Source organism: Bdellovibrio bacteriovorus (genome assembly GCF_041888015.1).
Taxonomy (GTDB): domain Bacteria; phylum Bdellovibrionota; class Bdellovibrionia; order Bdellovibrionales; family Bdellovibrionaceae; genus Bdellovibrio.
Map to the genome: position 1 here is coordinate 2,860,666 of NZ_CP168968.1, position 57,219 is coordinate 2,917,884.

Sequence of the window (57,219 nt, forward strand, 5' to 3'; positions counted from 1 at the left end):
TTTTACGTGCAGCTGCTCTTTCTTCGTCAGAAAGCTTCATATTAACAGCTTTAGCTCTCAATTCTGCTCTGTATTGAACATACTTAGCAGCAAGAGCTTTTCTTTTATTATTTTTTTCAATGCTTGCTTTACGAGCCAAGTGACACCCCTCTTATTTTCTGAAAGGCATACCAAGCGCTTCAAGCAACGCTTTGCCTTCAGTATCGTTTTTCGCAGTTGTACAGATAGTGATGTTCATACCACGAGTTTTATCTACTTTATCGTAGTTGATCTCTGGGAACACGATTTGCTCTTTCAAGCCCATGTTGTAGTTACCACGGCCATCGAAACCTTTATTTGGCAAACCACGGAAGTCTCTTACGCGAGGAAGTGCCAAAGTGTTCAAACGATCCATGAAAGACCACATTTTCTCTCTTCTCAAAGTCACGCGAACACCCAATGGGATGCCAGCACGCAATTTGAAGTTAGAGATAGCTTTTTTAGCTTTAGTGATAACAGCTTTTTGACCAGTGATCGCAGTGATCTCGTCAACAACAGTGTTCAAAATTTTTGGATTTTGAACAGCTTCGCTCAAGCACACGCTAAGAGTGATTTTCTCCAAGCGAGGAACTTGCATCACGTTTTTAGCTCCCAATTGTTTTTGAAGAGCGGGAGCGATCTCTTTTTTATATTTTGTATGTAAGCGATTCATCTCATCACCCCTTATAGAACTTCCGGAGCCAAAGATACGATCTTAACGAACGACTTTGCTCTCAATTCTCTGGCTACTGGGCCAAAGATACGTGTTCCAATTGGTTCTTTAGAAGCATTGATAAGAACTGCAGAGTTGTCGTCGAAACGGATGTAAGATCCGTCTGGACGACGAAGTTTTGCAACAGTTCTAACAACAACAGCTTTAGCTACGTCACCTTTTTTAACTTTAGCGTTTGGCAAAGCTTCTTTGATAGAAACAACGATAACATCACCGATAGATGCTACACGACGTTTAGAACCACCAAGAACCTTAACGCACATAACTTCTTTTGCGCCAGAGTTGTCAGCTACATTCAGTCTAGTTTGCATTTGAATCATAACAGTCTCCTACGCCTTCGCCGTTTCAACGACTTCAGCCAAAGCCCAACGTTTAGTTTTGCTCAGAGGACGAGTTTCACGGATCTTAACGATGTCACCAACTTTAGCTTGGTTCTTTTCGTCATGAGCCTTGAAAACAGATGTCTTCTTAACATACTTACCGTATTTAGCATGTTTAACCATGCGGTAGATGAGGACAGAGATAGTTTTATCCATCTTGTCACTGATAACTTCACCTACGACTTCAATTTTACGTCCTCTAGAATTAGTTTCAGTCATGTCCTACCTCTATCTCGCCACTTTTTTTACGATCGCTGTATTGATTTTAGCGATGTCACGGCGAAGACCGCGAATTTGCACTGGGTTAGAAAGTTGCCCAATGGAATTCTTGATACGTGCCTGGAACAGCTCTTCAGAAAGAGCTGTTCTTTTCTTCTTCAATTCAGCTACAGAAAGATCTTTGATCTCTACAAACTTCATACAACTACTCCCTTACCAAGAAACGAGTTTTGAAAGGAAGTTTGTGAGCTGCACGTTCGAAAGCTTCTTTAGCTTGCTCACGAGTCACACCGTTCATTTCGAAAAGAACTTTTCCAGGAAGAACACGAGCAACCCATAGTTCTGGGTTACCTTTACCGCTACCCATACGAGTTTCAGCAGGCTTTTTAGTTACCGGAGTGTTTGGGAACACACGGCACCAGATTTTACCACCACGCTTCACTGAACGGGAGATAGCAATACGACCAGCTTCCAACTGACGAGCAGTCAAGCGGCCTTCCTCGATAGCTTGAAGACCGTAGTCTCCGAAATCGAGGTTAGCGCCTCTTACTGCAAAACCAGTAGCGCGGCCTACAAATTGTTTACGCCATTTTACTCTTTTAGGACTTAACACGACCTGCCTCCTCAACTTCGCGAGCAGATAAGATATCGCCTTTATAGATCCATACTTTCAAGCCGATGATACCGTATGCAGTTAGAGCTTCAGCAGTACCGTAGTCGATATCTGCGCGCAATGTATGAAGAGGAACGCTCTTCTCATTGTACCACTCTGAACGAGCAATCTCTGCACCATCAAGACGTCCTGAAACACGGATCTTGATACCTCTCACGCCGCCTTTGATCGCAGCTGCAATAGATTTTTTAAGAGCTCTTCTCCAAGAGATACGTTTCTCAAGTTGTTGAGCAATGCTCTCAGCAACGAGCTGAGCATCGAGGTCTGGCTTGCGCACTTCTTGGATGCTCAAGAAAACTTCGTTGGGTGTAAGTTTTTGAACTTCCGCTTTAAGAGCGTCAATACCAGTACCTTTTTTACCAATTACAACACCTGGGCGCGCAGTAGAGATGATGATTTTAATCTTCTTCGCTGCACGTTCCATTTCAATTTTCGCCACACCCGCGTGTTTGAGTTTATCTTTAAGATATTTTCTCAAACGGATGTCTTCGTGGAGATTGTCAAAATATTGTTGACCCTTCGCATACCAGCGAGAATCCCAAGTTCTGATAACACCAACTCTTAGACCAATTGGATTAACCTTTTGTCCCACGACTATTTCTCCTCGAGTACTACGTTAATGTGGCTGGTCTTCTTACGAACACCGAACGCGCGACCTTGTGCACGAGGACGGAATCTTTTAAGAACCGGACCTTGATCAACCCAGATAGCTTTAACATAAAGGCTGTCTACATCCATAACCTTTTTGTATTCAGCATTGGCAACAGCTGATTCGATCAACTTTTTTACCATACCTGCAGTTTTTTTGTTCAAGAAAGTAAGAGTTTTTACAGCCTCATTCACGTCTTTACCGCGAACTAGGTCAACAACCAATCTTGCTTTCTGAGCGCCTACTCTTGCATATTTCAAGCTTGCTTTAACTTCCATAATCAACCTCTATTACTTCTTCGCAGCAGGAGCAGCGGCTTTCTTCTCAGCGTGACCATGGAAAGTTCTTGTTGGAGCAAACTCACCGAGTTTGTGACCAATCATGTTCTCAGTGATGTACACTGGAACGAACTTTCTTCCGTTGTGAACTGCGAATGTCAGTCCAATAGCCTCTGGAAGAATTGTTGAGCGGCGAGACCAAGTTTTAATAACTTTCTTATCATTTTTTTCGATCGCATGGTCGATTTTCTTTTGTAGAGAAATATCAACAAATGGACCTTTCTTAATTGAGCGTGCCACCTTTTACTCCTACTTACGTCTCTTGATGATTGAAGAGTTGGTTCTCTTATTGTTTCTAGTTTTGTAACCCTTACATGGTTGACCCCATGGAGTTACAGGGTGATGCCCTTTACCAACGCCTTCACCACCACCGAGTGGGTGATCTACTGGATTCATGTGCATACCACGTACAGAAGGACGGATACCTCTCCAACGAGAGCGACCTGCTTTACCTAGATTGATGTTTTCATTATCAGTGTTACCAACTTGACCGATAGAAGCACGGCAAACAGTCAACACCTGCTTCATCTCACCGGATGGCATACGTACTTGGCAGTACTTTTCGCCTTTACCAGCAAGAGTCGCACTTGCACCGGCACCACGGCAAACTTGGCCGCCTTTACCTGGACGCAATTCGATATTGTGAATAACAGTACCAACCGGGATAGCACCCAAAGTCATGGAGTTACCTGGTTTAATATCAGCTTTGTCAGAAGACATAACTGTATCACCAACATTCAAACCAACTGGAGCAAGGATATAAGCCTTAGCACCATCGATGTAAGAAATAAGAGCGATACGGCAAGTTCTGTTCGGATCGTACTCGATCGCGATAACTTTTGCTGCTACTTCAAGCTTAGTACGCTTGAAATCAACCAAACGGTATTTTCTCTTATGACCACCACCTTGGTGACGGATCGTGATTTGACCGTGATTGTTACGAGCAGCTTGTTTTTTTAGAGGAGCAAGCAAAGACTTCTCTGGAGTTGTCTTTGTGATTTCTTTGAAATCGAAACCAGTCATTCCTCTGCGACCATGAGAGCGTGGGGCGAATGTTTTAATACCCATCTTTATACTCCCTCAAAAAGAGCGATCTTCTCACCTTCAACAAGCTTAACGTAAGCTTTTTTCCAGTAAGGGACCTTGGTTAGACCGAATTTAGTTTGCTTAGAGTGACCGCGGCAGATGCTAGTTCTAACGCTGTCAACTTTCACTTTGAAGTTCTTTTCAACAGAAGCTTTGATTTCTGTTTTCGTAGATTTCATATCTACTTCGAAAACATAAACGCCAGCTGCGTTGTGGTATGTGTTTTTCTCTGTAACCAGAGGGGCTTTAATTACTTGTTTCATTACGCCTTCTCCAATGAACAACGATCTACGATTTTAGCCACAGATTCTTTAGTGATGATTGCAGCATCGTATTTCAACAAGTCGAATACGTTCAAACCTTCAACTGGGAAGTATTTGAATGTCGGCAAGTTTTTAGATGCGCGGCTGAATTTTTCATCAACTGCAGAGTCAACCAATACGGCTTTTGTCAAACCGAAAGCTTTCAAACGTTTGTTAAGCTCAGCAGCTTTACCTTCGGAAGCCATGCTGTCCACTACGAACAACTTGCCTTCTTTTTGAAGGTGAGAAAGTGCCATGCTCAAACCCAAACGACGAACTTTTTTAGGCAAAACGAAAGCGTAGCTGCGAGGTTGAGGACCGAAAGCAGTACCACCACCAGGCATCAAGATAGAACGGCTAGAACCTTGACGAGCTCCACCAGTACCTTTTTGTTTGAATGGCTTCTTACCACCACCAGACACAAGACCTTTAGTCTTTGTCATGTGTGTACCTTGACGACGAGCCGCCAATTGCCATTGAACTACAGTGTGAAGAACTTCCTTTTTAACAGGAGTTTCGAACACGTCAGCAGCCAATTCAACTGATCCAACTTTTTCTTTTTTCCAGTTTAATACGTTTACTGTTGCCATACTATTCTCTCACCAACTTAACCAAAGTGTTTCTAGCACCTGGAACTGGTCCCTTAACCATAAGAACGTTTTCATCAGCAATAATCTGAACAACTTCTACGTTCTTAACAGTGACAGTTTCAGCACCCAAATGACCTGGGAATTTCTTACCCGGCATTACACGACCTGGCCATGTTCTGTTACCAGAAGAACCCGGACGACGGTGGAATTTAGAACCGTGGGATGCAGGACCACCTGCGAAGCCCCAACGCTTCACGGAACCCGCAAAACCTTTACCTTTAGACTTAGAAGTGATTTTTACGAAATCACCTTTAACCAAAGAGTCGATAGAGATTTGCGCGCCAACAGCAGCACCTTCTGGAAGAGCTTGACGAAGTTCTTTTACGAACTGAGCGCCATTCTCAAAGCCAGCTTTTTCAAGGTGACCTTTTTCAGCTTTGTTGGAGTTTTTAGCTTTTTTAGGATGACAAGCTACCTGGATAGCTTCATAACCATCAGCTTCGTTTGTTTTGATTTGTGAAACAAACCAAGGCTCATAACGAAGAACTGTTACAGGAACGGCTTCACCATTCTCATTATAGATAGTAGCCATACCTTCTTTGAACGCGAACAGGCCGTTCAATTTTAGGCCTGCAGTATTTTGAGTTTCTGTAGTTTCGCTCACGTCTTACCTCTAAACCGCAGAAAGTTTGATTTCAACATCAACGCCAGCAGAAAGATCCAACTTCATAAGTTGATCTACTGTCTGTTGAGTGGGTTCTAAAATATCGAGCATACGCTTATGAGTTCTCACTTCGAACTGTTCACGAGATTTTTTATCTACGTGAGGAGAACGCAATACAGTGTAACGATTGATGCGAGTAGGCAAGGGGATTGGACCCGCAACTTTTGCGCCTGTACGACGAGCAGTCTCAACGATTTCTTTCGTCGACTGATCAAGCAATTTATGATCGAATGCCTTCAATCTGATTCTAATCTTCTGACTTTGCATATGGACACTTCTCTTCTCTTTTATAAAGTAGCGTATTTACTAGCAAATTTGTTAACAACTCACGTCAATATCCCATCGAAAACTTGCCCCGAATTAGCCCTTGCGGCCTGAAATCGCCTTCAACGCGGGGGGTTTTTTGTAGATTTAGACGCTATGAGTGCGCGAGTATGCGCACTTCGAAATCTAATGTCAAAGGGAAATATTACTTTTTTTAGTATCTTCCCATTTTATGTAGAATTTCCGTTCGTACCTTCGTAGGCACTACGGCGTACTCTAGGAATTCCATGCTAAAACTAGCACGACCCTGGCTTAAGCTGCGGACATCCGTAGCATAACCAAACAGACTCGCCAGAGGAGCCTCTGCAGAAATAATCTGCCCGCCCCCCTGCTTGACGTTCATCGTGAGGATTTTTCCCCGACGCGCATTAAGATCACCAACGACATTACCCACGAATTCATCTGGGCAAGTCACTTCAAGCTTAAAGATCGGCTCCATAAGCTCTACGGAAGCGGCCTTTACAGCATCCCGGAACGCCAGGGACGCCGCTGCTTTAAAGGCCATCTCGCTGGAAGCATCAGGGCGGACCTCAACAGAATTAAGGACTCCCTTAACACCCAACATAGAACAGCTCGCCAAAGGCCCCACCTCAGCAGCTTCTCGGAAGCCCGCCTCAACAGCCTTCAGCATAGGAGCTGTAAATTCTTTAGACACTACCACCTTACTGATGAACTGAACGCCATCAGCTTGAGCAATAGGCTCCAAAGAGAGAAAAACCTTCGCAAAGTGTGTTTCTCCGGCAATTTCACGCTCGTACACGTGCTCCGCCTTAGCGGCCGCTGTAATAGTTTCGCGATAAGAAACCTGGGGCTTGCCCACGTTTGCTTGAATTTTGTGTTCTCGAAGCAAGCGGTCCACCAGGATTTCCAGATGAAGCTCACCCATGCCCGACAACAAAATTTGCCCTGTTTCCAGATCTGTACGCAAACGACAGGATGGATCTTCTTTTTCAAGTTTTGCCAGACCCGCCAGCATCTTTTCCTGATCCGCAGAAGACTTCGCCTCCACAGCCACAGAAATCACCGGCTCTGGGAAGGTGATTGCCTCAAGAACCACAGGATGAGACCCCTCACAAAGAGTGTCTCCCGTACCGGTAAACTTCAGACCAATCACCGCACCAATATCCCCCGCCTTCAGACCTGTGATCTCTTCGCGAGAGTTTGCGTGCATTTTAACAAGCTTTTGAATGCGCTCTTTCTTTTGAGTACGAGGATTCAAAAGCTGTTCACCGACTTTCACCTCTCCGGAATAAACACGGATATAGGTCAAAGTGCCAGCAAACGGATCATTGGCGATCTTAAACGCCAAAGCAGCCGTATTGCCTTCAAAGTCAGTTTTACAGATAATTTCTTTATCAGGACGATCAGGGTCATGACCCACAATCGCAGGAACTTCCAAAGGTGACGGAAGATAATCAATCACGCCGTCAAGAAGCGGCTGAACACCTTTGTTCTTAAACGCAGCTCCACAGAACACTGGGAACGCTTTCAAATCAAGAGTCCCTTTGCGCAAAGCACGTTTAAGCTCTGGCACAGTGATCTCGTCCCCATTGAGATACTTCTCAAGGAGTTCGTCTTCAAACTCAACGATCTTCTCAATAACTTCAGTACGGAAGCGATTGACTTCTTCCTTCATCTCATTGGGAACATCGGTAACTTCGAAATGGTCACCCATTCCGGACTGATCCCACACGTAAGCACGGTTCTCCAAAAGATCGACGACACCACGGAAAGTGTCTTCCACTCCAATGGGAACTTGAACTGGGATTGGGTTCGCATTGAGCTTTTCCTGAATTGTCCCATAGGACATAACAAAATCAGCACCAACACGGTCCATCTTGTTCACAAAACAAATGCGCGGAACCTTGTACTTGTCAGCTTGCTTCCAGACAGTTTCAGACTGAGGCTCAACACCATTCACACCGTCAAACACAGCAATAGCACCATCAAGAACGCGCAAAGAACGCTCAACTTCAATTGTGAAGTCAACGTGCCCCGGAGTATCGATGATGTTGATTCTGTGATCTTTCCAGAACGCCATGGTCGCAGCAGAGGTGATAGTGATACCACGCTCTTGCTCTTGAACCATCCAGTCCATGGTGGCATCACCATCATGGACTTCGCCGATTTTATGACTTTTACCTGTATAGTAAAGAATGCGTTCGGTGGTGGTCGTCTTACCGGCATCGATGTGAGCCATGATGCCGATATTACGAGTGTACTTGAGATCAGCTACAACTTTAGGATCTTTAGCTGACATCTGAACAGATTACCAATTGTAGTGAGAGAAAGCCTTGTTCGACTCAGCCATTCTGTGAACATCGTCTTTCTTCTTAATAGAGTTACCTCTATTATTGTAAGCGTCAACGAATTCACCAGCCAAACGCTTAGCCATGTCTTTTTCACCACGCTCGCGAGAGTACTCAACCAACCAGCGCATAGCCAAAGTCAAACGACGGGATGGACGAACATCTACTGGAACTTGGTAAGTCGCACCACCTACGCGGCGGGAACGAACTTCGATAGAAGGCTTAACGTTCTCAAGAGCTTTTTTGAAAACTGCCAAAGGTTCTTCACCTTGAATTTTACCTTCAAGCTCTTTCAATGCTCCGTAGAAAAGCTTCTGTGCAGTAGCTTTTCTACCTTGAATCATCATTTTGTTAACGAATTTAGCAATTACTAGATCCTTGAAAACTGGATCTGGAATAATTTCTCTTTTAAAGGTCTTTTTACGACGTGACATCTCTCAATCCTTATTTCTTAGGTCTCTTAGTACCGTATTTAGAACGAGCGCGAAGACGACCGTTTACACCTTGAAGGTCCAATACCCCACGAACGATGTGGTAACGAACACCCGGCAAGTCCTTCACACGACCACCGCGGATCAAGACAACGCTGTGCTCTTGAAGGTTATGGCCGATACCAGGGATGTAAGAGATAACTTCGAAGCCATTTGAAAGACGAACTTTAGCTACTTTACGAAGAGCTGAGTTCGGCTTCTTTGGAGTCGTTGTATAAACACGAGTACAAACACCACGACGCTGAGGGCAAGATGCCAAAGCTGGTGATTTTGTTTGGTTCTTTTGAACAGTACGCTCACTTTTGATGAGCTGATTAATTGTTGGCACTTTATATACCCCTTAAAAACAATTATGCGGTTCTGGACGCTGGAACTTACATTTCTGTGACGCCCAGGTCAAGACTTTGTTGTTAAAAATACATTTATCCATAAAAACAGGCGTGAGGTCCTTATTTCATGGGCTTTTTACCCTTTTGCCGGCCTGTGAAGCCGGCAAATCGGGCCTTTTTTCTTACAGTTAGCCTTGAGGCTGAACAGAAGACGTCATACCTGGCAATGCAACAAAGCCGATATCGTCATCTTCATGTACAGACACTTTCCAGCGTTTGTAAGAAGTCAAACCAGTTCCTGCAGGGATCAGACGACCCATGATGATATTCTCTTTCAGGCCACGCAAATGGTCTGTGCGAGAATTGATCGCTGCTTCCGTAAGAACTTTTGTAGTTTCTTGGAAGGACGCTGCTGAAATCCAGCTGTCAGTACTCAAGGAAACTTTCGTAATACCAAGAAGAAGTGGGCTGCAAGTAGCAGGTTGACCACCCTCTTTGTTAATACGTTCGTTTTCTTCCATGTAAGCGTATCTTTCAACTTGCTCACCAGCCAGGAAGCGGCTGTCGCCGGCATCACGGATTTCTACTTTACGTAGCATCTGACGAACAATGACTTCGATATGCTTGTCGTTGATACCAACCCCTTGAAGTCTGTAAACTTCTTGGATTTCATTCACAAGGTATGCAGACAAGGCTTTCGCACCCAGAACCGCCAGAATGTCATGAGGATTTGTTGGACCATCCATCAAAGCCTCACCGGCTCTTACGTACTCACCTTCTCTTACAGCAACGTGCTTACCTTTAGGGATGAGGTATTCTTTTTGCTCACCCACTTCAGGAGTTACGATCACACGTTGTTTACCTTTAACGTCTTTACCGAATGTCACATAACCATCGATCTCAGAGATGATAGCTGCTTCTTTCGGTTTACGAGCTTCAAACAATTCAGCAACGCGCGGTAGACCCCCCGTGATATCCTTCGTTTTCGAAGCTTCACGATGCATCTTCGCAATAACGTCACCGGCATGAACTTCCTGTTGGTCAGAAACCAGAAGCTGTGCACCCACTGGGATCAAGTATCGCGCAGGGATTTCACGGCCTGGAAGATTCAATGTCTTACCATTGCCATCTACTAGGAATACTGTTGGCTTAATGTCAGAAGACTTAGACTCCATGATAACTTTAGTCGCGAAACCAGTTACCGCGTCGACTTGCTCCTGCATTGTCGAACCTTCTTCGATATCGCTGTATTGGATCTTCGCAGAAACTTCGGCGATGATCGGATTCGAATATGGATCCCACTCAGCAACAGTTTGACCTTTAGTGACTTTGTCACCTTCTTTAAAGTTCAAAACAGCACCGTAAACGAGCTTGAAGTTTTCACGCTCACGACCTGCTTCGTCGATAACAAGGGCAGAACCGTTACGATTCATCACAGTCAACTTACCATTACGGTTTGTCACTGCATGAACGTTTACAAGTTTAATAGTACCATCATGGCGAGTTGTATGAACAGATTGCTCAACCGCACGAGAAGCCGCACCACCCAAGTGGAACGTTCTCATCGTCAACTGAGTACCTGGTTCACCGATTGATTGTGCTGCAATGATACCCACTGTTTCACCAAGGTTCACAGTGTTACCGCGAGACAAGTCACGGCCGTAACATTTCACGCACACGCCACGTTTAGATTTACAAGTCAAAGCTGAACGGATGTCGACTTTGTCGATACCCAAACCTTCGATTGTTTTAACATCAGTTTCAGTGATCTCGTGATTTGCTTTTACAATCACGTTGTTGCTCATTGGATCAACAACATCTTTCAACGTTGTTCTACCAAGGATACGATCGCCGATGTTTTGGATGATCTCGCCAGCTTCGTAAACTGGAGTGATTTCCAAACCGTCTTCAACTCCGCAATCGATTTCAGACACAACCACGTCTTGAGCAACGTCAACCAAACGACGAGTCAAGTAACCAGAGTTCGCTGTTTTCAATGCGGTATCGGCCAAACCTTTACGCGCACCGTGCGTGGAGATGAAGTACTGGATAACTGTCAAACCTTCACGGAAGTTCGCAGTGATCGGAGTTTCGATGATCTCACCAGAAGGTTTCGCCATCAAACCACGCATACCACCGAGCTGACGGATCTGAGCAGCGGAACCACGGGCTCCGGAGTCAGCCATGATGTAGATAGGATTGAATGAAGGTCCTACTACTTCTTTGCCATCAACTACGAAAGTTTGTTTTTCGATCGCGTTCATACCTTCTTTTGCGATCTTGTCACCCGTTTGAGCCCAGATATCCACCACTTTATTGTAGCGCTCACCATCTGTGATCAAACCTTCATCGTACTGCTGTTGGATTTCAGTCACTTGTTTCTCAGCGTCTGCGATCATTGTCGCTTTGGCTGCTGGGATCACCATGTCGTCGATACCGATCGACATACCTGCCGCAGTTGAATATTTGAAACCAAGTTCCATGATTTTATCAGCCAAGATACAAGTCGCTTTTGCACCGGCAAGACGGAACGTCTTATCGATCAACGCGGCGATTTGTTTCTTATTCATCGTTACGTTCACTTCGTTGAACGGAACTTCTTTAGGAACGATGTCAGACAAGATTGAACGACCTACAGAAGTCTCTTGAACTTTACCGTTCAAACGAACTTTACAAGCCGCTTGCAAGTCAACCAAACCAGTCTCGTAAGCATATTGCGCTTCTTGAACGCTCGAGAATGCTTTACCAGTTCCTTTTGCGCCAGGGCGGATACGAGTCAACCAGTATAGACCCAACACGATATCTTGTGATGGATTGATGATTGGCTTACCGTTCGCTGGAGAAAGGATGTTGTTCGTAGACATCATCAATACGCGAGCTTCAACTTGAGATTCCACAGAAAGTGGAACGTGAACCGCCATTTGGTCACCGTCGAAGTCGGCATTGAACGCCGTACACACTAGAGGATGCAATTGGATTGCTTTACCTTCGTGAAGTACTGGCTCGAAAGCTTGGATACCAAGTCTGTGAAGAGTTGGCGCACGGTTGAGAAGAACTGGATGTTCTTTAACCACGTCAGCCAAGATATCCCAAACTTCTACTGTCTCTTGATCAACAAGGCGTTTTGCTTGCTTGATCGTTGCTGCCAAACCTTTTTCTTCAAGTTTGTTGTAAACGAACGGTTTGAACAACTCGAGAGCCATCTTCTTAGGAAGACCGCATTGGTGAAGTTTCAAAGTTGGACCAACTACGATAACCGAACGGCCAGAGTAGTCGACACGTTTACCCAAAAGGTTTTGACGGAAACGACCTTGCTTACCTTTCAACATATCAGAAAGAGAACGCAATGGACGTTTATTTGGACCGGTGAAGGTCTTACCGCGACGACCATTATCCAACAAAGCGTCCACTGCTTCTTGCAACATACGTTTTTCGTTGCGGATGATGATGTCTGGAGCGTTCAGCTCCTGAAGACGTTTCAAACGGTTGTTACGGTTGATAACACGACGGTACAGGTCATTCAGGTCAGACGTCGCGAAACGGCCGCCATCAAGAGGTACCAATGGACGAAGATCAGGAGGAAGAACTGGAAGCGCTTCCAACATCATCCACTCTGGCTTGTTGATGGAACCTTTGAAGGCTTCAACAACGCGCAGGCGTTTAGTCAATTTTTTGATACCAGCTTCGGACTTGGTGTCTTTAACTTCCAAGCGAAGTTTGCGAGAAAGGTATTCAGGATCGATTTTTTTCAAAAGATCACGAACTGCCTCGCCACCCATTCCGTATTTGAAGGATGGGCCGAACTCATTCAAAGCCGCTTGCAATGCTTCTTCAGTCAATACCTGGCCTTCTTCCAATGTAGTTTCCATTGGATCGATAACCACGTGTGCTTCACAGTAAAGAACCTTTTCAACGTCTTTCAAAGAAAGATTCAAAAGGTTACCAATACGAGAAGGCAAAGAGCGCAAGAACCAGATGTGCGCTACTGGAGTTGCCAATTCGATGTGACCAAGGCGCTCACGGCGAACCTTGGTCTGAGTCACTTCAACGCCGCACTTTTCACAGACGACGCCACGGTACTTCATACGTTTATACTTACCGCACAAGCACTCGTAATCCTTGATAGGACCGAAGATTTTCGCACAGAACAAGCCATCACGTTCAGGCTTGAATGTACGATAGTTGATAGTTTCTGGCTTCTTAACTTCACCAAATGACCATTCACGAATCATTTCAGGTGACGCCAACGAAACTCGTACGGCGTCAAACGAAAGTGGATCTTTTGGTTTATCGAAAAAATTCAACAAGTCTCTCAAAGAACACCCCTGTTGTTAAATTATTAAACTTAGTGCTGCTCTGGTTCGTCTTTAGACGCAACCGGTGCAACTGGTTCTACCTCGATCACTTCTTCGTCACCAAAATCTTCATCTTGGTCACGTAGAATGTCAGACTCCATCAACTCCACGTTCAATGCAAGAGACTGAAGCTCTTTCACCAATACGTTGAAGGACTCTGGAAGGCCTGGCTCAAGGATGTTTTCACCTTTCACGATGCTTTCATACATACGAGTTCTTCCTGCCACGTCATCTGACTTAACAGTAAGGAACTCTTGCAGTGAGTAAGCAGCACCGTAAGCTTCGATCGCCCAAACCTCCATCTCCCCGAGACGCTGACCCCCGAACTGTGCTTTACCGCCCAGAGGCTGTTGAGAAACGAGTGAGTAAGGTCCGATAGAACGAGCGTGGATCTTCTCTTCCACCAGATGGTGAAGTTTCAGCATGTACATGATACCCACAGTAACTGGGTTCGTGAACGGCTCCCCTGTACGACCGTCGAAGAGGACGGACTTACCGGATGTTGGAACCTGTGCTTTTTCAAGAAGACCCTTCACGTCCGCCTCACGAGCACCGTCGAAGACCGGAGTACCCACGTGGATACCATTCTTCATGCGGTTGACCATGGACTTCAATGAAGCATCGTCAGCTTTATCAAGTTTTGTAGAGATGTCGCTGTCGTTGAAGATGTCTTTCATCTCGGAACGTGCGTTTTCCGCATTCCATTTCTCAAGATGTGCACCCAGTTGTTTACCAAGGTTGTGCGCTGCCCAACCCAAGTGAACCTCAAGGATCTGACCGATATTCATACGAGAAGGAACCCCCAGTGGGTTTAGAACCATGTCAACTGGCGTACCGTCAGCTAGGTATGGCATGTCTTCCGCAGGCAATACTTTGGAGACGACACCCTTATTACCGTGACGACCAGCGAACTTATCCCCGACTTGCATTTTACGTTTGATAGCAACGTAAACTTTAACCATTTTGATCACGCCCGGAGGCAATTCGTCACCTTTACGAAGACGATCGATCTTTTCATTGAACACAAGTTTAACTGCATCCAACTGGTTACGAGCATTGTCGATGATTTTGTTCACCTGGAATTCAAGGTCTTGTTCAAGAGGGATGTAGTTCAACAATTCGAATGGAACTGTCTCTAGATCCGCCTCTGTGATTTCTTGACCTTTATTCAACAACTTCTGAGAACCGTCTTCATTCAGAAGAACGCCAGTGGTGATTTTACCAACCAGGATGTCACGAAGTTTGGAGATAGCGTTATTTTTGATAACGTTCTGCTCAACCGCCAAGTCTTTTTCAAGCTTGCGTTTTTTCTCTTCGATGATCAGGGACAAACGCTCATCGCGGTCTGCGCCTTCACGAGAGTAAACTTGAGCATCGATAACAGTCCCGTATACGCCGGATGGCACACGCAGAGACGTATCACGAACGTCGCCGGCTTTTTCACCGAAGATCGCTCTCAAAAGTTTTTCTTCTGGAGAAAGCTGAGTTTCACCTTTTGGAGTCACCTTACCAACCAGGATGAAGCCTGGACGAACTTCCGCACCGATGCGGATGATACCAGAGCTGTCGAGGTCTTTAAGAGCCTCTTCACCGACGTTAGCGATATCGCGAGTGATCTCTTCCTTACCAAGTTTTGTATCACGAGCCACGCACTCGAATTCTTCGATGTGGATGGAAGTGTAAACGTCGTCTTTCAACAAACGTTCAGAAATAAGGATGGAGTCCTCGAAGTTGTAACCTTGCCAAGGAGTGAACGCCACCAGGATGTTTTGACCCAGAGCCAATTCACCAAGTTCTGTAGAAGGACCGTCAGCGATGATGTCGCCTTTAGAAACCTTGTCACCTACAGTTACGATTGGTTTTTGGTTGAAGCATGTATTTTGATTTGTACGTTGGTACTTAGTGAGGTTGTAGATGTCTACGTTCGCACCAAGTTCTCCGCCTTTTGCAAAACGACGAACAACGATACGAGAAGCATCAACTTCTTCAACGATACCGTCGTTTTGAGCAACAACGGATGTACCAGAGTCACGAGCAACAAGTCTCTCAACGCCTGTTCCAACAAGTGGAGCGCGAGAACGGAGCAATGGCACCGCTTGACGTTGCATGTTCGATCCCATCAAGGCACGGTTGGCGTCATCGTGCTCCAAGAATGGAATCAGTGAAGCTGCGATGGAAACCAGCTGAGATGGAGAAACGTCCATCAAAGCAACTTTGTCTTTATCAACGATCTCATACTCACCGTCACGACGAGTGATGGTAGTTGCAGTCTGGATGGCTTTGTTGCCAGCTTCGTCACGAGCCGCCGGAGCGATGTGGTGACCAGCTTCTTCCAATGCAGAAAGATAGTTGATGTCCTTGGAAACCTGACCAGCATCAACTTTACGGTATGGAGTCTCGATGAAACCATAGTTGTTGATACGAGCGTAAGTCGCCAGGGAAGCGATCAAACCGATGTTTGGACCCTCTGGAGTTTCGATAGGGCAGATACGTCCGTAGTGCGTAGGATGTACGTCACGTACTTCGAAACCTGCACGGTCACGAGTCAAACCACCAGGGCCGAGAGCTGACAAACGACGTTTGTGAGTGATCTCGGAAAGTGGATTCGTCTGATCCATGAACTGGGACAATTGAGAAGAACCGAAGAATTCTTTAACAACCGCGTTCACAGGTTTCGCGTTCACAAGATCGTGAGGCATCATTGTTTCAACGTCTTGAAGAGACATACGTTCACGGATCGCGCGCTCCATACGAACCAGACCGATACGGTATTGGTTCTCAAGCAACTCACCTACAGAACGAACACGACGGTTACCCAAGTGATCGATATCATCGATAACGCCGCGACCGTTTTTAAGGTCGATCAAAGTTTTAATAGTACTCAAGATATCTTTGTGAGTGAGTGTTCTGTGTGAAGGAGGGCACTCATCCATAGAAATACCGAATCTGTGGTTGATCTTAATACGACCAACTTCAGACAAATCGTAAGTTTCTGGATCGAAGAACAAACGACCGAAGAACGTCGTAGCTGCTTCCAAAGTTGGAGGCTCACCAGGACGAAGGCGTTTGTAGATCTCAACAAGAGATTCTTCTTTGTTAGTTACTTTATCTACTAGCAACGTATTGCGAAGGTAAGGACCTACAGTCAAACCGTCGAAGAAGATCATGAAGAAACGGTCGATACCAGCATCAAGAGCTCTTTTGATGATAGCAGAGTTCAATTCTGCATTCGCATCAGCGATGATCTCACCAGTAGATTCATCGATAAGAGGTTTCGCCAAAACTTTTCCATCAAGATCGTTCGGCTCAACTTCAAGCTCAGTGATGTTAAGATCTTTGATTTTCTTAACGATCGCACGAGTGATACGACGACCTGCTTTTACAAGCGCCTCACCCGATTTTGGATCAACGATATCAGCCAATGCTCTTTGACCTGACATTCTTTCGATATCAAGCTTACGGTAAAGTTTGCCACCGCGAGCGTAAACTTCATCAAGATCGTAGAAGTACTCAAGCAATTGTTCCGCGTTGTAACCAAGAGCCTTCAAAAGGATTGTTACAGGGAATTTACGACGGCGATCGATACGAACGTGGATAATATCTTTTTGGTCAAATTCAGCATCCAACCAAGAACCACGGTAAGGAATCACACGTGCAGAGTAGATCAATTTACCAGAAGCTGCGTTCTTACCACCATCGTGATCGAAGAACACACCTGGAGAACGGTGCAACTGAGAAACAACAACGCGCTCAGTACCGTTGATGATGAAAGAACCGTTAGCAGTCATAAGAGGAATTTCACCGAGGTAAACTTCCTGCTCTTTCACGTCACGGATGCTGCGTGCTTCAGTTTCTTCATCAACATCGAATACGATCAGACGAAGAGTCACCTTGATAGGAGCAGCGAAAGTCATACCACGCTGACGGCACTCGTCCACGTCGTACTTAGCTGGCTCTAGAGTGTAAGAGACAAACTCAAGGCTTGCTGTGTTGTTGAAATCTGTGATTGGGAAAACAGATTTGAAAACGCCATTGAGACCAGCTTCGCCACGGCGATCTGGATCCATATCTTTTTGAATGAAAGCTTCGTAAGAAGATTTCTGCAATTCAATCAGATTTGGGATATCAATGACTTGCTTATTTTTCGCGAATGACTTTCTAACTCGAATGTTAGAAGCCGTAACTGGAGTTTTTTCCAATGTACTCTCCGTGATAAGAAAATCGGACATTCGCTTCGGGGGGAATGTTCCAAGGCCCACATTAAATAAAAACGCAAGTATCTCAAACTACCCTAAGTTTTCAATAAATCAAGTGATTCTAAAGGTTTTTGAGGGCTTTCCAATTTCTTCAGAACCCACTCAACACCCCGCAGGGCGTTGCGTTATTAGGTCCAGATCACGCCATTTTTCTGGCTCGAAAATGAGGCCGTATCGTAGCCTACCCTAAACCCCCAAAGGACCCTCACCATGAAAGCTCTTTTTGCCCTGTCTTTACTGTTATTGACGGCTTGCTCCCACTCAATCAGCCTGCGTGCCACTCATTTTGCTGCTCCCGTGGTCGCAGAAAACCAATGGGGTGGCCACGCAGCCGTAGTCGCCGCCTCTCAAACGCGAGTCACCGTCATCGACGACATCGCCACCAATCCCCCAACCCGCACAAAAGTGCGCATTAACGATGACGCCGACGTCGGAGACATGTTTGGGGCCAACAATATTGGCTTTGATGCCAGCCTGAGCGTCTATAAAGGCATTGAAATATACATGGACAATTTCCTATGGGGAGCCCGATATCAATTCCTGAACCACGGCTCACAAACAGGCGTCTGGGTTGGAGCCATCCAAGGGGCCTTTGGAACAAAAAGTGAATCCACCGACGAATTCAGCATCAACCACTCCACATCTCAAGCCGACGCCAAATCCAGCATCACGACATCTCAAGCCGGAATCAGCCTGGGTTACAAGCTTCAGCATGTGGTTCCTTATTTTTCGTATATCTATGAGGCTCACAAGATCGAAACCGACGTAAAAAACACCCACGGAACCTTTGGCCCCTACACCAACGAGGGCGTTCACGGGTACTATTCACTGGGGCTCAGCACTTACCAACGGGGCTTCCGCATTGCCGCCGAATACAGCTACATTGACATCAAATGGAAAGATTCCGAACAAACCGGCCAAGGAGCTTTTGGGATCAAAGCGGGATTCGCCTGGTAATCCGAGCATAGCCCGAAAAACAAAAAGCCTCGTGTTTCCACGAGGCTTTTCATTTTTAGCATAAACTAAAAGGCAGAAATTACTTAACAGTAACTTTCGCGCCCGCAGCTTCAAGAGCTTTCTTGATTTTTTCTGCGTCTTCTTTAGTAGCGCCTTCTTTAACAGCTTTGCCGCCAGCTTCAACAAGAGCTTTAGCTTCAGCAAGACCCAAACCAGTCAAACCACGTACTTCTTTGATTACGTTGATTTTGTTCGCGCCTGCATCAACCAAGATAACGTCGAAAGCAGTTTTTTCTTCAACAGCAGCAGCAGGGCCCGCGCCAGCAGCAGCTACAGGAGCAGCAGCAGAAACGCCCCATTTTTCTTCAAGCATTTTTACAAGTTCAGCGATCTCAAGAACTGTTTTTTGAGACAACGCATCAACCAATTGATCGTTAGTTAGAGACATTTTAAAATCCTCCAGAGGATAAAAATTATTTATTAATTCAATTCATTAGCGCCGCAAGCTTATGCTTGAGGAGCTTCTTCAGTAGTAGCACCGCCACCAAGTTTCTCAGCGTAAGCATTCAAGCATCTAGCAAGTGCAGAACCTGCACCCAATAGTGTACCGAGGAACATAGCGCGAAGTTGGTCTTTGCCCGGAAGAGTTGCCAAAAACTTAATTTTAGCGTCATCCAAAGCTTCGCCATCCATAACACCAGACTTGATTTGAAGAACTTCTACGTCCTTAGCAAACTCAGCAAGTGTTTTAGCAGTAGCGTTCACTTCACCGTATGAGAATACGATGGCGTTAGTACCTTTCATTGAATTAGCAAAAGCTTTTTCAATAGCTGGGTGATCTTTGAACGCTCTTTTTGCAAGAGTGTTGCGGACAACTTTCATCTCTGATTCAGCAGCATTCAATTTTTTGCGCAAGCTAGTAACTTGCTCAACCTTGATGCCTTTGAAGTCGACGATGAAAGCTCCTTTAGCATTACCGAACTTTTCAGTGATAAGCTTAATCTCTTGCTCTTTATCTGCGCGAGTGATCATAAGTGAGCCTCCTTTCATTAGACTTTTGCCCTTCTTGCGAAGGGGCCTGTGCGAATCAGGTCGGTTTGGAGGTCGCGTTGGTGAATCCAGATAAATCCGAATCCATTTTAGAAAACCTTTTTGCCTTATCTCGGTAGGCCCCTCACAAACGAGGGATTACATCTACTAGAAGAAACCTACTGTCTCTGATCGCAATAAAACTTAAGAACTAATACAAAATAACCAGTAAAAAAACAAGGCTCCGATCATGTCGGAGCCTGTCAATTACGTGTTAGCACCAGTTGCAGCAGCTGCTGCATTTGGTTCAATCTTAATACCAGGACCCATAGTTGAAGCTACGGCGATGGATCTAAGATAGATACCTTTGGAAGATGCTGGTTTTGCCTTAACGATAGCTCCCAACAAAGTCATGAAGTTATCTTTAAGTTTAGCATCTCCCATAGATTTCTTACCGATACCAGCGTGAACGATACCTGCTTTATCAACGCGGAAATCCAACTTACCTTTTTTCTCGGCAGTTACGGCTTCACCAACGTTCATAGTTACAGTACCGATTTTTGGATTCGGCATCAAACCACGAGGCCCCAAGATCTTAGCAACTTTAGAAACAGTCGCCATCATATCTGGAGTCGCGATACATTTATCGAAATCCAACCAACCACCTTGGATTTTAGCTACAAGGTCGTCAGCACCAACGAAGTCAGCGCCAGCTGCTTTCGCTTCAGCCTCTTTCGGGCCTTTTGCGAAAACAACAACTTTAACTTCTTTGCCCAAACCGTGAGGAAGAGCAATCGCTCCGCGCACTTGTTGGTCGGATTGCTTAGGGTCGATACCCAAGCGCAAAGCTACGTCGATAGATTCATCAAATTTCGCTGGAGCTACGTCAACAACGAGTTTGAATGCTTCATCAACAGTGTACTTTTTTGCAGAATCAACTTTTTTAGCGACTGCTGCGAATTTCTTACCTGCCATTTTTACCACCCTTAACCGATGTCGATGCCCATGCTCTTAGCTGTACCAGCAACTTGTGACATTGCGGATTCAACTTTCAAGCAGTTCAAATCAGGCAATTTCGTTGTAGCGATTTGCTTAATTTGATCGTTATTGATTTTGCCAACTTTGTCTTTTTGAGGCTGTTTTGAACCGGAGTCCAATTTCAACGCCTTTTTGATCAAAGAAGACACCGGTGGTGTTTTTGTGATGAAAGTAAACGATCTGTCTTGATAAACAGTGATGATGATAGGGATGATGCTATCACCCAACGCTTGTGTACGAGCGTTGAACTGCTTACAGAATTCCATGATGTTTACCCCGTGCTGTCCAAGTGCCGGTCCAACGGGAGGAGCTGGATTAGCTTTCCCTGCCGGTATTTGCAGCTTGATCATTCCTGTAACTTTTTTTGCCATGACCCACTCCTGCAAGAGGTTGTGTTAATAAGAAACGGAACCCCAAAGGTCCCGTTTTTGTTCTAAGTGCCACCCTATGTAGCGCTTAAATTAATTTTTTTCAACTTGAATGTAGTCCAATTCCACTGGAGTTGGTCTACCGAAGATGCTGACAAGAACTTTCAGTTTCCCTTTGTCCTCGTTCACTTCTTCTACAGAACCCTGGAAGTTGCTGAATGGACCGTCGATAACAGTCACATTCTCACCTACAGAGAACTTCACTTTTGGTTTCGGTTTTTCTGCAACGCCAGCCATTTGCTGAGTTACACGAAGAACCTCGGCTTCCGGAACTTCCGGAGGACGAGTTTTAGTACCGCCCACGAAGCCGGTCACTTTAGACGAATTACGTACCAAATGCCAAGTCTCATCGTTCAAAAACATCTGAACGAAGATATAACCCGGGAAAAATTTACGTGATTTGGTCTGTTTTTGACCTTTTACAAGTTCCACTACGCTTTCCGCAGGGATCAAGATCTCGCCAAAGAACTCTTCCATTTTGGAAGACTTGATTTTCTCTTCGATGGCTTTCTTAGCCGTGTTTTCACAGCTCGTCTGAACGTTAACAATGTACCATTTTTTTCCATGGTTCCGTCCTTACTTCATGAGATAGTTGATAAAGAAGCCAGAGATCAGATCGAAGGAACTGATGATAACACTGGAAATAAGAACCATCACAACACACGCAATCGTCATTGCCGTCGTGTCTTTGCGTGAAGGCCATACAATCTTACGAACTTCGGAAACAACTTCTTCACCCCAAGCATGAATGCGTGGGTTGAACTGCAAAGCTGCGAAAAGTGCAAAGCCCGTCAAAACCGGCAAACCGTGGCGAACCATATCAGAGTCTGCAGCACGAGCCACAACACCGAACGCGCCAGCGAATGCCTTAATAAGAAGAGACACAGTCAAACCGACCAAGATACCTGCAAGTGCAAAGCTGATAGTCAAAATCTTAGAGTTCGCCTTTTCCATTGTTCCTCATCCTAAAGTTATGGAGTCAAAATTGGCAGGGGCGGAGGGATTCGAACCCACGACCTAACGATTTGGAGTCGTTCGCTCTACCACTGGAGCTACACCCCTGCACTTAAAAATACAAAAAAATCGCACGTGCCAAGAAACACCGAAGGGGACCCTCTTGTCAAGGAGTCCCCCGGGTGATTTTACTTCAGCCTATGCTGCGTTAAATCCTACTCAAGGATTTCGATAACAACGCCGGCGCCAACTGTACGGCCACCTTCGCGGATCGCGAAACGCAATTCTTTTTCCATTGCGATTGGAGCGATCAACTCAACTGCCAATTCAACGCGGTCACCAGGCATAACCATTTCAGTTCCAGCTTTCAAAGTACAAACACCAGTTACGTCTGTTGTACGGAAGTAGAACTGAGGACGGTAACCATTGAAGAATGGAGTGTGACGTCCGCCTTCTTCTTTAGTTAGGATGTACGCTTCAGCTTTGAATTTTTTGTGAGGTTTTACAGAACCTGGTTTCGCCAAAACTTGACCACGTTCAACTTCTTCTTTTTTAGTACCACGAAGAAGAACACCGCAGTTGTCTCCAGCTTGACCTTCATCAAGAAGTTTACGGAACATCTCGATACCAGTTACTGTTGTTTTTTGAGTTGGACGGATACCGATGATTTCGATCTCGTCACCAACTTTAACGATACCACGCTCTACACGGCCAGTAACAACTGTACCACGACCAGAGATAGAGAATACGTCCTCTACTGGCATCAAGAAAGTTTTGTCAGTAGCACGAACTGGTTCAGGGATGTAAGCATCACAAGCGTCCATCAATTTCATGATAGCTGGACGACCGATTTCAGAAGTATCACCTTCCAAAGCTTTCAATGCAGATCCTTTAACAACTGGGATCTCATCGCCAGGGAATTCGTATTTAGAAAGAAGTTCGCGAACTTCAAGCTCAACAAGGTCCAACAATTCTTTATCGTCAACCATGTCAACTTTGTTCATGAATACAACTAGAGCAGGAACACCTACTTGACGTGCAAGAAGGATGTGCTCACGTGTTTGTGGCATTGGACCGTCAGCAGAAGAAACTACTAGGATAGCTCCGTCCATTTGTGCGGCACCAGTGATCATGTTTTTTACGTAGTCGGCGTGGCCTGGGCAGTCAACGTGAGCGTAGTGACGTTTGTCAGTTTCGTACTCAACGTGAGTTGTAGAGATAGTGATACCACGTTCTCTTTCTTCAGGAGACTTATCGATTTGATCGTAAGACATCGCCTGAGCTTTACCAGCTGCTGCAAGAGTAGTAGTGATAGCAGCAGTCAAAGTTGTTTTACCATGGTCAACGTGACCGATTGTGCCGATATTTACGTGCGGCTTCGAACGGTTAAATTTCTCTTTAGACATTATTCCTCCTGCAGAGATTTATTTTTAAGTCTTAAACCATTTATCAAAAATCAAATCAATAAGTAACAAGTGGAGCCCATGATCGGAGCCGAACCGACGACCTCACCCTTACCAAGGGTGTGCTCTACCACTGAGCTACATGGGCATCTGTTCTGAAATTTGGAGCGGGAGACGGGTCTCGAACCCGCAACCCTCTGCTTGGAAGGCAGATACTCTAGCCAATTGAGCTACTCCCGCCCATCAGAACGCCCAGAAGAGAAGTAAACTCCTCTTCCCATCTCTTTGCAAGTCGACATTCAAAAATGGTGGGCAGGGAAGGATTCGAACCTTCGTAGACGTAAGCCAACGGATTTACAGTCCGTCCCCTTTAGCCACTCGGGCACCTACCCAGTTTGTGAATGTTGACTCAGAAAAAAATGGAGCTGGTTATGGGACTCGAACCCGCAACCTGCTGATTACAAATCAGCTGCTCTACCAATTGAGCTAAACCAGCCTTACTGAGATAACCGAAATGTTTTACGGAGAAAAACAGTGTCCGTCAAAGATATTTATTCGCCAGATTACGATTTTTTTCGATTTCCGTGCGCCGCGTGCTGCCTTAAGGTCTCCGTTAACGCCATCGCTGTTGCCACCGATGCGTTATAACTCGCCGAAGAGCTAGCTTGCGGGATGACGACTAATTCATCACAAAGTCTTTCGGTTGTCACTCTCATTCCTTTATCTTCGGAGCCAATGGCCCAAACAACTTTGTCTGGCAGCTCTAGATCAAAGATAGAACGTTTTCCACGAGGACTTAAACCGTAAATCCAATAACCTTTTTTCTTAAGTTCATCCGCATAGTTAGCAAAGTTCGTAGTTTCTTCAACCGGAACGTGCTCAACCCCACCGCAAGCCACTTTATGCACCGTGGGAGTCAACCCCACCGCACGGTCTTCCGGAATCAGCACACCTTGTGCGCCAACCAACCATGAAGTTCTGAGGATTGCTCCTAAATTGTGAGGATCCTCAATACCGTCCAAAATCAGCATGATGGACTTGTCCAGATTTTCTAGACCCGCCAGATCAAGTTCCGGGGCTCCATCAACAAAGATGGCAGCACCCTGCTGAGACGGTCCGAATTTCTCAAGAACCTGTTCGGACTTCACATCGACTTTGATACGCAGTTTTTGCGCACGATCATTCATCTCGCGCAAATCGCCGGAAGTCTCCCAGCCCTGACGAAGCCAGAAGCCTTTTACCTTTGAAGGACGCACACTCAGAACTTCGTTGATCGCATGCGTGCCAATCACCACACGCCAGTCGCGAGGGATATAATCGGCCCGAGGCTGAGAGTTCTGTTGTTGCGGAGAGTGAGGACGGCCGCCTCCACCACGCCCGTGCTGTGGACGTTGAGAGGAGGAGTTTTTGCCAGAGGGACGAGCGTTATTTTTCTTCATATACAGCCATTACAAAATCAGTTGCTGCTTCCTTCACATTGGAAGCTTCCAGAATAGGGCGACCCACAACCAAAGCAGAAGCCCCCTTACGAAGCGCCTCTTTCGGTCCCATGATACGTTTTTGATCGCCGGAATCCTGCATACTAAAGCGAATTCCCGGAGTGACAAGGTAAAGATCACGGTTTTGTAAAAGGTCTAATTCGTGAGGGGAACAAACCACGCTGGAAAGCCCGGCATCTTGCACCAAAGAGGCAAGGTCTGTCACATGCTGGGCAATCGGTTGCTTTTTCATATTCCCCGGCAAAGAGCTCTGATCCCACGAGGTCAGAATCGTCACTGCCAAAATTTTAAAAGGCCTTTGTTGATTGAGCTCTTTTTCAACAGCCGCCATACGCTGCAAAGCTTCCTTGCCGCTTAAAGCATGCACCGTCACCAAAGAGGCGCCCGCCTCAAAACTGGCGCGAACCGCAGCCTCCATCGTAGAGGGAATATCGAAGTGCTTGTTATCCAGGAAAATCGGCCCGCGCTGGGCCATCTCTTTCACAAACTCCATCCCATAACGCAGACACAAACGTGGCCCCAACTTAAAGCCCCCGACTATTTCCGACAAATCATCAGCAATTTTCAGCGCCTGATCGCGGGTGTCCACGTCCAAGGCCAAAATAATAGGGTTTTTCATCGGATGCGCGCGCAAGTTCTTTCTCATGGAGTCTCCTGGAATGCCTTCAGGGGTTCTGCGGATTCTATGTAAAAATTATGCCGAGGGCATCAAAGATTGTCTTTCGCGGACTGCGTTAGTAGGTTCCGCCCGTCAACAGAATCTAAATAACCTCAAATTGGAGAATACATGAAAGCTCTTCTTATCGCTTTGGCATTCGTTTGCGCAGCTTCTTCCTCTCACGCAGCTCTTTCCTGCGGTCAGCTTGTTTCTTACAAAACAAAATTGGCTAACGAGATGAACTGGATCAGAGAGAAAATGAGACAGACAAGAAACTCTGACAAACTTGAGCTTTACATGGACCAATACGAAGAGCTTTATGCTCGCTACCAAAACGTAGACAAAGCAATCAAAAGCGATTGCCAATAAGTCTCTGAAAAAAGGCCGCCGACACAGCGGCCTTTTTTATTTTGCTCCCCGACATAGCATTGGGCACGGGGATTTGAACTTCCCCTGGAAGCGTCTTCTAATAGGTAAATGGAAAACGCCGTCCATCACTTTCATTCCTTTGAAGCTGCCGCCGACCATCTGCTGTCTCACCTGGGAAACGAAATTCGCCTGGCCACCCCCTTGGGGCTGGGAAAACCAAACCAACTGCTCAATACCCTGTATTCCCGTATCAAAGAGCTCCCCGAAAAACGCCTGCATATCTATACCGCTCTGTCGCTAGATCCCCCCTCAGGAGCCAGCGATCTGGAACAACGCTTTTTACAGCCCTTTGTTGAACGGCACTTCGGATTGGACTATCCCCGCTTCTTATACCTTCAGGATATCAAGAAAAACCAATTGCCCGAAAATGTCCGCGTCCATGAGTTTTATTTCCAAGCCGGGCAAGCCCTCAAAAGTTCGTTATCCCAACAAGACTATGTCAGTCTGAACTATACTCATGTCGCCGCTTACATTTTCAGTCAAAAAATCGACGTGATCCTGCAAATGGTCGCCAAAAAAACCGATGCCCAGGGAAATATCCGCTACAGCTTAAGCTGCAACCCGGATCTGACTTTGGATGTTGCCGACCTTTACAAAAAATCCGGGCGGGCCCTGCACATCATCGCGGTTGTCCATCCCGGACTGCCCTTTGTGGGCGAAGATGCCGAGGTCAGCGAAAATTTCTTTTCGGCAGTTATCGAGGACCCGTCTATTTATAAAAAACTTTTTGCTTTGCCGCGCACTCCGGTTGATGCCACTGACTTTATGATCGGTTTTCTGGCAAGCCATCTTCTGGAAGACGACGGGACTCTGCAAATCGGAATTGGCTCTCTGTCAGATGCGCTGGTTTATTCAGCCCGCTTGCGACATCAGCAAAACACCACGTTTTTGCAGCTCTCGGAACAGATCCTGTCCCATCGGCGTCCTGCCACAGAACTGGAACTATTCAAAAGCCCTTTTCAGGTGGGACTCTATGGCACCAGTGAAATGGTGATGGATGGATTCATGCATCTGCGCCGGGCTGGCATTCTAAAGCGCGAAGTGCAGGAACCGCTCAGTAAAAAGAAGCGTTATCTGCATGGGGCTTTTTTTCTGGGCTCGGAAGAGCTTTATCAATGGCTGCGCGAGCTTTCGGACGAAGACTATGCCGGACTGAACATGACCCGCGTTTCGATCGTCAATGACCTGTACGACTACAACGAACTGGCTCTGCGCCGACAGCGCCGCAAGGCCCGGTTCTTTAACACTTGCATGAATGTCACTCTTCTAGGTGGTGCCGCTTCTGACACTTTGGAAAACGGCTCAGTCGTCAGTGGCGTCGGAGGACAATATAACTTTGTAGCCATGGCCCATGAGCTGGAGGGGGCTCTTTCGGTGCTGATGTTGCGAAGCACGCGATGGCACAAAGGGCAACGCCGCTCCAACATTGTCTGGGGCCACGATCAATTGACGATCCCCCGGCATCTGCGTGACGTCGTCATCACGGAATACGGCATCGCTTTCTTGCGCGGCAAAACTGACGAAGACGTGATTCGCGAGCTTTTAAATATTACCGATTCAGAATTTCAAGAAGACTTAAAACAACAAGCCCAGAAAGCCGGGAAACTTCACAAGGACTATCAAATCCCCGAGTGGGCCCGTCATAACACGCCGGCTGCTTTAGCCCAGCAATGCAAAAGTGCGGGATTTGATCGGCACTTCCCGGCCTTTCCCTTTGGCAGTGATTTTACTATGCATGAAGAACGGCTGGTCTTGGCCCTAAGCCATTTGAATGAAGAGAGGAATATTTCCCTCTGGCGCCTTTTACCATTATTTAGACAAGGCTGGCGCAGATCCAAAATGTTCAGGGACTCTTTGGAACGAATGAGACTTCTGCGCCCCAAGAGTCCTCAAGAGTGGCTTTATCGGGCCCTGGTCTCGGGCGCTTTACACAGAACAGAAAGGCGCCTTACTTCGTCTTTTTCTGAAGAACAACATTGATGTCCTGGGCCAGATCCTGGAAATAGTCGTTTTCACGCAAATGGATCTCGACCGAATCCAGATTTTCTTCCGCCATCCGTTTGACGGTGCGTTTGATATTAAAGAGCGGACCGACAATTCTGCGGGTCATGCGGTTGAAGTACCAGACGCCCACCACCAACCCCAACAAAACAGGAATCAACTGGTACACCAGAAAGACCGTCTTATACCGCCCGATAAACTCCGACACCGACATCAGAGAAAACGCCCCAGTACCGGCCAGCTCTTGAATTTTTCCGATAAAAAGATACGCGGCGAAAATCTGCCCTAAGAAAAGAACGGCCACAAACAGGCTGACGTGCATGACCACATCAAACTGCACTTCGCGATTTACTATCAGCTTGCGACGAGGGCGGAAGGTTTTCATATCCTACCATTATATCTGATGACTCCGGGCTTTCCGAAACTATTCCCTGTCCGTCCACCCGGAACGTGTCTGTTTGAGAAACGACCAAAAGTTCATCACTGCAGACCCTATTGATTCCAGATAAAGCGAGCCACAGCGTCACGGTCAAAGACACAGTGTCCGCCCTGCACCGGCAACCAACTGGCGATCACCCCTTGGGTCTTTGCCGCCTTGACGAACTCGGCCGAACCTTCCTGGAAGCCAAACTCATCCTTCATCCCGGTAGAGACCAGATAAACCTGCTTGATGGAAGGATCAAAAGTCTTGATCAACAGCAAAGGATCATGGCGTTGCCAGTCTTCCTGGGTTTTGAAGAATTCACGCGAAATATCCAACATCATATTCACGCGCGAGCGCAAAGCCTTGGTTCTTGCTATATAACGTTCAATCGCCTCCGGTGGATCAAAAGGCCCGACCGTGGTGATCGCCGGACACATCAAAACCACCTTCAGGAAAGTCCCCGGCATCTGCAAAGAAGCCTGAACAGAGTTAAAGCCCCCCATGGACTGCCCCATAAGCAGGCGACGGCCCTTGCCCAGACCGCCGATTTGGCCTTCCAGAAAAGGCATCATTTCGTCGCGAAAGGCCGTGATCAAAGGAAACTCTTCATTATTCACCAGCAGCCAGATTTCGCCGAAGGAAATGGTGATGATGGTGGGCTGATACCCTTGTGAACTCCACTTCTTTTCAATCCACTGGGTGCCTTGAGTTTGCGTGAACCAGGTTCGGGCATTGCCCCCCAGACCATGGAAGAAATAGACAACGTCCTGAGTTTTGGTACGATCCGTGGTTTGAATGCAGTAATCATAGGAATAACCCGCAGAGATTTCCTTAGTCCCGCATGTCTGAGCTGCCTGCCCTTGGACTGAAACCAATGCGAACGAGAGCATTAGGAACCAGATGGCCTTTCTCATTTCTCACCTCCACGCTATTAAGCGTTACTGAAATGGACGCAAAAGGCAATCTTCGTCTGCAGTCCCCAAGATCCCCCTTGGGCACTAACACCGGACTTTGGAAATGAAGCTATCAGACTGGCAACAGAGAAAATAAAAAAGACCGCCTTTGGGGCGGTCTTTTGAGGTGGACTATAAAGGTCCTGAAAGTTCTTAGAACAAGTTGATGTTCGCAGAAAGAGCTACGTTTGTTCTGTCAGCTCTGATGTCTTTCGGCGTGAACTGGATATTTGGATACAAGTAGATATCACGAGTGATGGAGATACCTGTACCTACAGACTGATATGGCTCAACTTGCACGTTGTCGTTCTCACCTTGGTAGCGAGTGAATTGGAAGTAACCAAACACCGTACGGAAAGAATAACGATCGTTGAAAGAATACTGAAGGAACGGATACAAACCGAAGCCCAGCTCCGTGCGCTTATAAAGCCCCAGATCCATTCTTTTCAGAAGCTTCGCATCTGTGACATCGCTGCCATAAAGGGTCTTGCTGATGGTCAAGCTAGTTCCACCGTTCCATTTGGACTTACCGAAGTTAGCCAAAACAGTATGACTGAAGCTTGTCGCACCAAAGACTTTTTCAACGTTTACAGAGTCACTGTCCGTTGCGTGAGAATACTGAAAACTGGAGATCATCTGTGTGTCGAAAGCACGGTAACCACGGCTCCAGCTTACGTATGGGGTGGAGATCTGGTAACGAGCCAGGGAACCATCGCGGCCTTTGCGCTCATCTTGCGCTGGCTTGGTGATGTCGCCGTGAAGAGGGTCAATAATCGTGATGCCAGTACCGAAGCTGATATTGTCACGCTCGCCCAAACGGTAATTGATACCCACATCACCGGACAAAGAAGTCATAGCTTCCATCGTCGCAGACGCACGGTAGTTGGGACGAACACTATGCAAAGGCTCCTGAATAGAACCACCTGAGTATGCCAAGCTGGATTTGAAAGACCATTTGGATTTGGAACCCAATTGAGCTCTCATGCGGGCATCAGTGATTTCGCTGTCGATATCTTTGTTTTTCTCGTCAGCTTTTTTCAGGTCTTCCATTTTAACAGTGCTGGAATTTGTATTCACACTTGCTGTGGAAGAGTTTTGCGCGAACGCCGCAGGGGCCATCAACAACCCTGTCGCAGCCAGTACCAGATATGCATTCTTATTCATCATTATTGACTCCATTGTTAATGAATAGGCCCAAGCTATAGCCCACTCTCAGAATGTGAGTCCACCAATAAATCCCACCCTAAAAAAATAGACCCTTTGACCATTCCTTAGACAGTGCGAATCTGACCATTTCCCCTCTGAACAGAGCCTAAAACCCAATGCTTTTCGTTCTGAGCCTCCAGCCAGTGGCGAATCTTCGCTGCCTCACTATTTTTGACCAAGAGCACCAACCCCACACCCATATTGAAGGTGCGATACAGCTCTTCGCGTGGCAGCTCCAGCCGAGGTAAGATCTTTTGAAAGACCGGGGCCATTTCGCCCACGGACGGCCATCCGCTCAGGTCGTAGTCAAAGGATTCACTCATGCGCGGAATATTGTGAACTCCACCGCCCGTGATGTGCGAGGCTCCCTTAAGCGCCCCGCGGAACTCTTTGCGAAGAGCTGTTACCAGCTTTACATAAATGCGGGTTGGAGTCAGAAGTTCACGCATCAACTCGATTTCGTCGTCCTTCACCAGCTTTCTGAGCAGCGAATATCCGTTGGAATGAAAGCCCGAAGAAGGCAGGGCCAGCAGCACATCCCCGTCCTCGATGTTGTTTTCATTATACATCTCTTCCGGGGTCATCTCGCCCACGCTGAATCCGGCCAGATCATATTCATTGCCTTGATAAACGCCGGGCATTTCTGCGGTTTCGCCCCCGATCAAGGCCATCCCTGACTGACGGCAACCGTCGACCATTCCGGCGATCAGCTCTTCACTGACTTTAGTGTCGAGTTTTCCAAAGGCCATGTAATCCAAAAAGAACAAAGGTTTTGCGCCGACACAAAGCAGGTCATTCACACACATGGCCACCAGATCTATACCGATACCGTGGTGACTGTCCAACTTCTGCGCCAGCTTGAGTTTCGTACCCACACCATCCGTGCAGGACGCCAAGTATTTTTCTTCATTCAACTTGTAAACAGCCGCAAAGCCACCAATTCCCTGCACGACTTGATCATTGAAGGTCGTCGGGACCAAATTCTTAATACGCTCCACAAACGCATCAGCTTTCGTGATATCAACGCCGGAATCTTTATAATCAACCACAACAACTCCTTATATTTTAGAACTCTGTAACGTGGGTTTTAGTGTAGGAAGTGGCGACGCCCTGAAAACATCATTGCCACTCCCAGACGATCGGCTTCAGCAATCACATCGGCGTCTTTCACCGAGCCTCCCGGCTGAATGATGTGCTTCACACCCAACCGAGCTGCCACTTGCACCGAGTCCGGGAACGGGAAGAAGGCATCTGAGGCCAGCATCACTTCGGAAAGATCTTCGATACCCTTATCCTTCAAGCGCGAAGCAATCAGCTTTTCAATGCAATCCACGCGATTGGTCTGTCCTGAACCCATGGTTAAAAGCTCAAATTCAGGTCCGTCCTGACGGCAAAGAGCGATGGCGTTGCTTTTCAGATTCTTCACCGCCAACATTGCAAAGGCTGCCAGTTTTTCTTTTTCTGGTGACAACACCTTCTGGGTCACAGTTTTCATCTGCGACAGATTCCAGGTGTCCGCGTCCTGCACCAACAAACCACCTTCAATCGTACGCACCTGAGGATTCGGTTGAAAATTCAGGGAGACTTCCATCACACGACAGTTCTTTTTCAACTTTTCACGGGCACTGTCCTCGAAAGCGGGCGCCAGAATCACTTCGACAAATTTTTCAGAGAAGAAAGTGGCGATTTCGTCAGTGACTTTTATGTTCAGGGCAATGATGCCTCCGAAAGAGCTTTTCTCGTCCCCTTTCCAGGCTTTCTCCAAAGCGCGCAATGGGGTTTCAGAGATCGCCAGTCCGCAAGGCGTGTTATGTTTCACAACCACCGCCGTCGGCAACGCCTTGTCTCCCTGCCAGGATTGCACGTCTTGCAAAGTCTTAAGGGCGAAGTCCGCATCCAGATAGTTATTGTAAGACATCTCTTTTCCCTGCAAGGACTTGGCATGAGCCAGGCCTACCTGGAAAGGGTCTTTCAGAACAAGAGCTTTTTGATGGGGATTTTCCCCATAGCGCAAAACCTGCCCAGCTTGTTCAGTCATGTAGCCGGCAATGGCCAGATCGTAAAAGGCGGTCATTGTATAAACTTGCGCCGCACATCTTTGGCGGAACTCCAGGGTGGTGCTGCCCTGGTGATTTGTAAGCTCTGTGCAGAACTCTAGATATTGAGACGGCTGGCTTAGCACCGTAACCGATTGGAAGTTCTTGGCTCCCGCCCGCAGAAGTGTCGGCCCGCCAATATCGATATTTTCGATGCACTCTTGAAAGGGGGATTGTTTTTTTAAAGTCTCGTGGAACGGATATAAATTCACCACCACCAAATCCAAGGGCTCAATGCCCAGTTCTGCGGCCTGCTGAACATCACTGTTATCTTCGCGACGGAAGAGCAACGCTGAAGCGATCTCAAAGCTGATGGTTTTCATGCGGCCCTGGAAGGCTTCGCCTTTGCCACTTAAGTTTTCCACCGGAGTGACTCTGTGACCAGCCTCCGTCAACACTTTGGCTGTGCCACCACTGGCAATCAGCTCGATACCGTGATCGGCCAAAGTTTTAGCCAGTTCTAACAAACCAGTTTTATCAGACACACTAAGCAACGCTCTGCGAATGGGCTTCATGAATGACTCCTTAGATATTGAACAGCACTTTTAAAGAATTCCAGACCGTAAGCTTTTCCCGGCATCGGCAAATGCCAGTCATACAAAGCCGCCTCTGGATGGGGCATCAAAGCAAACACCAAACCCGAAGGGTCACAGATCCCAGCGATCTGTGCCTGCGCCCCATTCACATCTTCGGTATAACGAAGAACTGCCTGGTTGTTGTTGATCAGGCGGTTTAACAACGATTCATCCTGACATACGAAACGGCCCTCACCATGACGGATGGGCAGCGCAAACTGCGTGGGAAGATTCTTCGTCCAAACGCAGGGTGAATTTTCATTTCTTTGAACCTCAATCCAGCGATCGATGAAGTGACCTTGTTCGTTTTTCACCAACGCACAACTGCGCTGAAAGTCAGCATCCGGCAGCAGACCAAGTTTTACCAGAGTTTGAAAGCCGTTGCAGATACCCATAACCGGCTTCGTTTTCACAAACTCCTGCAATTCATTCTTTAAGCGAAGCTCCAGCTTTAAAGCCAAGACCTGACCGCTGCCCAGATGATCTCCGAACGAAAATCCTCCGGGAATGACCAGGGCCTGATAAGAGCCCAGCTGTGCCGGCTCCTCAAGCAGAGCATTGACGTGGACCTTGCAGGCCTCCGCCCCTGCCAATTCGATGGCGCGTGCGGTTTCGTTTTCACAGTTAATGCCATCTCCCCACAAAACCAAAAATTTAGGCTTGATAGACATTGAGAACTCCTTTGCTCCAAATGTCGCGCAGATCCTTCAGATCTACTTCGTGGTGGCTCCCTTGGAAATCCCAAGACATCATCGCTTTTTCTGTCACGACACCCAAAGCGCGCGCTTCGGGGAAGTGCGCCTTGAATTGCGGGTCGTTGTCCGGATGAACGCTGACGACAAACAAGGAACCCGTTTCCGACCAGAGCTGATTCCAATTTAAAGAATTGATCTGCAAATCCATTCCCAAGTCGTTGCCAAAACCCGCTTCCGCCAACGCCGCCATCAGGCCGCCTTCGGAAATGTCATGACAGGATTCCAGCAGTTCACTTTGATGAGCTTGAAAGATCCGCTGATACAGTTTTTGATTGCGACCCAGATTCGGGTATTCTGGTTTATCGCTGGTCACAAAGTATTCTTGGGCCAGAACCGATCCATAAAGGCTTTCCGTCAGATCGCCCAAAAGATAGATTTGATCGCCCACATTTTGGAAGAATCCTGGGGCGGTTTTATCCGCTTCGGGAACTTGTCCAATCGCGGTCACCAACAAGGTCGGAGGTACTGAGATTTTCACGGTCTCCCCACCTTGAGTTTTACCGATGAAATCATTCTTCATGCTGTCTTTACCGCTGACAAACGGAGCCTGGTAGGCCAGTGCGGCCTGATACAAGCCCTCGCAGGCCCGAACCAGTTGAGCCATTTTATGATGAGCATCCGGGTTGCTGGATTTTTCCAATGGATCGGGCCAGCAGAAATTATCCACCAAGGCCATCTTGGCAGGATCGGCTCCGGTGGCGATCAGATTGCGAACCGCCTCATCCACGGCCTTTTGGGCCATCAAATAAGTGTCGTAATAGGAATACTGAGGGCAAAGACCATTTGAAACAGCCACGGCATTATTCGTATCACCCCCATGCACAGACAAATCCAGAACGCCGGCGTTGTTGGCGCCTTGCTGGGTCTTGCCACCATAGGGCTTTACTCGCGTCGCCCCTTGAACTTCGTGATCATAGTAGCGAATCAGGGGTTCCCGGGATGCGACATTCGGAGACGCCAGAACGACTTTTAAAACTTCGGCCAGATTTTTCGCGCTGACTTGTGGCAATGTTTTGCGGCCTTCGGCTCGGAAGAATTCCCGATAGTCCTGCGGCCCGGTGAAATGCGCTTTCAGCTGCAAACGGCTGAGTCCTTCATGCAGGAAGTGCAAATCCAAATGCGCCAACATGGTTTCACCGTGATGAACTTCAAAAACACCGGAGTCTGTGAACTCGCCAAGAACAGTGGCCTCCACTCCCATTTTTCGCGCAAGCTCCAGGAATTTTGTGACATTCGCAGGGTCCACTGCATAAGACATGCGTTCTTGAGATTCACTGATCAACATCTCCCAGAACTCCAAACCCTGATACTTCACGGGATGCTGACTGAGATCCATGCGCGCCCCGCCAGAATATTGAGCCATTTCCCCAATCGAGGAACTCACCCCGCCGGCTCCATTATCAGTGATTGCCTGAATCAGATTCTGGTCCCGCGCCATCAATGTGAAATCCAAAAGTCTTTTCTGAGTGATGCTGTCACCGATTTGAACAACATTGGAAGCCACTTGATCTTGCAATGCCAAAGAGCTGAAGGTCGCCCCATGAACGCCGTCTTTACCTAGTCTTCCCCCGGCCACAACAATACGGTCTCCGGCGCGGATGACTTTTTCTTCGGACCTGCGCCCCTGCACTGTTTTAGGCATGATCCCAATCGAGCCCACAAAGATCAGAGGTTTTGCCGCAAACTCGCTGGCAAAACAGAAACTGCCATTGATGGTTGGAATGCCGCTTTGATTGCCCCCTTCTTCCACACCTTGGTGCACACCGCGGAAGATCACGCCCGGATCTTTTAAAAGCTCCGGCCGCTTTGCTGAATCTTGGGGTGGGAAAAGATTTGGAGATGAAAGACAGAACACGTCCATGTTCGCCACAGGCTTTGCTCCCAAACCGCAGCCCAGAATATCGCGGTTCACACCCAGAATTCCGGTCAAAGCTCCGCCAAAAGGATCCAGAGCGGAGGGGCTGTTATGTGTTTCCACTTTTACACAGACATTCAGTTTGGAGTCAAAATCCACGATACCGGCATTGTCTTTAAAGACCGACACCAGATAGCCGCAATCTTCCAGGTCTTTGGTGGCTTGTTGAATATAGGTCTTATACAAGCTGGTAAACTTTTTGTTCCCAATGGCTGGAAGCTCTCCAGCGTTTTCCGTGTAATCCACCTCGGCCGCAAAGATCTTATGCTTACAGTGTTCGCTCCATGTTTGCGCCAAACATTCCAGTTCGACCTCGGTGATCTTGCCGTCCCAACCCCACTTTTTACGGCTGCTGGCAATTTCCTCTGAAGAGAAATGGTTCAAGATGGTTTTAATCTCTATGTCACTTAAGGCAAGGCCGCGCTCTTGATTGATTTTTTCCAAAGTGGCCTGATTGAGATCTAACAACAAAAGCTCTGGCGTGTGGGGGGAGGTCTTCCAGTAATCAGCAAAGGAGGCCCAGCTGTTTTGCTTTGTCAGCTCTTGCCCCGGGTTCACCGTCACTTTGTGCAATAAAGGATTGGCTATTGTTTGAAATAAAAGGCTTTCGATTTGCCCTTTGGAAACATCCCCGTGAATTTCCAATTCCCACCCGCTGTGAACTTCCAGGGGAAAATCCTGCCATGAAGAAGTATTATGTTGCGGAGCCAGCAACATCAAAGCTTCCGTCGCCGAGCGAGCAAGATTGTCTGTCACCCCTGCCAGGAAGCGGACTTCAACATAGGTTCGGCCTTCTTGGAACTTCGGAAAACCCCGGCGCATTTCTTCGGCAACAGGGTCCAAAAAGACTTTATCTAGATTCTTTTCAATATCCATTTCCATCAGGGCATTTGCCTTCGGCAGCACCCAGTAGAGTTTTCTTAGTTTTAAATCATGAACTGGCCCCGCTTGAAGAAGGGCTTTTTTAAGAGCATTTTCAGTGCTCAGATCAAAGCGGCTGCGAACAGATAGTCTTTGCATTTTTAAGTCTCCGTAAAATAACAAGTCTTCTGATGTCCCTCGGCAATATCCGTAAGGAAGGCTCCATAAATTTGATGTTCGACCCGATGAAATTTTGCTGACCACTCGGGCAGGGTTTCATTCCCAAGCGAGATTTTCTGCTGACGTAAAACCAACCCGGTATCCATCCCCTCGTCCACCAGATGCAGTGTCACACCACTTTCAGAAACCCGATCTGTGTAAGCTCGCGCAATCGAATCCACACCCGGATACGCGGGCAGCAACGACGGGTGAATATTCACCACTTGCGAAGCAGACTGATGCCAGGACTGAAGGGTCTTAAGAAAGTAGGGGCTGAGCAGTCGCATGTAACCCGCCAAAAGAACCCAGTCGATGTGATGCTCTTTTAACAACATCAAAATGGCGTCTTCATGGGTGCGACGGTCATTGAACTTCGCTCGCAAAAATGCAGGGACTCCCAAGTCCCGGGCTCTTTCCAGAACAGGTGCCTCTTCCTTATCAGATAGAACAAATCCGACTTCCAGTTTGTCGGCGCCCAGTTCCTGCGCCTTGCGAATCAAGGCCTGTGCGTTGCTTCCCGTTCCCGAGGCTAGAATGGCAATCCGTGCCGGTCTCATAGCCCTATATCCTGCCTAAGGTACATTCCCTCAAAATTGATTTGCGCCATTTGTTGATAAACTTTGCTTCGTGCCGCCAGTTTTGTTTCAGCCAGAGCGGTCACACCCAAAACCCGGCCACCAACATTGACAAGTTCGTTCTGAATCCGGCTGACTCCGGCAAAATAGAGATCCACTTTCGGATCATTAACGGTTGCCACCTGAATGGGACTTCCCAGCTTCATCGGAGAACTTGGGTAACCTTCGCTTGCCGCCACAACATGAACCGACACTTCCAGTGAAAGCTCACACACAGCGTTCTTCAGTTGATGGGTCACAGCTTTGACAATCAATCCGGTCAGATCCGAGCGCAAACGTGGTAACAGCGCCTGTGTTTCCGGGTCCCCCATGCGCACATTGTATTCCAGGACGTAAAGCCCCTGAGCCGTCTTCATCAGGCCTGCAAACAGAAATCCCTGATAGGGCATTTTTTTGCGATTCAGATGTGCCAAAGTTTTGGCAAAAATACTGTGAATGTCCTGATGATCCTCTGGCGTGATAAAGTCACATGGACTGTAAGCCCCCATGCCTCCGGTGTTCGCACTAAAGGGATCGGAAGAAATTCTTTTGTAGTCACAGGCTGTGCCTAAGACGACAAAGTCTTCACCATCGCACAAAGCAAAGGCAGACAGTTCGGGCCCTTGCAAGCATTCTTCCAAAAGCAGAGGGAAACTGAAGTGCTCACTCAAGGTCCGAACCGCTTCGCGGGCTTTCTCTTTACTTTCACAAACCCAGACGCCTTTTCCTTGAGCCAAGCCGTCAGCTTTGACAACCAGAGGCTTCATAAAGTCATGTTCATCCACGGCCTTCAAAGCTTCTGGCAAAGAATAGCTGACTTGGCAGGCCGCAGTTTTAACACCGGCTTCTTTTAAGACACCTTTACAAAACAGTTTGGATGACTCCAGTTGAGCCACCTCTGCCGAAGGAGCAAAGCAGGAAATGCCACGGGCCTCCAGACGGGGCTTAAGATCGGAAAGGATCATGATCTCAGGACCAATCACCACCAGAGACACGCCGTTGCTGACACAGAAGTTTTCAATATCCTCGATACTTTCATAAGGCGCACATGCAAGCCCCGCCTGCTGCATCCCTGAGTTGCCGGGACAAATCCATAAGTCGGTGATCATTGAGGACTTTAGCAGAGCCTGCGCCAAAGCGTGCTCCCGTCCTCCTTTTCCGACGACAACAACCTTCATGATAAAGACTCCATCTCTTGAACTTTTTTAAACCAGAATTTCAAATTCACTTCAGATGCAAAGGGTGTCAGCTTTTTCAGAGCCACAGCCACTTCGTTAGCCAACGCCTGATACAGGTAAGAGCTGATCTGTCTCTGTGAAGGATTCAGTGGCAATGGCTGTTGCTTGAGTTCTTCAACACAGATTTTTTTCCAATCTTGAGTCTTTCGTTCTTTAGCCAGTTCCTTGGCTTTTTTGACAGCCTCGCTCCAGGCAGAGCCTGCATAGATCTGGCGCAGGAACTCTTTGGACAGCGGCAGATTTTCGTAGGTCAGGCGCAACTCATCCGGGCCGATGGAATCCACTAGCATCAATTCGCGCTGCCCGTTCACGTCATTCTTAAAAGCATATTCAACTTTACCATCCCAAAGTTTCACACCGAACGAGGCAAAAAGATCTTCCAGAAGCTTACTCACCTGTTGCGTCTGAGCCTTCAGGCTGTGCAATTCAGCGTCTGACACCACATTCATGGCCTGAATTTCCACCTTGGAAAGATAGCGATCTGTGCTTTCCAGCTTGGTGGAGACCTCCACCAAGGCAGGATCAAAGCTGTTGCCTCCGGTTGGCAGTTCGTTCAGCCCCAAATCCTGAGCATAAGCCGGATTCTTGGCCAAACGGGCTTCCAAGGAATTTCCCGCCCCCAAATGACGACGGAAGATCACTTCCAGCGGAACCAGACAATGCGTGGGACGATTGGCATAAAGACTGTAATCATAGTGGTCCGTCTTCCATTGTGGCCTCAGGACATCGACAGCTTTGACATCTATGGAAGTTCGGCTTCTCGGTCCGACATAATGGGATGAAACTCCTTTTTCGGAAAGATACTCAAAGAACATCCCGGCCATGGCCGCCAAAGCCTCACCTTTCAATGGGATTTCGTCAGGCATTTCACCCCAATCAAAAATGGAATAGCGGTTGCTGTATTCAAAAGTGATTTGGTTATCACCATGTTGATAAAGATCCTTCACCGAGCCCTTATAGATCAGATTCATTTTGCCGCTCCCAAAATCATCATTTTTTTCCACTGAGCCACATAGTTAGTCACATTGTTGGCCCCGACCCAAAATCCGCCGTGGCGGGCTTTGCCAAAGAAGTCCAACGCCAGGTTGGAACTTGCCAGTTGTTCTTTTTCACACAAGAACAGATTAAGCCCTTGCGTGCGCGGAAGCTCCCAGGGGCTGACAATTTCGCCGATGCAGTTGTTATCGTTGGCTGCGGTCCATTCTACTTTGAGTTGCGTCTGAACCTGAATTTCATCCAAGGCTTTTTGAATCGGCGAATAGCTTTCCAAGCTGCGGTTCCAATGCAGGCAGATTCGGTATTGAGGAACCCGAGCCATGCGCAGAATATAGTCACCAATCGTTCCGGCGTTTTCCTCGGTCACAGCCATCACCGGAACTCCACGAGGCATTTGTACGATAGACAAGAATGAATCCAGACCGGCGAAGGCACCATTGACCGCCACCCCAAATACAGGTTTTTCGGTCAGGGATGCCACCACTCCCGGAAGATGAGCCGCAAGCCCCGCCCCTGCGACAAAGACATCGGCCTTGCAGGTGGTGACAATCTCGTGAACCTTTTGCGGGTCCCGATGGGCCGAGGCCACTTCCATTTTTACGTCACCACATTTTTCAAGAGAGCGGCACAAGGGACCGTAAACTCGCTCATCGTTCGCACTGCCAAAAAGAACTTGTATTTTCATAGTTCACCACCAAGGTTAAGATTCCGCGTCTTCAAAAAGTTTTCGCTTGAGACCGGAACTGGATAATCACCATCAAGGCAGGCACTGCAAAGGCTGCTCAGTCCCAACCCTTCCTGCAAACGATTCAGAGGAAGAAAGACCAATCCGTCCACTTCCAGAATCCGCGCCACCTCCGCCTCGCTGCGTTTGTGCGCCACCAACGATTCCCCTTCCGGGAAATCAATGCCATAGAAACAAGGATGACGGATCGGCGGACAGGTGCTGGCCAAATAAACTTTTTCAGCTCCCGCTTCACGCAGCAGTCGCACAATACGATTGGAGGTCGTGCCCCGCACGATGCTGTCATCCACAAGCAGAATTTTTTTTCCTTTGATCTCGCTTTGTACTGGTGAAAGTTTCAGGTTCACCATCATCTTGCGCACTTCGGGCTCATTGACGATGAAGCTTCTTTGCACATAGCGATTTTTTATCAAAACCTCGCGGTAAGGTTTTTCCAGCACTTCTGCCAGTCGGCAGGCCGCTGCGCGGGACGTATCCGGCACTGGAGCCACCACGTCCACGTCCAGACCTTTCTTCTGACATTCCTGCGCCAGGATTTCTCCCAGCTTCAAACGCACTTCATAAACCGGGCGCCCATGCCACTCGGTTTCCGAGCCCGCAAAGTAGATCCATTCAAACATGCAAGGACGGGGTTTCTTGTCCGCCAGAATATAAGACTGAAAATTCAGATCTTTATCCACCAATACCAGCTCACCCGGGCGCAGATCGCGCCAATACTCAAATCCCAAACCGAAGAAGACCTGTTTTTCCGAAGCAAAGCAGTAGCTGTATTTATCACCTTGTTTTTTTCGACCAATCAGAAGAGGACGAATTCCATTCATATCGCAGAAGGCAAATAGTCCCTGATCAGCCAGCATGCCAATGGCACTATAGGCACCCTGGACTTGCTCCAAAAGCTCTTTCACCGAGGCTGACAGGTTGGCGGCGATATCCTGAGACTCTTTGCGGGAAGCCAATCCCACAGCCACCATGTGCATTAAAATTTCCAGATCATTGCGAGAGAATGTCCGACGCAGCTTTCGATCACGCAGATAACCCACGATCTCATCATAGTTGGTGACGTTCCCGTTATGGATCATACCGATTCCATAGGGGTAGCTAAGAAAGATCGGCTGCAGGTCCTCTTTATCAACACTGCCAATAGTAGAATAGCGGGTGTGCCCTAAAGCCATGCTGCCTTTCAGGCGTTTACGGCGTTCGCTGGTAAAGACGTCTTCAACCAGGCCAAGATCCTTTTCGAGATGGAACTGGCAGCGATCGAAGTCATAGCTCAGAATTCCAGCGGCATCCTGGCCGCGATGCTGAAGGGCGAACAAAGCCGGATACAGCTTTTCCCCAGCCTGATCTTCTCCGATAAGACCTACGACTCCGCACATGGAAGCACTCCCTGAAAAAACAAAAACGGCGTCACTGGGACGCCGTTTTCATTGATATTAATATTTGATTTTTTTAGCTGACACTTCGGGTTTACAGACACACAGCGGGTGCCAAATCGGGATTTCTCTCCCGAGGGTGGGGCTCCGAGTGGCATCGAATGTTTCAAAAACATTTCAGGTGTCATGGCCATCAACGCTAACGACCGTGACAGAGTTCCGTCAAGACCCCTGACAGAATCCTGACAATTCAACACAGCTCGCCACGTTACTTACAGGCCTGGCCGTGGTTTCCGCCCTTACAGCCCAAGGCTTCCCGCACTTCAGGCTTTCCGTAATAAATGCGGTCAATACGCTGATCCGTCATTGGATGCGTATCCACACCATAAATATCCTTCGAACCATGATCCGCAGCTGACGCCTGAGATTTCATAAACTCCTGAAGCTCCGGACAACTGCCTTTGGTGGCACTGCTGACTTTATTCAAGCTGGCCTGCAGAACGTTCGGGCAGGAGGTTCCATAGAAATGAGATTGAGAGGCGAAGGCGAATTCTTTCTTTTTGCTGGATTCCGGAATCTCTTTGATCTTTTCCGCAATTGCTTCAGCGGCAATCCAGTCAGAAAAGGCCTCGGCAATATGTCCAGACTTGGTGAGTGACGAACAATATTTGAACTTATCATAGTTGTCTTTGATCTTTTGACGTTCATCCTCGAAACGCGCCATCGTGGCATCACGAGCCGGGGCTTCTTCCCCCTCGCCTTGTAAGTCTTCCATCTCACCCATTTCATTCTTTAAATCCTGTTCAAATTTATCCACGTCAGAGATCAACTGCTTCGCTGACGGAATCTGAACATTTAGTGAGTCAGGCTTTTGCAAACATGAAACAACGGACTTAAACGGGTTTTGTTCCATAAAGACAGGGGCAAAGGTCTCTTTCCCTGTAGTGCGTCGCCCTTCCATCCAGTCTGGCGTAACAAGGCCGTCCTTATTGCGCCCCATGGTCATCGTGCAGGGATCAAAGGCGTGGCCAATCTCGTGTGCCATCAAGGAAAACAAAGAGGCCTCGGGCATATTCAAGGACTGTGGGCACACCGTGATGGCATGATCATCAGGACTGTAATATCCATTTGGCCCCGTGCAACCTTGCATCGCCAGATCCCCATAAGCTCCATCGGTGTCGGCAGGTTTATAGGTCACCGTGCGAATACGCCCGATCATATTGTCGATCGCTGCGGCATTGGCTGAAGTACGGCGTGATTCCAACATGCGAATCACCCGCGTCTTCATATCATCGAAGATCTTCACCACTCGTTTTTCAGATTGCTTCAAAAGAGCCCGGTTCTTTTTCAGTTGTTCTTTGCCGCCGGCTCTTTCCTCGGACAAGAACTGATCAGCAAAGACAAATGGATCCTGAACCACCGCCTGGGGGAACGGATTCTTCGCACAGAACTCGGCCATGCTCAAAGCGCCGATCATTTGTACATTGGGAACCGTTCTGCCTTCGGCATCACGATACAGATAGAACTCGCTGGCCTTTTCTGCCATCTTTCCACAATAGCCATTGAACTCACAGGTATTGGACTGAGGAGTTTCACAGGCAGCAGACGCCCCCGCTGATGCTTTTAAAGCGGTGCGCACTTGAGTGATTCCCTGAAGCAAAGCTGTGCCGGAAACAGGCTGTGCCATTGAGGATGTTGCCGACAACGATATCGCCATAAAGGCCAGTGTCTTTTTCATAGCTTACAATCCCCGCGCATAGTTGCGCAGATCCTCAAGGTTCTGCATGAGGCCACCAAACTCAGGACCGTAAGTACAACCACGGCGTGTGATCTTTTTCTTGGAAAGAGAATTCGTGTAGGAATAAGTCCCGGCAAAACAAGAAGCCGGCTTGCGCGCAGAAGGCCCCTTCTCGATCGCCTTCCAGGCATTCAAAGCTGCAGGTGACAGCTTGGTGCCCAGGTCCTTGCCATCAAAGTAATAGCGACCTTTTTCAAAACGCAAAACATCACGCTGACGCGCGCCCAGATTGGTTGTGCGATCAAAGACAATTTCAGAAGCCATCGCCCAGGACGAAAAAAGAAAAACAACAAGGAAGTATCTCATGTCTCCATTTTAAGAAAATTTGCGAACAATTGCTGCAAAGAACCGAGTCCAAGAAGGGGACCTAGGCTTAAGTCCCCTCCACCACAATCAAGGTACGATACTTCACGGCCCTGATGATATTTCCACGATAATCCCGCGCCACTGATCCATTCGGGCGGATGACGGGAACCAGTCCCTTTCCCTCCTGCATGATGCGCCCGTAAAGGTACTGCGCATGATCGCGATGCAATCGGACGCAGCCGCCGGAAGCACGACGCCCCAATTGGGAATAGTAACCCGGAGTGGTCGCATGCACGGCAACACCTCCATTAAAGAAGACACTGAACTCCATATTGGTCTGCCAAGTTTCTGAATAGTGGTTGCGCACAAGGCGGTAAGGATAGAACCATCCCGGGGGTGTCGTCGTGAAGTATTGCCGCCCACTTTTGGAGGTTTCCCACTGTTCCCTCCCCGTAGATATCCTCCATGAATATGTCTGATATCCATTTTCAATCACGCGCATGGTCTGCGCCCCATAACCATAGGCACTCTTATTGGCCACGACCACAATGGGAAACTCGCGGGTCACATCCAACCCTTCCAGGGCCAGTTGATCCATCATACTTATTATGTTCTGCGGATTTTCAGTGCGGGGGAAACCCGCCTCCTCGGCCCCCGCCTCTGAGGAAAATGCCAGAAAGAAAACCAAGAAGGAAAAGACCCGTGCTCTCATAAAACCCTCCCACTCTTAAGACACCTTTCTTCACTGTAGACTTGCGGAAACTGGGGTCAAAGGGACTTATAACACTCGACCGGTCCCTGACATGGCCTGACCATTCTTCGACCATAGTCCAGCTAACTCTCCTTGCCAAAAATCCGATACGAAAAGGCCATGTCGATCAAGATTAAATTCTTAGTTATTACATCTTTGCTTCTGCTGCTGTCGTCGGCCACGATCTTCTGGATCAATCGGTCCTCTTTCCTGGATGACAAGCGCTCTTATCTTTACTCCTCGGCGATGGAGCGCATTCAAAATGCCACCGATGAGATCACCAAGGGGTCTGACAAGGTGATGGAGCGTGTGCAAACCGCTTTGCTTTTCTTTGATGGAGCCATTTTTTCCCCACAGATCAAGTTGGTGGCAACCCAGCAGAAATGGGGAAACATACAGGTTTATCGCCAGGTGGAAGGCGCCACCCAATTCATGGATTCTCTGACAGAAGGCCCGAGTCTTCCTCCGGCACAACTGCGCTATCTGCAAGCCCTGCCCGAGGGCAAGTTGCAAACAGATCTGAATCTGGATCGTCCGGAATCCTTGATCGTTTACTTCCGCAAGGGTGATTTACTTATCTATGGAGACCTGAAGTTTGAAGGGCTGAAGCTGGCCAGCCAAAAAGGGGCCTTGGGATTGTGGAATCCTGCCCGCTCCCAATGGAAACCTCCCACAGGCCTGCAACATCCTGAGCTGGCCAAGGATTCTTTCCTCGGCTTCATGAAAGATCAGGGCAGCGGCGTGCGCGAGGTGGACTTGGGCAGTCGCGAATATCTGGTTTCCTACTCTTATCTTCCTCAGATTCAAACTTATATGTTTCAGGCTTTTGACAAAGGGCAAATTTACTCTGTCCTGAAGCAGACCATGAATAAAACACTCATGGCATCCGCACTCATCATCGCTTTGGGGTTGATCGCCACCTTCTTCAGTGTCGATTCACTGACTCAAAGTATTTCTGTTCTAGCCGGCGGGATGTCCCTGTTTGCCTCTACCGGACAATCCAAGCCCATCCAGCTCAAGTCCTCTGATGAGGTCGGGCGCATGGCCACAGTCTTTAATTCCATGCTGGAAAAAATCCAAGGTCTGCTTAGGCAGACCGAGGAAAAAGCACGTATGGAAGCGGAATTGGAAACGGCCAAAGAGGTGCAAACCGTGCTGCTCCCCAAAAGCAAAGTGGACACGGATCAATACACCCTGAAAGGGTTTTATCAACCGGCGACAGAATGTGGTGGAGACCTGTGGTTCCACTTCAATGACAGTGACAAGCTCTTTATCTTTATCGGGGATGCCACCGGGCACGGAGTTCCCGCGGCTTTGATTACTTCAGCGGCCCGCTCCGTTTTATCTTTATCAATGGCTGAAAACATCTGGGACCCGGCGAAAGTACTCAGTATGATGAATCAGGTTCTGTGTGATTTGGCTAAAGGCGAAAAGATGATGACGGCCTTTGCCGCCCTTTACGACCAAAAAAATGGCAGCCTCACCTACTCCAATGCCAGTCATGATTTCCCTTTGATCTGCCCTTTGCCGATGGAAGGTAAAAAACTGAAAAAGAATGACCTGGTGTTCCTGACCGAAGCCAACTCAAAGCGCTTGGGTGAAACCAAAGCTTCGGAATTCACCACCGAGACAGTGCCGCTCGCTCCGGGCAGTGCTTTCTTTGCCTATACGGATGGTCTGATTGATGCCGTCAACAAGGATGGCACAGCTTACGGAGAAAGATCCGTGATCAAAACAGCCGTGGACAGCACCAATCGCGGTTCTGCCCGAAGCCTTCATGATATTATGCAAAAGCAGATTGTCGAGCACATAGAAGCTCAAGAGCAGCCCGACGACATTACATTCCTCGGGCTCTACATTAAACCGACTTAACAACGCGAACGTTGCCGTTCACCAGGTCACCGATCCGCAAGGATCGGCTGTACATGACCTTTTCAATTTGCTGACAGATATCGCGGCGGACCTCTGCCGTTTTCTTTCTGGATGGAATCTGAACCATATCGCTCAAATCACGCTCCACAATCATGGCCTTACGCTCTGGGATCGTGGAAAGAACTCTGTTATAGAATGCAGAATGCGTTTTGAACAATGCTGCATATAAAGCATCCACTTCGTAAGCTCCCAGAACCTCGGAAAGGATGTCCGATGGCACCAGCTTCAGATCGTCGAAGGTCAGAATCACCTGGCGCAGACGCTCCAGTTCTTCCGGATTGTCATTGGCAAACAGTGCCAGCAGATCCATTTCTTCTTCCGGAGACATCCCACGAATCACCTTGGCCAGGACTGTCGCCCCCTCCACTTTTGGTTCCGGACGCATTCTTAGTTCGGTCAACTTCTGGTTGAAGGAACCAATCACATTCTGAACCACATTGTGCGGAAGTTTTTCCACACGGGAGATTTCTGCCAGAACTCGTACGCGTTTTTCCGCATCCAGGGTCGCAACGATCCCTGCCGTCACCTCTGGAGGAGAATGCAGGCACAGCACCGCGATATTCGCAGGACTTTCCTTATCCAGAATTTGCTGACGCTCGTCTTCGCGCATTTTCAGAACAAACGAGAATGGATTGCTTTCATCCGTGGACATCTCGTGCTCAACATAAGCAGCCAAAATAGCCTTATACACATCACGAATCGACGTCTCTGTTTCTACTTTCGTCGTTGGGGCTGTGCGCTCTTTCACCGCCTTACCCAGTCGTGCCCACGCCATGGCTGGCACATCTGTAAAGACACGCTTGGAAACATCCCACCCCAGGAATTCCATCAACACAGCAGCTTTATCTGCGGATTCATTCAAGGTGTACTCAGTCACTGCCCGGGATGTCATCTGCGGATATTGAGCCGCAATGGCCAGGACATGCTGTTTCACGGCATCCATATTAAACTCAGGCTCGGCCGGTACTGGTTCTGACGCTGGAGCTGGTGTCGCCCCTGCCGCAACCTCTGGTTCTTTTTCCTGATCTTTTTCCGTATGCTTGTACTCGTGATTTTCTTTAAGCTCTTTACGTGGATCTTGCGCACGCCCACGTCTCCATGCCCAGAACATCAAGCCGGACAAAGCCAACAATGACATAATGACAATCAAAGCCCACATTTTCCAAGTCAGCTCTGGCAACGTATCCGGTTTCGGCTCTGCCTTGGGAGCATCCGCAGGCAATTCAATGCGTTTTACTGTCACATTGTCCCCGGCCGTCGCATCCAGATGAAGTTTGGATGTCAGAAGATCCTTAATAATTCTTTCGGTTTCAGGAGTCACATTGCGGGAAAGCACCACGGAAATATCCGTTTTGGATTTCATTTCGTGAAGCTTGTTCGTGGCTTTCCCCAGCGCCGGGGCATCCCCCATCAATGGCATGCCCGGAAGATACTGAACATCCATTTCATCATGGAATTCCTTCAGCTTCTTTTCATCATGATCCAACTCGATGGCCACCACCAGAGTGTAATCAGTGGGACGTAAAATGGTATTCAGCACAGAACGGGCCCGCGCTTCATACACATTCTCCAAAGAGCCCATCTCTTCAATGTACTGAGCCCAGGATATTTGAGAAAACATCAACAATGCGAAAAGTACAGACCAACGCTTCATCATTTTATCCCTTTATCTTTCGCGAGAATCGCTCCGGCCAACATCTTTAAATGAGGATGTTGAGACTGACTTTGAATTCTTTGAATATCGGCAACAAACTCGTTCACGCAATCCAATTCCTGAACCGCAACGAGGAAGCTGTCTTCCCACTTCTCGTCCGTGCTTTTGGCGGCTTCCACCAGGTGCTTCTTCAAGTCCCCCTGGATCAAATTATGATTCAAAGCCAACTGTTTATAGACAAACGGTTTCACCGCTGCCGGATAAGCTGAATAATTCTTATAGACCTTATTGAACAGCTCTTTACGGGCTTCGCCATCACGCACGCGCGCCAGTAACTGCATCCCCTGAGTCACATCATTTTTGGACAACAACTGTTTATTCAGAATCGTTTTGCCCTCCGCACTGAGCGGCTCGGTCTGAATAAGTATGTCTGCAATAATTTCCTTACGTGCATCTTTGGACTTTTTATAGAAACCTTCAAGATGCTTTAAATCTTCAGCCGTAGGAGTGCCAAGCTTAACCAGGGTTTTCGCAGCATAGCTATGAACCTGCGCCAGGTCTCCGATCACCTTCGCATCCTGAGTCAGGAAGGTCACAATCTGGTGCTGCAAAGATTCGATGTCCTTTTTTTCTTCCGCTTTAAACTGGGGCGGTGCCACATCCAGAACAAAAATGCTGGCCTGGAAGAAGTCCCGATTTTCCTTCGCCGTCTTTTCGACACCGAAAGCCGCCATCAAATCAGCAAAGTTATGACTTTTCCACGCCTGTCCCGTTTTAGAGGACAGGTGCGTATTCACCGCCAATGACTGGGCACGCTTCAACTCCTGAAGGTTGGATTGGTTTGATCGCCCGGAACTCAGTGCGGATCCAGCAACGCCCCCCTTGCGAGTATAGAGGCCATAGCCCGCGGCTGCGCCGACGACAAGAATAGCGGCCCCGATAAGCAGTTTTTTATTGGTAGTGGTCGTCGCCATCAGTCAAACCCCACAAAGCGGAGGCCCGCATATAAAGTCATAAAGTTGTATTTAATATCTTCGTCTTCGGCAGAAGGCGCCGTCAGGCTCATTCCCATCGCCACCTGCCCGATCAATAGCAGATCTGACATCACAGGAATCTCCACGCCTCCACGCAAACTCAGGTCAATCAGGGACGCATTCAAATTGTCCACAGACAAGTTGCTCAAGCCCAAGTTCGCCGCAACAAACGGCGTCGGTCGCCATACTTTGGCTTCGGAGGAGCTGTCCACGATCATGCGCATTCCATTGACACCGAACATATAATAGCGTCCACCAACGGCGATGCGCGTGAATGGCAGTTGCTTTCCGCCCCCACCAGCCATTTCCATAAAGGACAAAGTCATGGCCGTGTTCATGGACGGATTATTGATGGAATAGTTCACTTCCAACGTGGTCGAGGATTCTACAGTCTCGTCAATCTCCCGACTTGGCATCTGATACTTCAAAGAGCTTGCACCCATGCTGACGTCCCAGTCAGACGACAGATAGGCCTGTGCCGGCAAAGTAAGAAATAAAGAAAGAACGACCCCAAGAAGTTTCATTAACGAACCCTGCTATTATTTCTCTTTTCAATTTCAACATTGGATGCCGGGTATCGCATTTCTGCGCCCGTCTTCGGAAGTGGCGCCATACCCAAACGCTGATACACATCAGAAAGATATTGGTAAGCAACCTTATTGTAAGGATCGATCTTCAAACATCTTTCCCAGGCAACTTTGGCCCCTTCGAAATCTTTTTGCAGATATTTGATTGAACCCTTCAACAACCAAGCATTGTTGGAATACTCATCCAATTGCAAAGCCTTATCGATTTCAGTCAAAGCTTTGTCATACTGCCCTTTTACAATCAGCTGCTGACCCTGGAAGACATAACCCACAACACGGTCAGTACGGTCACGCTCTGCTGATGGCATCCCACCAGACAAACGGGGTGAGAAAAGAGCATCTTTATAGAAAGAGGATGTGTTTTCAAGCAATGCGACGCGAAGTTTGAGCTCCTGCATTTCCGCCAGCAGTTCTTCCATTCTTTTGTCTTCTGGCTTTTTATCCTTGTCTTCAGGTTTAGGCTTCTGCTGATCATTCTTTTTCTGATCATCATTCTGTGCCAGCTCTTCAGCTTTCTTTTCCTCGTCAGACAACGGGTCCAAGCGCGTGGCCACCGCCAAGCTTTCACCCTCGTTCACTTTTACCATCACCTCTTTGGTGCGGTAGTTCTGTTTTTCAAAAATAAGGAAGAAGACGTCACCCAGCTTGGATTCCTCTTTGACCTGCAAAGGGGCAATACCCAAAAGTTTTTTCTCCTGGCTTTGGACGTCTTTGATGTAAACTTTCGCACCATTGGGATAGGACTTGATCGAGTATTTACCTGCACATGATGACAGCAATACTGGCGTCAGAGATAACGACAACAAAACAAGTTGCCTCGTTTTAAAAAATTTCATACCACCATCCATCCTAGATTCGGGGTCAGTTGACTTCCTACATTTTCTCGGCAAAGCTCCTAATTAACAACACTATGAAATACTTCATAACCTTAGTCCTACTTATAACTGTTCCTCACATTGCAAGTGCGGAATTCCAAGCGCCGGTAATTCGGACGAAGCTCTCCATGTTCAGTACGACAGCTTCTGCTGGTGAACAGGTTAAAGACGAAGCCTTGGGTTCCATGCTGACATTGCAACCCATGGTTCTATGGAATTTCCCATCCATCAATTCCCGTATGGGAATCCACTATCTTATGGATTTCGCAAGTAACTATGGATTTACGCCGATTTCGGGGATTGGGCTGACGGGTTACTACTATTTGAAAGGACTTCCGGCTTCTTACGAAAATACACCGGACGAGACCTTGATCCAGAAGTCCAAACCGGGCTTCTTCACTTATGCAAGCTTCACCCCAGTTAACTTCAATCTGAATAAAAAAGAATCCACCCCCAATGCCGGAGATGGATTCTCATTTAGTGCCTTGTTATATGAGCTTAGCCTCGGAGTAGGTTACGAATACCCTATTCGCCCGAACGCCCTTATCGCTGTGGAACTAGGCACTCGTGATGCCAGCTCCAGCAGCGGCGAAGAGAAGCTGAGTTATTCCGGTTTCGGAATCGGGATCTCTTTCACCACTTCCTACTACTAGTTACTGCGTTGGAGGTGTGAGTTCAGACTCATACTTCTGAGCCTTGTTCTCCAGATCCTCGATCTTTCTTTGCAACTTTTCCAACTGCTGTTCTTTACGACGCTGTTCCATCTGCTCTTTGTGACGTTTCTGAGCTTCTTCGAAGCGAACCTGGGCCAGCTTCATTTTAGCCTGTAGATCAGCTTCTTTCTTCTGGTGTTCGACTTCCTCTTTGGTCAGCTGTTTGGAGAACTGCTTCTGTTGCAGCTTATAAGCCGCTTCAGCATCATCCAAAGTCACAGCCACAACCACGCGGCGATTCAGCGCCTTATTTGCAGGAAGAACAACACCGGCTTTGTCCTTTTCAGGAGCCAAAGGTTTGGACGAGCCGTAGCCGATAGCAGAAAGCAGATCAGAATCCACGCCACTTTCCTCAAAGTAGCGAACCACAGAGCCCGCACGTAATGAGGACAGTTCCCAGTTGGACTTCACAAGACCGGCACTGCTCATGGTATCCCCGTCTGTGTGACCTTCCACTGCAATCTTGTTGACGCCTTCGATAGACCGAAGAGCACTCACCACTTTGCGCAGATTCGGCTTGGCCGCCTCTTTCACTTCGACAGCACCGGACTCAAAAAGCACTTCACCGTCGAATTTCAAAAGCAGTGTGTTCTCGCCGTCACGAATGATTTCCACACCATTCATTTCGCCAGAGCCCTTTAGGATGTTGACGATTTTTTGCTCTGCCAGCAGGACAGCACTGATTTCCTTGATGTTACCACCGAAGTACTTTGCCACTTCCTTACGAACCAGATCAAACTTGGCATTGTCAAAACGTGTCATTGAATACATCAGAACGAAGAAACCAAATAACAGGGTCATCATGTCAGCATAGCTGACAAGCCAGTTGGATTCGTCATGAGCCATTTCCTGCTCATGCTCATCCAGATGCACTCGGCTTCGCTGCTTACGCTCACCCATATTAAGCCGCCTTCTTCACTGTTCCCGCAGCACCAGCAGAATCGTCGCTTCTTTGCCCTGGAGACAGGAACGATTTCAGATATTCCTTGATAAACAACGGATGCTTCTTTTCGTGAACCAGAAGGATACCTTCCTTGATGATTTCACGCAAAGTGACGTCCGCCTTGGATACCGTCTGCAATTTTTCAGAAATTGGGATCAAAACAAGGTTGGCCACAACCAGACCATAGAAGGTCGCAACCAAGGCCGTTGCCATCGCCGGACCGATACGATCCTGAGCACCCGGCTCGCCCAATGTTTGCAATAGAGAGATCATCCCCAGTGTCGCACCCAAAAGACCGAACGCCGGAGGGAAGCGGGACATCGTATGCCAAACTTTAATTTCTTCCTCGTCACGCTTCTTTTTTCCGCGCAAAGAGTTTGTCAGGACATCCGCTAATTCGTCATAGCTGAAGCCGTAGTCTACCAGCAACTGCACGCCATCCTTAATGAAAGGATGGGTATCCGGCTTAATGATGGATTGAACAGATTTTGGGTCGCGGCGGTAGGCTTCAGAGATATCCACGATCGTGGATATTGTTCCAAGATAGTCGACTCTTTCACGACCCAGCATTTTTCTGGTGACGATTTTCAATGCCGTCCACAAGCTTTTGAAGTTAAAGCTCAACAGCGCAACCGTCAGCGTACCACCGATAACCAGTACGATACCGTGCACGTCTGCAAATACCTTCGGGTTCTTTGCTGCATCCAAAATGGAGAACGCTGCAATTCCAACTGCAGCCAATATACCTAAAAGCCCCGCTAAGTTCATAGTTCCTCCGAAAAAGGTAAAATCTTTACCCTTCTCCTTTCGGCGCATATTTCAGGCCCCCTAACTGTACCAAGGCTTAGATTTTGGAGTGTTCCGCAGTTAGACCTAAATTACTTGTTCCCCAACTCTATATAATGAAATGGAACAGGGAGTGAAAATGACAAACCTTCTTATAGGGGTCTGCCTACTTATCTTTGCCGTCGAAGGAATTCTGATCGGCCTTGAGTATTTTAAGATGCAAAAGAATACCAAGCTTCAATCTGCACTGGATAAGGCCAATCAAGAAAAGAATCTTCTGGGCGAACGTCTGGTTGCCACCCAAAAAGAACTGGCTGATGCCCGTAATGAGGTTCAGGGCATCTATGTCCTTTGGAACCGCGCCCTGGAATCAGAAAAGAACATGCGTCACGAACTGCATGTGGCAAAAACCCAGCTGACTTACCTGGCGCAAAAAGTGGTGCGCGGAGAAAGCACCCCCGCCGCGAAAAAAGAAACTCCAAGCCAGCCTGCTTACTGGGAAGTGCCTGCCGCGCGCGAACCTGCCAGCCAATACGTTGATCGTCAAAGCTATCAGACCAACGTGGATTTCCTTTAGTTACAGAGGACACTGAACGATAGAATAGTCGACAGTGTCTTTCTTATTCTGGATAAACAAGTGACGCCCCCCGGGAAGAACCGTCCACAATCCCCGCTCAGTCACTGCACTGATTGCCGTTTCATCCTTCAGGACATACTTTTTGGCTTCTCCGGCCGGTGCCGCCACGGTCAACCCATATTCTTTCAACAGATTATACGGGCGGCGGCGTTCGGCGAACCATACAGCCTGCGGTTCTGATTCCCCAATCACACGGTACTCTTCACGCATTTCCAGAGGCTCACCTACAGAAACTGGTGTGGCCGCAGCCCCCTGCAAATAGCGAAGCGGATAGAAATCCCATTTTTCATCGCGCTCTAACCAAGAACTGGTTTTAAAACCTATCTGATCATAGGGAGCCAGCACAAAATCCGCAAAAGGATTGGAGGCACCACTCAAAGACATACGCTGAGATTCCAGGCTGAGTTTTTCAGAAGCCACCTTATAGACAGCAAAGTCATTGGTTTCTCCAGAGGAAAACGCCAGCATCCCCGGTATAATTCGCACACGCGCTTTGCTGTTGGAATAAGCCTGACCGCATGCCAGAACACTGAGTGTATTTCCCGCCTCAACCCCCATCAACGTGTCGGGTGAGCGTGGGGCTTCCCGAGGAATCACATTCTGCCAGTTGCGGCTGTCGTAAAAACCCAGCCGACCGGAAGGTTCCAAAGAAACAAAGGTCCGTTGGTTCAGACGAAGAAAGTGCACCTCTGCCGACCACTGATTGCCGCAGATACCCAGTTGATTCAACATCTCGACCCTTTCACTGTCAAAGCGAATGGGCAAGGTTCTTCCCGTCGAGGACCTAAGAAAAGCCATGTCCCCCGAGGAATTCACGATTTGATATTTTACTTCCTCAAACGCATACATCGCGTTGGCCGTGGTGGATTGTGGCTCTAAATGTGGTGCGAAATCCGACTTAAAAGTCAGCTTATTCAGAACCCAGGAGTCCCCTTTCGGGTTCAAGCTGACAGCGCGGTATTCTCCATCCGAAAATCTATCCAGCCCGACAACCATGGCTGTGTTTGCAAACTTCCCGGATTGGGTCGTCGTGCACAGCGGAAGATCCCCTCGGGATTTATGTTCCTCTAAAAAAATCACGGCAAGCAGTCCCACAGAAATCACAGCCGCCAGAATCAGAGGCACTTTGACGAAAAAGGGAATCGACCTGTTGCTTTTGCTATTCATTCTTTTTCACCTTGCTGCAATCCAGCTTCACCAGGCCGGAGTTCGAACCCATGATCACATCCTTAAAGACGCATTTCTCATCGACTCTGATTTCGTAAACACCCTTACCCAAGACGAAGGGAACATTGGTCAGGTGATTTCCCAGCAGGGCAAAACGTCCATCATAGACATATATTCCACGCACTTTGGGATCTTCCACCACGACAGCCCCAGCCTCTTGAATATCATAGGTGTACTCGCCGTTGGGCACAATCAGGTAATTTTCAATGGTCTTTTCGAAGAACGGGTCACGATACAGTCGCAAGGCCCACTTTCCGGTAGGTAGTGGCGTGCGGACATCGCTGGTGAATCTTTTAACCACCTTGCGGTTGATATCCAAAAGTTCGATCTTCATCAGCTTTTCAATAAAGTTTGCCTGAAAGAAGCCGCTGCCTTGGACTTTCAAAGTTACTTTCTTATCCGGTGGAATCACGAATTCGGCAAACTTATACTTGGGTTTGATATTTACAATGGCCAGATACTTCCCCGGAGGAACCTGAATTCCTGTTGAGGCGTGAAACTTTCTATAGATCTCGCCAGGTGAATCTGCACGGAACAAAAAGACAGTCGCATTGGGTTGTGGACTGCTGACGAAAAGATTTTTCCCTGGATTGAGCTTCTTATCCAGATCCTGCAAAAGATCCTCGAGCTTTTCTTCGTCATCGGCCTGATTCATCTCTCCGATGCAGGCCAACTTGTCCAAAACATCCGGCTGATTCTGCAACCCGAAAGCCACCACAAAGAACTTCAAATCCACATCTTTACCGGCAAGCTCTGCCGCAATCTTACAAGGATCCTGACCACAGGTTTCCTCTCCGTCGGTGAAAAGCACCACCCGTTTAGGCCCTTTATAGCCTTCCAAATCCTTGTACGCGTCCTTCAGGGCCGCCCCAATCGGCGTCATACCCACAGGCTCGAAACTTTTAACAATCCCCTCGATCGCACCCAGTTTCGACTGTCCCGGCTGGATAGCGATATAGTTATCTTTGCAGTCCTTTTTACGACGGGAACCGATCACACGAAGACCACTGTTGGTCTTTTCAGTCCACTGGGACATCAGATAGCGAGAAAGGAGCTTTTTTAGAACATAGATCTTGGTTTTCTTGGGACCCATCAACTGCCCCATGGAGCCGGAACTGTCGATGATGTATTCCACCAAAGGGATGGCCTCCACAGGAAGATTTTCCGCCGTCGCAATCCCCTCGGGACTGACCGGAACCTTCGCAGGGTCAAAGTCCATATTATCCAGAAGATCCGTCGCCTGCAGTTGGGTCATTCCCAACGGCACCGAAGGACTATCTTCAGCAGTCTGTGCAACGCCAAGGCCGGCCCAAAGAAGCAGGCCTGTGAATAAAATCTTTTTCATCGCGGTTTCAACATCTTTCCAACGAAATCTTCCATACGAAGGCCAATCATGATTTTAACGAAGTTCTGCGTTTCTTTGTAAGTGCCACCTTCGGGTATGGAATAGAATCCATCCGGGGAGTTCGTCGGTGCCCCCGAGAAGGCAACCTGGCTTTCGCTCATCCCCATACTGATATCGATCGAAAATCTTTTAAAGAAAGGCACAAACCCCAAATGCACCAACGTTGTTGCCCCCACCGCCAGCTCCATCGCTGAGCCCGTAGAACTTTCCCCGCGTGTCACACCCTCGTCTTTGGCCGAATACATAGGAAAATAAGTTAGGTCGAAATAAAGTCTGTTGAAGCTCCAGTCAAATGTACGATTCGACTTAAATCTATTGTCCCCGAACAAATAGTGCAGGTTTACCCCCAGGCCGGTCCCTGTCGCTGTGCTGCTCAGAACATATTCATCATCATTTTCAGTGGTAAATTTAGTCGATCGACTGACCAGC

58 protein-coding genes and 5 tRNA genes (2 of these 63 cut by a window edge) are annotated in these 57,219 nt (G+C 47.9%); 6 read left to right on the forward strand and 57 right to left on the reverse strand.

Annotated features, from left to right (window positions below):
* From rpsN to rpoB, 19 genes are all read right to left on the reverse strand, one after another.
* Positions 1-139, reverse strand: the start of a protein-coding gene (gene rpsN, locus ACES2G_RS13720) for a 30S ribosomal protein S14 (protein ID WP_374000503.1). The gene continues 167 nt to the left of window position 1, outside the view; 139 of the gene's 306 nt are visible here — the first part of the coding sequence; it begins with the start codon at positions 137-139; its stop codon lies beyond the left edge, outside the window.
* A 12-nt stretch (positions 140-151) separates the two neighbouring features.
* Positions 152-691: a 50S ribosomal protein L5 gene (rplE, locus tag ACES2G_RS13725; protein WP_374000504.1), complete on the reverse strand. Its 540-nt coding sequence runs from the start codon at positions 689-691 to the stop codon at positions 152-154.
* Positions 692-702: 11 nt separating this feature from the next.
* Positions 703-1,071 (reverse strand): 50S ribosomal protein L14, encoded by a 369-nt coding sequence (rplN, locus tag ACES2G_RS13730; protein WP_011165342.1) that lies wholly within the window; start codon positions 1,069-1,071, stop codon positions 703-705.
* A gap of 9 nt (positions 1,072-1,080) precedes the next feature.
* Positions 1,081-1,350, reverse strand: coding sequence for a 30S ribosomal protein S17 (rpsQ, locus tag ACES2G_RS13735; RefSeq protein WP_041577921.1), 270 nt, complete (start codon positions 1,348-1,350; stop codon positions 1,081-1,083).
* A 9-nt stretch (positions 1,351-1,359) separates the two neighbouring features.
* Positions 1,360-1,551, reverse strand: a complete 192-nt coding sequence (gene rpmC, locus ACES2G_RS13740; protein WP_347358356.1) for a 50S ribosomal protein L29 — start codon at positions 1,549-1,551, stop codon at positions 1,360-1,362.
* Between the two features lie 4 nt (positions 1,552-1,555).
* Positions 1,556-1,963, reverse strand: coding sequence for a 50S ribosomal protein L16 (gene rplP / locus ACES2G_RS13745; protein ID WP_262553305.1), 408 nt, complete (start codon positions 1,961-1,963; stop codon positions 1,556-1,558).
* A complete protein-coding gene (gene rpsC / locus ACES2G_RS13750) occupies positions 1,950-2,615 on the reverse strand; it encodes a 30S ribosomal protein S3 (RefSeq protein WP_374000505.1) in 666 nt (221 codons plus the stop codon). Before rpsC ends, rplP begins: the two co-directional genes overlap by 14 nt.
* A gap of 2 nt (positions 2,616-2,617) precedes the next feature.
* Complete coding sequence (rplV, locus tag ACES2G_RS13755) at positions 2,618-2,950, reverse strand: 50S ribosomal protein L22 (protein WP_015092004.1); 333 nt, start codon at positions 2,948-2,950, stop codon at positions 2,618-2,620.
* Between the two features lie 12 nt (positions 2,951-2,962).
* Positions 2,963-3,250 (reverse strand): 30S ribosomal protein S19, encoded by a 288-nt coding sequence (gene rpsS / locus ACES2G_RS13760; RefSeq protein ID WP_374000506.1) that lies wholly within the window; start codon positions 3,248-3,250, stop codon positions 2,963-2,965.
* A 9-nt stretch (positions 3,251-3,259) separates the two neighbouring features.
* Positions 3,260-4,078, reverse strand: coding sequence for a 50S ribosomal protein L2 (rplB, locus tag ACES2G_RS13765; protein ID WP_374000507.1), 819 nt, complete (start codon positions 4,076-4,078; stop codon positions 3,260-3,262).
* A 2-nt stretch (positions 4,079-4,080) separates the two neighbouring features.
* On the reverse strand, positions 4,081-4,359 hold the full coding sequence (gene rplW / locus ACES2G_RS13770; protein WP_374000508.1) for a 50S ribosomal protein L23: 279 nt from the start codon (positions 4,357-4,359) through the stop codon (positions 4,081-4,083).
* Complete coding sequence (gene rplD, locus ACES2G_RS13775) at positions 4,359-4,988, reverse strand: 50S ribosomal protein L4 (RefSeq protein ID WP_374000509.1); 630 nt, start codon at positions 4,986-4,988, stop codon at positions 4,359-4,361. Before rplD ends, rplW begins: the two co-directional genes overlap by 1 nt.
* Before the next feature lies 1 nt (position 4,989).
* Positions 4,990-5,652 carry a 50S ribosomal protein L3 gene (rplC, locus tag ACES2G_RS13780; RefSeq protein ID WP_374000510.1) on the reverse strand — a complete coding sequence of 221 codons (663 nt, stop codon included), beginning with the start codon at positions 5,650-5,652 and terminating at the stop codon, positions 4,990-4,992.
* A gap of 9 nt (positions 5,653-5,661) precedes the next feature.
* Positions 5,662-5,979 carry a 30S ribosomal protein S10 gene (rpsJ, locus tag ACES2G_RS13785; RefSeq protein ID WP_011165353.1) on the reverse strand — a complete coding sequence of 106 codons (318 nt, stop codon included), beginning with the start codon at positions 5,977-5,979 and terminating at the stop codon, positions 5,662-5,664.
* 211 nt (positions 5,980-6,190) lie between these two features.
* Entirely contained in the window at positions 6,191-8,296 is a 2,106-nt protein-coding gene (fusA, locus tag ACES2G_RS13790) for an elongation factor G (RefSeq protein WP_374000511.1), read from the reverse strand.
* Positions 8,297-8,305: 9 nt separating this feature from the next.
* Positions 8,306-8,779, reverse strand: a complete 474-nt coding sequence (rpsG, locus tag ACES2G_RS13795; RefSeq protein WP_374000512.1) for a 30S ribosomal protein S7 — start codon at positions 8,777-8,779, stop codon at positions 8,306-8,308.
* A gap of 10 nt (positions 8,780-8,789) precedes the next feature.
* Positions 8,790-9,164, reverse strand: coding sequence for a 30S ribosomal protein S12 (gene rpsL, locus ACES2G_RS13800; protein ID WP_374000513.1), 375 nt, complete (start codon positions 9,162-9,164; stop codon positions 8,790-8,792).
* A gap of 189 nt (positions 9,165-9,353) precedes the next feature.
* Complete coding sequence (gene rpoC, locus ACES2G_RS13805; protein WP_374000514.1) at positions 9,354-13,481, reverse strand: DNA-directed RNA polymerase subunit beta'; 4,128 nt, start codon at positions 13,479-13,481, stop codon at positions 9,354-9,356.
* A 29-nt stretch (positions 13,482-13,510) separates the two neighbouring features.
* Positions 13,511-17,749: a DNA-directed RNA polymerase subunit beta gene (gene rpoB, locus ACES2G_RS13810; protein ID WP_374000515.1), complete on the reverse strand. Its 4,239-nt coding sequence runs from the start codon at positions 17,747-17,749 to the stop codon at positions 13,511-13,513.
* Positions 17,750-17,986: 237 nt separating this feature from the next.
* Between rpoB and ACES2G_RS13815 the strand changes: the two genes are divergently transcribed.
* A complete protein-coding gene (locus ACES2G_RS13815; protein WP_347359718.1) occupies positions 17,987-18,733 on the forward strand; it encodes a hypothetical protein in 747 nt (248 codons plus the stop codon).
* A gap of 79 nt (positions 18,734-18,812) precedes the next feature.
* On the opposite strand, the gene rplL is transcribed toward ACES2G_RS13815, so the two are convergent.
* The 14 genes from rplL to pyrF form a co-directional block, all read right to left on the reverse strand.
* On the reverse strand, positions 18,813-19,181 hold the full coding sequence (gene rplL, locus ACES2G_RS13820; RefSeq protein ID WP_284608038.1) for a 50S ribosomal protein L7/L12: 369 nt from the start codon (positions 19,179-19,181) through the stop codon (positions 18,813-18,815).
* A gap of 59 nt (positions 19,182-19,240) precedes the next feature.
* The gene (rplJ, locus tag ACES2G_RS13825) at positions 19,241-19,765 is read right to left on the reverse strand and encodes a 50S ribosomal protein L10 (RefSeq protein WP_374000516.1); all 525 of its coding nucleotides are present in this window, start codon (positions 19,763-19,765) and stop codon (positions 19,241-19,243) included.
* A gap of 264 nt (positions 19,766-20,029) precedes the next feature.
* Entirely contained in the window at positions 20,030-20,737 is a 708-nt protein-coding gene (rplA, locus tag ACES2G_RS13830; protein ID WP_374000517.1) for a 50S ribosomal protein L1, read from the reverse strand.
* An 11-nt stretch (positions 20,738-20,748) separates the two neighbouring features.
* Positions 20,749-21,171, reverse strand: coding sequence for a 50S ribosomal protein L11 (gene rplK / locus ACES2G_RS13835; protein ID WP_347359619.1), 423 nt, complete (start codon positions 21,169-21,171; stop codon positions 20,749-20,751).
* Positions 21,172-21,261: 90 nt separating this feature from the next.
* Positions 21,262-21,777 (reverse strand): transcription termination/antitermination protein NusG, encoded by a 516-nt coding sequence (gene nusG, locus ACES2G_RS13840; protein WP_374001904.1) that lies wholly within the window; start codon positions 21,775-21,777, stop codon positions 21,262-21,264.
* A gap of 27 nt (positions 21,778-21,804) precedes the next feature.
* The gene (secE, locus tag ACES2G_RS13845) at positions 21,805-22,182 is read right to left on the reverse strand and encodes a preprotein translocase subunit SecE (RefSeq protein ID WP_347359620.1); all 378 of its coding nucleotides are present in this window, start codon (positions 22,180-22,182) and stop codon (positions 21,805-21,807) included.
* Between the two features lie 32 nt (positions 22,183-22,214).
* Positions 22,215-22,290, reverse strand: a tRNA-Trp gene (locus ACES2G_RS13850).
* 107 nt (positions 22,291-22,397) lie between these two features.
* Positions 22,398-23,588 (reverse strand): elongation factor Tu, encoded by a 1,191-nt coding sequence (tuf, locus tag ACES2G_RS13855; protein ID WP_374000518.1) that lies wholly within the window; start codon positions 23,586-23,588, stop codon positions 22,398-22,400.
* Between the two features lie 70 nt (positions 23,589-23,658).
* Positions 23,659-23,733, reverse strand: a tRNA-Thr gene (locus ACES2G_RS13860).
* A gap of 15 nt (positions 23,734-23,748) precedes the next feature.
* Positions 23,749-23,825 (reverse strand) — tRNA-Gly (locus ACES2G_RS13865).
* Between the two features lie 66 nt (positions 23,826-23,891).
* Positions 23,892-23,977: transfer RNA gene (locus tag ACES2G_RS13870), tRNA-Tyr, on the reverse strand.
* Positions 23,978-24,005: 28 nt separating this feature from the next.
* Positions 24,006-24,081: transfer RNA gene (locus ACES2G_RS13875), tRNA-Thr, on the reverse strand.
* A 67-nt stretch (positions 24,082-24,148) separates the two neighbouring features.
* A complete protein-coding gene (locus tag ACES2G_RS13880; protein ID WP_374000519.1) occupies positions 24,149-25,024 on the reverse strand; it encodes a TrmH family RNA methyltransferase in 876 nt (291 codons plus the stop codon).
* Positions 25,011-25,730 (reverse strand): orotidine-5'-phosphate decarboxylase, encoded by a 720-nt coding sequence (gene pyrF, locus ACES2G_RS13885; protein ID WP_374000520.1) that lies wholly within the window; start codon positions 25,728-25,730, stop codon positions 25,011-25,013. The genes ACES2G_RS13880 and pyrF overlap by 14 nt, the downstream gene beginning before the upstream one ends.
* 141 nt (positions 25,731-25,871) lie before the next feature.
* On the opposite strand from pyrF, the gene ACES2G_RS13890 reads away from it, so the two are divergent.
* A complete protein-coding gene (locus tag ACES2G_RS13890; protein WP_374000521.1) occupies positions 25,872-26,111 on the forward strand; it encodes a hypothetical protein in 240 nt (79 codons plus the stop codon).
* Between the two features lie 108 nt (positions 26,112-26,219).
* Positions 26,220-28,151, forward strand: coding sequence for an acetyl-CoA hydrolase/transferase C-terminal domain-containing protein (locus tag ACES2G_RS13895; RefSeq protein ID WP_374000522.1), 1,932 nt, complete (start codon positions 26,220-26,222; stop codon positions 28,149-28,151).
* On the opposite strand, the gene ACES2G_RS13900 is transcribed toward ACES2G_RS13895, so the two are convergent.
* The 15 genes from ACES2G_RS13900 to ACES2G_RS13970 form a co-directional block, all read right to left on the reverse strand.
* The gene (locus ACES2G_RS13900; RefSeq protein ID WP_347359540.1) at positions 28,120-28,557 is read right to left on the reverse strand and encodes a HAMP domain-containing protein; all 438 of its coding nucleotides are present in this window, start codon (positions 28,555-28,557) and stop codon (positions 28,120-28,122) included. The two genes, ACES2G_RS13895 and ACES2G_RS13900, sit on opposite strands and share 32 nt — an antisense overlap.
* A gap of 107 nt (positions 28,558-28,664) precedes the next feature.
* A complete protein-coding gene (locus tag ACES2G_RS13905; protein WP_347359539.1) occupies positions 28,665-29,510 on the reverse strand; it encodes an alpha/beta hydrolase-fold protein in 846 nt (281 codons plus the stop codon).
* A gap of 192 nt (positions 29,511-29,702) precedes the next feature.
* Positions 29,703-30,716 carry a hypothetical protein gene (locus tag ACES2G_RS13910; protein WP_374000523.1) on the reverse strand — a complete coding sequence of 338 codons (1,014 nt, stop codon included), beginning with the start codon at positions 30,714-30,716 and terminating at the stop codon, positions 29,703-29,705.
* Between the two features lie 104 nt (positions 30,717-30,820).
* Positions 30,821-31,804 carry a phosphoribosylformylglycinamidine cyclo-ligase gene (gene purM, locus ACES2G_RS13915; protein WP_347359537.1) on the reverse strand — a complete coding sequence of 328 codons (984 nt, stop codon included), beginning with the start codon at positions 31,802-31,804 and terminating at the stop codon, positions 30,821-30,823.
* A gap of 38 nt (positions 31,805-31,842) precedes the next feature.
* Positions 31,843-33,366 carry a bifunctional phosphoribosylaminoimidazolecarboxamide formyltransferase/IMP cyclohydrolase gene (purH, locus tag ACES2G_RS13920; RefSeq protein WP_374000524.1) on the reverse strand — a complete coding sequence of 508 codons (1,524 nt, stop codon included), beginning with the start codon at positions 33,364-33,366 and terminating at the stop codon, positions 31,843-31,845.
* A complete protein-coding gene (locus ACES2G_RS13925; protein ID WP_374000526.1) occupies positions 33,363-34,097 on the reverse strand; it encodes a phosphoribosylformylglycinamidine synthase subunit PurQ in 735 nt (244 codons plus the stop codon). The genes purH and ACES2G_RS13925 overlap by 4 nt, the downstream gene beginning before the upstream one ends.
* Positions 34,081-37,116 (reverse strand): AIR synthase-related protein, encoded by a 3,036-nt coding sequence (locus ACES2G_RS13930; protein ID WP_374000527.1) that lies wholly within the window; start codon positions 37,114-37,116, stop codon positions 34,081-34,083. The genes ACES2G_RS13925 and ACES2G_RS13930 overlap by 17 nt, the downstream gene beginning before the upstream one ends.
* Positions 37,117-37,118: 2 nt before the next feature.
* Complete coding sequence (gene purN / locus ACES2G_RS13935; protein ID WP_374000529.1) at positions 37,119-37,733, reverse strand: phosphoribosylglycinamide formyltransferase; 615 nt, start codon at positions 37,731-37,733, stop codon at positions 37,119-37,121.
* Positions 37,730-38,968 (reverse strand): phosphoribosylamine--glycine ligase, encoded by a 1,239-nt coding sequence (gene purD / locus ACES2G_RS13940; RefSeq protein ID WP_374000530.1) that lies wholly within the window; start codon positions 38,966-38,968, stop codon positions 37,730-37,732. The genes purN and purD overlap by 4 nt, the downstream gene beginning before the upstream one ends.
* Positions 38,965-39,999, reverse strand: coding sequence for a phosphoribosylaminoimidazolesuccinocarboxamide synthase (locus ACES2G_RS13945; RefSeq protein ID WP_374000531.1), 1,035 nt, complete (start codon positions 39,997-39,999; stop codon positions 38,965-38,967). Before ACES2G_RS13945 ends, purD begins: the two co-directional genes overlap by 4 nt.
* Positions 39,996-40,709: an AIR carboxylase family protein gene (locus ACES2G_RS13950; protein ID WP_374000532.1), complete on the reverse strand. Its 714-nt coding sequence runs from the start codon at positions 40,707-40,709 to the stop codon at positions 39,996-39,998. The genes ACES2G_RS13945 and ACES2G_RS13950 overlap by 4 nt, the downstream gene beginning before the upstream one ends.
* The gene (gene purF / locus ACES2G_RS13955) at positions 40,706-42,145 is read right to left on the reverse strand and encodes an amidophosphoribosyltransferase (RefSeq protein WP_347359725.1); all 1,440 of its coding nucleotides are present in this window, start codon (positions 42,143-42,145) and stop codon (positions 40,706-40,708) included. The genes ACES2G_RS13950 and purF overlap by 4 nt, the downstream gene beginning before the upstream one ends.
* A 265-nt stretch (positions 42,146-42,410) precedes the next feature.
* Entirely contained in the window at positions 42,411-43,880 is a 1,470-nt protein-coding gene (locus ACES2G_RS13960) for a hypothetical protein (protein WP_374000533.1), read from the reverse strand.
* A 3-nt stretch (positions 43,881-43,883) separates the two neighbouring features.
* Complete coding sequence (locus ACES2G_RS13965) at positions 43,884-44,246, reverse strand: hypothetical protein (RefSeq protein ID WP_374000534.1); 363 nt, start codon at positions 44,244-44,246, stop codon at positions 43,884-43,886.
* A 67-nt stretch (positions 44,247-44,313) separates the two neighbouring features.
* Positions 44,314-44,958 (reverse strand): L,D-transpeptidase, encoded by a 645-nt coding sequence (locus tag ACES2G_RS13970; RefSeq protein ID WP_374000535.1) that lies wholly within the window; start codon positions 44,956-44,958, stop codon positions 44,314-44,316.
* A gap of 159 nt (positions 44,959-45,117) precedes the next feature.
* Here ACES2G_RS13970 and ACES2G_RS13975 point away from each other — a divergent pair, with 159 nt between their 5' ends.
* Positions 45,118-46,869 carry a SpoIIE family protein phosphatase gene (locus ACES2G_RS13975; RefSeq protein WP_374000536.1) on the forward strand — a complete coding sequence of 584 codons (1,752 nt, stop codon included), beginning with the start codon at positions 45,118-45,120 and terminating at the stop codon, positions 46,867-46,869.
* Here the strand turns inward: ACES2G_RS13975 and ACES2G_RS13980 are convergent.
* Genes ACES2G_RS13980 through ACES2G_RS13995 form a run of 4 tightly spaced genes read right to left on the reverse strand, consistent with a single transcriptional unit; the run spans position 46,856 to position 51,040 of the window.
* Positions 46,856-48,586: a FliG C-terminal domain-containing protein gene (locus ACES2G_RS13980; RefSeq protein ID WP_374000538.1), complete on the reverse strand. Its 1,731-nt coding sequence runs from the start codon at positions 48,584-48,586 to the stop codon at positions 46,856-46,858. The two genes, ACES2G_RS13975 and ACES2G_RS13980, sit on opposite strands and share 14 nt — an antisense overlap.
* Positions 48,583-49,557 (reverse strand): hypothetical protein, encoded by a 975-nt coding sequence (locus ACES2G_RS13985; RefSeq protein WP_374000539.1) that lies wholly within the window; start codon positions 49,555-49,557, stop codon positions 48,583-48,585. The genes ACES2G_RS13980 and ACES2G_RS13985 overlap by 4 nt, the downstream gene beginning before the upstream one ends.
* A complete protein-coding gene (locus ACES2G_RS13990; RefSeq protein WP_374000540.1) occupies positions 49,557-50,141 on the reverse strand; it encodes a hypothetical protein in 585 nt (194 codons plus the stop codon). The genes ACES2G_RS13985 and ACES2G_RS13990 overlap by 1 nt, the downstream gene beginning before the upstream one ends.
* Positions 50,141-51,040 carry a tetratricopeptide repeat protein gene (locus tag ACES2G_RS13995; RefSeq protein WP_374000541.1) on the reverse strand — a complete coding sequence of 300 codons (900 nt, stop codon included), beginning with the start codon at positions 51,038-51,040 and terminating at the stop codon, positions 50,141-50,143. Before ACES2G_RS13995 ends, ACES2G_RS13990 begins: the two co-directional genes overlap by 1 nt.
* 167 nt (positions 51,041-51,207) lie before the next feature.
* Between ACES2G_RS13995 and ACES2G_RS14000 the strand changes: the two genes are divergently transcribed.
* Positions 51,208-51,732, forward strand: coding sequence for a hypothetical protein (locus ACES2G_RS14000; protein WP_374000542.1), 525 nt, complete (start codon positions 51,208-51,210; stop codon positions 51,730-51,732).
* Here ACES2G_RS14000 and ACES2G_RS14005 read toward each other — a convergent pair whose 3' ends face one another.
* A complete protein-coding gene (locus tag ACES2G_RS14005) occupies positions 51,733-52,692 on the reverse strand; it encodes an OmpA family protein (RefSeq protein ID WP_374000543.1) in 960 nt (319 codons plus the stop codon).
* Between the two features lies 1 nt (position 52,693).
* Positions 52,694-53,503 carry a motility protein A gene (locus tag ACES2G_RS14010; protein ID WP_374000544.1) on the reverse strand — a complete coding sequence of 270 codons (810 nt, stop codon included), beginning with the start codon at positions 53,501-53,503 and terminating at the stop codon, positions 52,694-52,696.
* A gap of 157 nt (positions 53,504-53,660) precedes the next feature.
* On the opposite strand from ACES2G_RS14010, the gene ACES2G_RS14015 reads away from it, so the two are divergent.
* Positions 53,661-54,098 (forward strand): hypothetical protein, encoded by a 438-nt coding sequence (locus ACES2G_RS14015; protein ID WP_374000545.1) that lies wholly within the window; start codon positions 53,661-53,663, stop codon positions 54,096-54,098.
* On the opposite strand, the gene ACES2G_RS14020 is transcribed toward ACES2G_RS14015, so the two are convergent.
* The 3 genes in view from ACES2G_RS14020 to ACES2G_RS14030 are tightly spaced (each overlapping or abutting the next) and all read right to left on the reverse strand, a layout consistent with a single transcriptional unit that may run on beyond the window.
* The gene (locus tag ACES2G_RS14020) at positions 54,099-55,325 is read right to left on the reverse strand and encodes a hypothetical protein (RefSeq protein ID WP_374000547.1); all 1,227 of its coding nucleotides are present in this window, start codon (positions 55,323-55,325) and stop codon (positions 54,099-54,101) included.
* Positions 55,318-56,730, reverse strand: coding sequence for a VWA domain-containing protein (locus ACES2G_RS14025; RefSeq protein WP_374000548.1), 1,413 nt, complete (start codon positions 56,728-56,730; stop codon positions 55,318-55,320). The genes ACES2G_RS14020 and ACES2G_RS14025 overlap by 8 nt, the downstream gene beginning before the upstream one ends.
* Positions 56,727-57,219, reverse strand: the 3' portion of a protein-coding gene (locus ACES2G_RS14030; protein ID WP_374000549.1) for a hypothetical protein. It continues 683 nt past the right edge of the window; 493 of the gene's 1,176 nt are visible here — the last part of the coding sequence; the start codon falls outside the window, past its right edge; its stop codon occupies positions 56,727-56,729. Before ACES2G_RS14030 ends, ACES2G_RS14025 begins: the two co-directional genes overlap by 4 nt.

Excerpts from the sequence above, each read along its gene's own strand:
- rplE (WP_374000504.1), bottom strand. The coding sequence starts at position 691 with ATGAATCGCTTACATACAAAATATAAAAAAGAGATCGCTCCCGCTCTT.
- rplN (WP_011165342.1), bottom strand. The coding sequence starts at position 1,071 with ATGATTCAAATGCAAACTAGACTGAATGTAGCTGACAACTCTGGCGCA.
- rpsQ (WP_041577921.1), bottom strand. The coding sequence starts at position 1,350 with ATGACTGAAACTAATTCTAGAGGACGTAAAATTGAAGTCGTAGGTGAA.
- rpmC (WP_347358356.1), bottom strand. The coding sequence starts at position 1,551 with ATGAAGTTTGTAGAGATCAAAGATCTTTCTGTAGCTGAATTGAAGAAG.
- rplV (WP_015092004.1), bottom strand. The coding sequence starts at position 2,950 with ATGGAAGTTAAAGCAAGCTTGAAATATGCAAGAGTAGGCGCTCAGAAA.
- rplB (WP_374000507.1), bottom strand. The coding sequence starts at position 4,078 with ATGGGTATTAAAACATTCGCCCCACGCTCTCATGGTCGCAGAGGAATG.
- rplW (WP_374000508.1), bottom strand. The coding sequence starts at position 4,359 with ATGAAACAAGTAATTAAAGCCCCTCTGGTTACAGAGAAAAACACATAC.
- rplD (WP_374000509.1), bottom strand. The coding sequence starts at position 4,988 with ATGGCAACAGTAAACGTATTAAACTGGAAAAAAGAAAAAGTTGGATCA.
- rpsJ (WP_011165353.1), bottom strand. The coding sequence starts at position 5,979 with ATGCAAAGTCAGAAGATTAGAATCAGATTGAAGGCATTCGATCATAAA.
- fusA (WP_374000511.1), bottom strand. The coding sequence starts at position 8,296 with ATGTCAGCTAAAGATCCTAAAGTTGTAGCTGATCTCAAGTACACTCGT.
- rpsG (WP_374000512.1), bottom strand. The coding sequence starts at position 8,779 with ATGTCACGTCGTAAAAAGACCTTTAAAAGAGAAATTATTCCAGATCCA.
- rpoB (WP_374000515.1), bottom strand. The coding sequence starts at position 17,749 with ATGTCCGATTTTCTTATCACGGAGAGTACATTGGAAAAAACTCCAGTT.
- ACES2G_RS13815 (WP_347359718.1), top strand. The coding sequence starts at position 17,987 with ATGAAAGCTCTTTTTGCCCTGTCTTTACTGTTATTGACGGCTTGCTCC.
- rplL (WP_284608038.1), bottom strand. The coding sequence starts at position 19,181 with ATGTCTCTAACTAACGATCAATTGGTTGATGCGTTGTCTCAAAAAACA.
- rplJ (WP_374000516.1), bottom strand. The coding sequence starts at position 19,765 with ATGATCACTCGCGCAGATAAAGAGCAAGAGATTAAGCTTATCACTGAA.
- rplA (WP_374000517.1), bottom strand. The coding sequence starts at position 20,737 with ATGGCAGGTAAGAAATTCGCAGCAGTCGCTAAAAAAGTTGATTCTGCA.
- rplK (WP_347359619.1), bottom strand. The coding sequence starts at position 21,171 with ATGGCAAAAAAAGTTACAGGAATGATCAAGCTGCAAATACCGGCAGGG.
- secE (WP_347359620.1), bottom strand. The coding sequence starts at position 22,182 with ATGGAAAAGGCGAACTCTAAGATTTTGACTATCAGCTTTGCACTTGCA.
- tuf (WP_374000518.1), bottom strand. The coding sequence starts at position 23,588 with ATGTCTAAAGAGAAATTTAACCGTTCGAAGCCGCACGTAAATATCGGC.
- ACES2G_RS13880 (WP_374000519.1), bottom strand. The coding sequence starts at position 25,024 with ATGAAGAAAAATAACGCTCGTCCCTCTGGCAAAAACTCCTCCTCTCAA.
- pyrF (WP_374000520.1), bottom strand. The coding sequence starts at position 25,730 with ATGAGAAAGAACTTGCGCGCGCATCCGATGAAAAACCCTATTATTTTG.
- ACES2G_RS13890 (WP_374000521.1), top strand. The coding sequence starts at position 25,872 with ATGAAAGCTCTTCTTATCGCTTTGGCATTCGTTTGCGCAGCTTCTTCC.
- ACES2G_RS13895 (WP_374000522.1), top strand. The coding sequence starts at position 26,220 with ATGGAAAACGCCGTCCATCACTTTCATTCCTTTGAAGCTGCCGCCGAC.
- ACES2G_RS13900 (WP_347359540.1), bottom strand. The coding sequence starts at position 28,557 with ATGAAAACCTTCCGCCCTCGTCGCAAGCTGATAGTAAATCGCGAAGTG.
- ACES2G_RS13905 (WP_347359539.1), bottom strand. The coding sequence starts at position 29,510 with ATGAGAAAGGCCATCTGGTTCCTAATGCTCTCGTTCGCATTGGTTTCA.
- ACES2G_RS13910 (WP_374000523.1), bottom strand. The coding sequence starts at position 30,716 with ATGATGAATAAGAATGCATATCTGGTACTGGCTGCGACAGGGTTGTTG.
- purH (WP_374000524.1), bottom strand. The coding sequence starts at position 33,366 with ATGAAGCCCATTCGCAGAGCGTTGCTTAGTGTGTCTGATAAAACTGGT.
- ACES2G_RS13925 (WP_374000526.1), bottom strand. The coding sequence starts at position 34,097 with ATGTCTATCAAGCCTAAATTTTTGGTTTTGTGGGGAGATGGCATTAAC.
- ACES2G_RS13930 (WP_374000527.1), bottom strand. The coding sequence starts at position 37,116 with ATGCAAAGACTATCTGTTCGCAGCCGCTTTGATCTGAGCACTGAAAAT.
- purN (WP_374000529.1), bottom strand. The coding sequence starts at position 37,733 with ATGAGACCGGCACGGATTGCCATTCTAGCCTCGGGAACGGGAAGCAAC.
- purD (WP_374000530.1), bottom strand. The coding sequence starts at position 38,968 with ATGAAGGTTGTTGTCGTCGGAAAAGGAGGACGGGAGCACGCTTTGGCG.
- ACES2G_RS13945 (WP_374000531.1), bottom strand. The coding sequence starts at position 39,999 with ATGAATCTGATCTATAAGGGCTCGGTGAAGGATCTTTATCAACATGGT.
- ACES2G_RS13950 (WP_374000532.1), bottom strand. The coding sequence starts at position 40,709 with ATGAAAATACAAGTTCTTTTTGGCAGTGCGAACGATGAGCGAGTTTAC.
- purF (WP_347359725.1), bottom strand. The coding sequence starts at position 42,145 with ATGTGCGGAGTCGTAGGTCTTATCGGAGAAGATCAGGCTGGGGAAAAG.
- ACES2G_RS13960 (WP_374000533.1), bottom strand. The coding sequence starts at position 43,880 with ATGAAAAAGACACTGGCCTTTATGGCGATATCGTTGTCGGCAACATCC.
- ACES2G_RS13965 (WP_374000534.1), bottom strand. The coding sequence starts at position 44,246 with ATGAGATACTTCCTTGTTGTTTTTCTTTTTTCGTCCTGGGCGATGGCT.
- ACES2G_RS13970 (WP_374000535.1), bottom strand. The coding sequence starts at position 44,958 with ATGAGAGCACGGGTCTTTTCCTTCTTGGTTTTCTTTCTGGCATTTTCC.
- ACES2G_RS13975 (WP_374000536.1), top strand. The coding sequence starts at position 45,118 with ATGTCGATCAAGATTAAATTCTTAGTTATTACATCTTTGCTTCTGCTG.
- ACES2G_RS13980 (WP_374000538.1), bottom strand. The coding sequence starts at position 48,586 with ATGATGAAGCGTTGGTCTGTACTTTTCGCATTGTTGATGTTTTCTCAA.
- ACES2G_RS13985 (WP_374000539.1), bottom strand. The coding sequence starts at position 49,557 with ATGGCGACGACCACTACCAATAAAAAACTGCTTATCGGGGCCGCTATT.
- ACES2G_RS13990 (WP_374000540.1), bottom strand. The coding sequence starts at position 50,141 with ATGAAACTTCTTGGGGTCGTTCTTTCTTTATTTCTTACTTTGCCGGCA.
- ACES2G_RS13995 (WP_374000541.1), bottom strand. The coding sequence starts at position 51,040 with ATGAAATTTTTTAAAACGAGGCAACTTGTTTTGTTGTCGTTATCTCTG.
- ACES2G_RS14000 (WP_374000542.1), top strand. The coding sequence starts at position 51,208 with ATGTTCAGTACGACAGCTTCTGCTGGTGAACAGGTTAAAGACGAAGCC.
- ACES2G_RS14005 (WP_374000543.1), bottom strand. The coding sequence starts at position 52,692 with ATGGGTGAGCGTAAGCAGCGAAGCCGAGTGCATCTGGATGAGCATGAG.
- ACES2G_RS14010 (WP_374000544.1), bottom strand. The coding sequence starts at position 53,503 with ATGAACTTAGCGGGGCTTTTAGGTATATTGGCTGCAGTTGGAATTGCA.
- ACES2G_RS14015 (WP_374000545.1), top strand. The coding sequence starts at position 53,661 with ATGACAAACCTTCTTATAGGGGTCTGCCTACTTATCTTTGCCGTCGAA.
- ACES2G_RS14020 (WP_374000547.1), bottom strand. The coding sequence starts at position 55,325 with ATGAATAGCAAAAGCAACAGGTCGATTCCCTTTTTCGTCAAAGTGCCT.
- ACES2G_RS14025 (WP_374000548.1), bottom strand. The coding sequence starts at position 56,730 with ATGAAAAAGATTTTATTCACAGGCCTGCTTCTTTGGGCCGGCCTTGGC.